This window comes from Pseudomonas sp. NY15354, assembly GCF_048068075.1.
Lineage (GTDB): Bacteria > Pseudomonadota > Gammaproteobacteria > Pseudomonadales > Pseudomonadaceae > Aquipseudomonas > Aquipseudomonas guariconensis_C.
Window position 1 is genome coordinate 1 of record NZ_JBLUPV010000006.1, and the last position, 56,474, is coordinate 56,474.

Annotated in this window: 55 protein-coding genes and 4 tRNA genes (1 of these 59 running past the window's edge); 47 read left to right on the forward strand and 12 right to left on the reverse strand. The window is 62.5% G+C overall.

Annotated features, from left to right (window positions below; genetic code table 11):
* From ACNFCH_RS08095 to astE, 13 genes are all read left to right on the forward strand, one after another.
* Positions 1–96, forward strand: a 96-nt coding sequence (locus ACNFCH_RS08095; RefSeq protein ID WP_416742658.1) for a hypothetical protein, incomplete at its 5' end; no start/stop codon positions are given.
* Between the two features lie 545 nt (positions 97–641).
* The gene (locus tag ACNFCH_RS08100; RefSeq protein ID WP_070092504.1) at positions 642–1,427 is read left to right on the forward strand and encodes an ABC transporter substrate-binding protein; all 786 of its coding nucleotides are present in this window, start codon (positions 642–644) and stop codon (positions 1,425–1,427) included.
* 90 nt (positions 1,428–1,517) lie between these two features.
* On the forward strand, positions 1,518–2,207 hold the full coding sequence (locus ACNFCH_RS08105) for an ABC transporter permease (protein ID WP_070092503.1): 690 nt from the start codon (positions 1,518–1,520) through the stop codon (positions 2,205–2,207).
* On the forward strand, positions 2,204–2,902 hold the full coding sequence (locus ACNFCH_RS08110; protein ID WP_416742606.1) for an ABC transporter permease: 699 nt from the start codon (positions 2,204–2,206) through the stop codon (positions 2,900–2,902). The genes ACNFCH_RS08105 and ACNFCH_RS08110 overlap by 4 nt, the downstream gene beginning before the upstream one ends.
* Positions 2,903–2,924: 22 nt before the next feature.
* Positions 2,925–3,689: an ABC transporter ATP-binding protein gene (locus ACNFCH_RS08115; RefSeq protein ID WP_323114267.1), complete on the forward strand. Its 765-nt coding sequence runs from the start codon at positions 2,925–2,927 to the stop codon at positions 3,687–3,689.
* 99 nt (positions 3,690–3,788) lie between these two features.
* Positions 3,789–4,769 (forward strand): transcriptional regulator ArgR, encoded by a 981-nt coding sequence (argR, locus tag ACNFCH_RS08120; protein WP_196164876.1) that lies wholly within the window; start codon positions 3,789–3,791, stop codon positions 4,767–4,769.
* A gap of 340 nt (positions 4,770–5,109) precedes the next feature.
* Complete coding sequence (locus ACNFCH_RS08125) at positions 5,110–6,330, forward strand: aspartate aminotransferase family protein (protein ID WP_416742607.1); 1,221 nt, start codon at positions 5,110–5,112, stop codon at positions 6,328–6,330.
* A gap of 147 nt (positions 6,331–6,477) precedes the next feature.
* Complete coding sequence (gene aruF, locus ACNFCH_RS08130) at positions 6,478–7,497, forward strand: arginine/ornithine succinyltransferase subunit alpha (protein WP_043209401.1); 1,020 nt, start codon at positions 6,478–6,480, stop codon at positions 7,495–7,497.
* Between the two features lie 81 nt (positions 7,498–7,578).
* Entirely contained in the window at positions 7,579–8,604 is a 1,026-nt protein-coding gene (gene astA / locus ACNFCH_RS08135) for an arginine N-succinyltransferase (protein ID WP_070092497.1), read from the forward strand.
* Positions 8,605–10,068: a succinylglutamate-semialdehyde dehydrogenase gene (gene astD / locus ACNFCH_RS08140; RefSeq protein ID WP_337157169.1), complete on the forward strand. Its 1,464-nt coding sequence runs from the start codon at positions 8,605–8,607 to the stop codon at positions 10,066–10,068.
* Between the two features lie 23 nt (positions 10,069–10,091).
* Positions 10,092–11,441, forward strand: a complete 1,350-nt coding sequence (gene astB, locus ACNFCH_RS08145) for an N-succinylarginine dihydrolase (protein WP_416742608.1) — start codon at positions 10,092–10,094, stop codon at positions 11,439–11,441.
* Between the two features lie 13 nt (positions 11,442–11,454).
* A complete protein-coding gene (locus ACNFCH_RS08150; protein ID WP_070092494.1) occupies positions 11,455–11,742 on the forward strand; it encodes a topoisomerase II in 288 nt (95 codons plus the stop codon).
* Positions 11,743–11,753: 11 nt separating this feature from the next.
* Entirely contained in the window at positions 11,754–12,761 is a 1,008-nt protein-coding gene (astE, locus tag ACNFCH_RS08155) for a succinylglutamate desuccinylase (RefSeq protein ID WP_337157167.1), read from the forward strand.
* Positions 12,762–12,782: 21 nt separating this feature from the next.
* On the opposite strand, the gene ACNFCH_RS08160 is transcribed toward astE, so the two are convergent.
* On the reverse strand, positions 12,783–14,063 hold the full coding sequence (locus ACNFCH_RS08160) for a M91 family zinc metallopeptidase (protein ID WP_416742609.1): 1,281 nt from the start codon (positions 14,061–14,063) through the stop codon (positions 12,783–12,785).
* A 265-nt stretch (positions 14,064–14,328) separates the two neighbouring features.
* Here ACNFCH_RS08160 and alaS point away from each other — a divergent pair, with 265 nt between their 5' ends.
* The 7 genes from alaS to mgtE all read left to right on the forward strand — a co-directional run bounded on the left by alaS (position 14,329) and on the right by mgtE (position 20,971).
* Positions 14,329–16,953 (forward strand): alanine--tRNA ligase, encoded by a 2,625-nt coding sequence (gene alaS, locus ACNFCH_RS08165; protein WP_337157165.1) that lies wholly within the window; start codon positions 14,329–14,331, stop codon positions 16,951–16,953.
* 86 nt (positions 16,954–17,039) lie between these two features.
* Positions 17,040–18,275, forward strand: coding sequence for an aspartate kinase (locus ACNFCH_RS08170; protein ID WP_043209416.1), 1,236 nt, complete (start codon positions 17,040–17,042; stop codon positions 18,273–18,275).
* Between the two features lie 168 nt (positions 18,276–18,443).
* Positions 18,444–18,632, forward strand: coding sequence for a carbon storage regulator CsrA (gene csrA, locus ACNFCH_RS08175; RefSeq protein ID WP_043209419.1), 189 nt, complete (start codon positions 18,444–18,446; stop codon positions 18,630–18,632).
* 72 nt (positions 18,633–18,704) lie between these two features.
* Positions 18,705–18,795 (forward strand) — tRNA-Ser (locus ACNFCH_RS08180).
* 107 nt (positions 18,796–18,902) lie between these two features.
* Positions 18,903–18,979 (forward strand) — tRNA-Arg (locus tag ACNFCH_RS08185).
* Positions 18,980–19,051: 72 nt separating this feature from the next.
* Positions 19,052–19,128: transfer RNA gene (locus ACNFCH_RS08190), tRNA-Arg, on the forward strand.
* Between the two features lie 400 nt (positions 19,129–19,528).
* Positions 19,529–20,971 (forward strand): magnesium transporter, encoded by a 1,443-nt coding sequence (gene mgtE, locus ACNFCH_RS08195; RefSeq protein WP_196164885.1) that lies wholly within the window; start codon positions 19,529–19,531, stop codon positions 20,969–20,971.
* A gap of 70 nt (positions 20,972–21,041) precedes the next feature.
* On the opposite strand, the gene ACNFCH_RS08200 is transcribed toward mgtE, so the two are convergent.
* Complete coding sequence (locus ACNFCH_RS08200; RefSeq protein ID WP_003254499.1) at positions 21,042–21,368, reverse strand: Arc family DNA-binding protein; 327 nt, start codon at positions 21,366–21,368, stop codon at positions 21,042–21,044.
* 345 nt (positions 21,369–21,713) lie between these two features.
* Here ACNFCH_RS08200 and phnN point away from each other — a divergent pair, with 345 nt between their 5' ends.
* From phnN to ACNFCH_RS08250, 10 genes are all read left to right on the forward strand, one after another.
* Complete coding sequence (gene phnN / locus ACNFCH_RS08205) at positions 21,714–22,325, forward strand: phosphonate metabolism protein/1,5-bisphosphokinase (PRPP-forming) PhnN (protein WP_337157164.1); 612 nt, start codon at positions 21,714–21,716, stop codon at positions 22,323–22,325.
* A gap of 194 nt (positions 22,326–22,519) precedes the next feature.
* Positions 22,520–22,594: transfer RNA gene (locus ACNFCH_RS08210), tRNA-Arg, on the forward strand.
* A gap of 173 nt (positions 22,595–22,767) precedes the next feature.
* Positions 22,768–23,781, forward strand: a complete 1,014-nt coding sequence (locus ACNFCH_RS08215) for a LacI family DNA-binding transcriptional regulator (RefSeq protein WP_416742610.1) — start codon at positions 22,768–22,770, stop codon at positions 23,779–23,781.
* Positions 23,782–23,863: 82 nt separating this feature from the next.
* The gene (locus ACNFCH_RS08220) at positions 23,864–24,634 is read left to right on the forward strand and encodes a sugar phosphate isomerase/epimerase family protein (RefSeq protein ID WP_416742611.1); all 771 of its coding nucleotides are present in this window, start codon (positions 23,864–23,866) and stop codon (positions 24,632–24,634) included.
* Positions 24,627–25,580, forward strand: coding sequence for a sugar kinase (locus ACNFCH_RS08225; protein WP_337157161.1), 954 nt, complete (start codon positions 24,627–24,629; stop codon positions 25,578–25,580). Before ACNFCH_RS08220 ends, ACNFCH_RS08225 begins: the two co-directional genes overlap by 8 nt.
* Positions 25,581–25,645: 65 nt before the next feature.
* Entirely contained in the window at positions 25,646–26,923 is a 1,278-nt protein-coding gene (locus ACNFCH_RS08230; protein ID WP_070092486.1) for an MFS transporter, read from the forward strand.
* Positions 26,924–26,932: 9 nt separating this feature from the next.
* Positions 26,933–27,919, forward strand: a complete 987-nt coding sequence (locus ACNFCH_RS08235) for a 2-hydroxyacid dehydrogenase (protein WP_416742612.1) — start codon at positions 26,933–26,935, stop codon at positions 27,917–27,919.
* 142 nt (positions 27,920–28,061) lie between these two features.
* A complete protein-coding gene (locus ACNFCH_RS08240) occupies positions 28,062–28,820 on the forward strand; it encodes a gluconate 2-dehydrogenase subunit 3 family protein (RefSeq protein WP_337157158.1) in 759 nt (252 codons plus the stop codon).
* Between the two features lie 3 nt (positions 28,821–28,823).
* On the forward strand, positions 28,824–30,611 hold the full coding sequence (locus tag ACNFCH_RS08245; RefSeq protein ID WP_337157157.1) for a GMC family oxidoreductase: 1,788 nt from the start codon (positions 28,824–28,826) through the stop codon (positions 30,609–30,611).
* A 10-nt stretch (positions 30,612–30,621) separates the two neighbouring features.
* On the forward strand, positions 30,622–31,935 hold the full coding sequence (locus ACNFCH_RS08250; RefSeq protein ID WP_337157156.1) for a cytochrome c: 1,314 nt from the start codon (positions 30,622–30,624) through the stop codon (positions 31,933–31,935).
* 392 nt (positions 31,936–32,327) lie between these two features.
* On the opposite strand, the gene ACNFCH_RS08255 is transcribed toward ACNFCH_RS08250, so the two are convergent.
* Positions 32,328–32,813 (reverse strand): hypothetical protein, encoded by a 486-nt coding sequence (locus tag ACNFCH_RS08255; protein ID WP_337157155.1) that lies wholly within the window; start codon positions 32,811–32,813, stop codon positions 32,328–32,330.
* 218 nt (positions 32,814–33,031) lie between these two features.
* Between ACNFCH_RS08255 and ACNFCH_RS08260 the strand changes: the two genes are divergently transcribed.
* Positions 33,032–34,030 carry a diguanylate cyclase domain-containing protein gene (locus ACNFCH_RS08260; protein WP_337157154.1) on the forward strand — a complete coding sequence of 333 codons (999 nt, stop codon included), beginning with the start codon at positions 33,032–33,034 and terminating at the stop codon, positions 34,028–34,030.
* A gap of 119 nt (positions 34,031–34,149) precedes the next feature.
* Here the strand turns inward: ACNFCH_RS08260 and lpdA are convergent, their stop codons facing one another.
* Genes lpdA through ACNFCH_RS08280 form a run of 4 tightly spaced genes read right to left on the reverse strand, consistent with a single transcriptional unit; the run spans position 34,150 to position 39,096 of the window.
* Entirely contained in the window at positions 34,150–35,529 is a 1,380-nt protein-coding gene (lpdA, locus tag ACNFCH_RS08265) for a dihydrolipoyl dehydrogenase (protein ID WP_337157153.1), read from the reverse strand.
* Positions 35,530–35,531: 2 nt separating this feature from the next.
* Complete coding sequence (locus ACNFCH_RS08270) at positions 35,532–36,803, reverse strand: dihydrolipoamide acetyltransferase family protein (protein ID WP_337157152.1); 1,272 nt, start codon at positions 36,801–36,803, stop codon at positions 35,532–35,534.
* Positions 36,804–37,862, reverse strand: coding sequence for an alpha-ketoacid dehydrogenase subunit beta (locus tag ACNFCH_RS08275; RefSeq protein WP_196164899.1), 1,059 nt, complete (start codon positions 37,860–37,862; stop codon positions 36,804–36,806).
* Between the two features lies 1 nt (position 37,863).
* Entirely contained in the window at positions 37,864–39,096 is a 1,233-nt protein-coding gene (locus ACNFCH_RS08280; RefSeq protein ID WP_337157151.1) for a 3-methyl-2-oxobutanoate dehydrogenase (2-methylpropanoyl-transferring) subunit alpha, read from the reverse strand.
* Positions 39,097–39,293: 197 nt separating this feature from the next.
* Between ACNFCH_RS08280 and bkdR the strand changes: the two genes are divergently transcribed.
* The 3 genes from bkdR to ACNFCH_RS08295 all read left to right on the forward strand — a co-directional run bounded on the left by bkdR (position 39,294) and on the right by ACNFCH_RS08295 (position 42,908).
* Positions 39,294–39,779: a Bkd operon transcriptional regulator BkdR gene (bkdR, locus tag ACNFCH_RS08285; protein ID WP_043210945.1), complete on the forward strand. Its 486-nt coding sequence runs from the start codon at positions 39,294–39,296 to the stop codon at positions 39,777–39,779.
* 415 nt (positions 39,780–40,194) lie between these two features.
* Positions 40,195–41,436: a glutamine synthetase family protein gene (locus ACNFCH_RS08290; RefSeq protein ID WP_416742659.1), complete on the forward strand. Its 1,242-nt coding sequence runs from the start codon at positions 40,195–40,197 to the stop codon at positions 41,434–41,436.
* Positions 41,437–41,567: 131 nt separating this feature from the next.
* On the forward strand, positions 41,568–42,908 hold the full coding sequence (locus tag ACNFCH_RS08295; protein ID WP_337157150.1) for an MFS transporter: 1,341 nt from the start codon (positions 41,568–41,570) through the stop codon (positions 42,906–42,908).
* Positions 42,909–42,966: 58 nt separating this feature from the next.
* On the opposite strand, the gene ACNFCH_RS08300 is transcribed toward ACNFCH_RS08295, so the two are convergent.
* The 5 genes from ACNFCH_RS08300 to flgA form a co-directional block, all read right to left on the reverse strand.
* Entirely contained in the window at positions 42,967–43,524 is a 558-nt protein-coding gene (locus ACNFCH_RS08300; RefSeq protein ID WP_337157149.1) for a hypothetical protein, read from the reverse strand.
* Between the two features lie 176 nt (positions 43,525–43,700).
* Positions 43,701–44,444, reverse strand: a complete 744-nt coding sequence (locus ACNFCH_RS08305; protein ID WP_196164902.1) for a flagellar brake protein — start codon at positions 44,442–44,444, stop codon at positions 43,701–43,703.
* 80 nt (positions 44,445–44,524) lie between these two features.
* Positions 44,525–44,992, reverse strand: coding sequence for a flagella synthesis protein FlgN (locus tag ACNFCH_RS08310; protein ID WP_416742613.1), 468 nt, complete (start codon positions 44,990–44,992; stop codon positions 44,525–44,527).
* Positions 44,993–45,038: 46 nt separating this feature from the next.
* Positions 45,039–45,347, reverse strand: coding sequence for a flagellar biosynthesis anti-sigma factor FlgM (gene flgM, locus ACNFCH_RS08315; protein WP_337157147.1), 309 nt, complete (start codon positions 45,345–45,347; stop codon positions 45,039–45,041).
* A gap of 186 nt (positions 45,348–45,533) precedes the next feature.
* On the reverse strand, positions 45,534–46,286 hold the full coding sequence (flgA, locus tag ACNFCH_RS08320; RefSeq protein WP_196164904.1) for a flagellar basal body P-ring formation chaperone FlgA: 753 nt from the start codon (positions 46,284–46,286) through the stop codon (positions 45,534–45,536).
* 63 nt (positions 46,287–46,349) lie between these two features.
* Here flgA and ACNFCH_RS08325 point away from each other — a divergent pair, with 63 nt between their 5' ends.
* The 13 genes from ACNFCH_RS08325 to flgK form a co-directional block, all read left to right on the forward strand.
* Complete coding sequence (locus ACNFCH_RS08325) at positions 46,350–47,279, forward strand: chemotaxis protein CheV (RefSeq protein WP_070092469.1); 930 nt, start codon at positions 46,350–46,352, stop codon at positions 47,277–47,279.
* A 50-nt stretch (positions 47,280–47,329) separates the two neighbouring features.
* Positions 47,330–48,157 (forward strand): protein-glutamate O-methyltransferase CheR, encoded by an 828-nt coding sequence (gene cheR, locus ACNFCH_RS08330; protein WP_043210928.1) that lies wholly within the window; start codon positions 47,330–47,332, stop codon positions 48,155–48,157.
* 212 nt (positions 48,158–48,369) lie between these two features.
* The gene (gene flgB, locus ACNFCH_RS08335; RefSeq protein ID WP_043210926.1) at positions 48,370–48,777 is read left to right on the forward strand and encodes a flagellar basal body rod protein FlgB; all 408 of its coding nucleotides are present in this window, start codon (positions 48,370–48,372) and stop codon (positions 48,775–48,777) included.
* Positions 48,778–48,779: 2 nt separating this feature from the next.
* Positions 48,780–49,223, forward strand: a complete 444-nt coding sequence (gene flgC, locus ACNFCH_RS08340; protein ID WP_043210925.1) for a flagellar basal body rod protein FlgC — start codon at positions 48,780–48,782, stop codon at positions 49,221–49,223.
* A gap of 15 nt (positions 49,224–49,238) precedes the next feature.
* Positions 49,239–49,943: a flagellar hook assembly protein FlgD gene (gene flgD, locus ACNFCH_RS08345; RefSeq protein ID WP_337157146.1), complete on the forward strand. Its 705-nt coding sequence runs from the start codon at positions 49,239–49,241 to the stop codon at positions 49,941–49,943.
* 31 nt (positions 49,944–49,974) lie between these two features.
* Positions 49,975–51,336 (forward strand): flagellar hook protein FlgE, encoded by a 1,362-nt coding sequence (gene flgE, locus ACNFCH_RS08350; RefSeq protein WP_196164906.1) that lies wholly within the window; start codon positions 49,975–49,977, stop codon positions 51,334–51,336.
* A 73-nt stretch (positions 51,337–51,409) separates the two neighbouring features.
* Positions 51,410–51,595, forward strand: a complete 186-nt coding sequence (locus tag ACNFCH_RS08355) for a hypothetical protein (protein WP_099593756.1) — start codon at positions 51,410–51,412, stop codon at positions 51,593–51,595.
* A gap of 179 nt (positions 51,596–51,774) precedes the next feature.
* Entirely contained in the window at positions 51,775–52,515 is a 741-nt protein-coding gene (gene flgF / locus ACNFCH_RS08360; protein WP_337157145.1) for a flagellar basal-body rod protein FlgF, read from the forward strand.
* A gap of 48 nt (positions 52,516–52,563) precedes the next feature.
* Positions 52,564–53,349, forward strand: coding sequence for a flagellar basal-body rod protein FlgG (flgG, locus tag ACNFCH_RS08365; RefSeq protein WP_043210912.1), 786 nt, complete (start codon positions 52,564–52,566; stop codon positions 53,347–53,349).
* Between the two features lie 32 nt (positions 53,350–53,381).
* The gene (flgH, locus tag ACNFCH_RS08370) at positions 53,382–54,077 is read left to right on the forward strand and encodes a flagellar basal body L-ring protein FlgH (RefSeq protein ID WP_070092462.1); all 696 of its coding nucleotides are present in this window, start codon (positions 53,382–53,384) and stop codon (positions 54,075–54,077) included.
* Between the two features lie 11 nt (positions 54,078–54,088).
* A complete protein-coding gene (locus ACNFCH_RS08375) occupies positions 54,089–55,198 on the forward strand; it encodes a flagellar basal body P-ring protein FlgI (RefSeq protein WP_416742614.1) in 1,110 nt (369 codons plus the stop codon).
* A 12-nt stretch (positions 55,199–55,210) separates the two neighbouring features.
* Positions 55,211–56,371 (forward strand): flagellar assembly peptidoglycan hydrolase FlgJ, encoded by a 1,161-nt coding sequence (gene flgJ, locus ACNFCH_RS08380; RefSeq protein WP_416742615.1) that lies wholly within the window; start codon positions 55,211–55,213, stop codon positions 56,369–56,371.
* Between the two features lie 12 nt (positions 56,372–56,383).
* On the forward strand, positions 56,384–56,474 hold the start of the coding sequence (gene flgK, locus ACNFCH_RS08385; protein ID WP_416742616.1) for a flagellar hook-associated protein FlgK. 1,955 nt of this gene lie beyond the right edge of the window; the window shows 91 of its 2,046 coding nt (coding positions 1–91); it begins with the start codon at positions 56,384–56,386; the stop codon falls past the right edge of the window.

Below are 56,474 nucleotides of genomic sequence, written 5' to 3' on the forward strand. Positions count from 1 at the left end.
TACGATGCGTTGGGGGATATCTCGACGCTGGCCGATCCTGGGGTGGTGCAGCATCTGATCGATACCCACAAGGCGATGGCGTTGGCGTCGGCTTGAGATCGGGCGGGGCCGCTTGGCGGCCCTTCTCGCCGGTCAAGCCTGCTTCTACAGGGCAGGCAACCCAATGAAACCCCGCTCGGGCAACCGGCGGGGTTTTTGCTTTACTGAAGGGATGTTACCCGACATTCATCGGTAACCTTTCCTGTCACCGATTTCGCACAAAAGCGGGGCGAGTCGAAACAGTTAGATACTAATGTGGTGCGGCGTGGGTGGCTTTTTTTGCAAGCCGGCACGCTGGACTTGCCGGCGTACAAGGCTTTGCCAATAATAGGCCCGCTTATTGCTTGGCTTATAGGTTATTTTTCTTTTGCTCTTGCATATTGCGCGGGAGCTGTCAATATCGCCCGCCGCGGTTCAAGGCGCTTCTGTAAGTAGTTGTCGCTTTGAAGAAATATCGGTCACCGGGCTGTCGTTAAAATGCCACTCACTCGCTCGTGGTCTGCGACCTTGGTCGATACCCCCGCGGCTCGCGTTGTACCCATTCGCATGTCGGGCAGTCGTTATACCTGCCTTGTATTGCCCTGTACCGATGGAGTTACCTGATGAAGAAGCTCGCACTGCTTGGCGCCCTGGCGCTGTCCGTGTTGTCCCTGGCATCGCAGGCCGATGAGAAACCGTTGAAGATCGGTATCGAGGCCGCCTATCCACCCTTCGCCTTCAAGCAACCCGACGGCAGCATCGCCGGTTTCGACTACGACATCGGCAACGCCCTGTGCGAAGAGATGAAAGCCAAGTGCACTTGGGTCGAGCAAGAGTTCGACGGCCTGATCCCCGCACTGAAGGTGCGTAAGATCGACGCCATCCTCTCGTCCATGTCGATCACTGAAGACCGCAAGAAGTCGGTTGACTTCACCAAGCGCTACTACCTGACCCCGGCCCGCCTGGTCATGAAGGACGGCACCCAGGTCAGCGAAGACCTGCATGAGCTCAGCGGCAAGAAGATCGGCGTGCAGCGCGGCTCGATCCATGACCGCTTCGCCAAAGAAGTCCTGGCGCCCAAAGGGGCCACCGTCGTGCCATATGGCACCCAGAACGAAATCTATCTCGACGTCGCCGCCGGCCGCCTGGACGGTACCGTGGCCGACGCCACCCTGCTCGAAGACGGCTTCCTCAAGACCGACGCTGGCAAAGGCTTCGCCTTCGTCGGCCCGTCGTTCACCGACGTGAAGTACTTCGGTGATGGCGTCGGTATCGCCGTGCGCAAGGGCGACAACGCCAATCGTGAGCGTATCAATGCCGCGATCGACGCGATCCGCAAGAACGGCAAGTACAAGGCGATCGAAGCCAAGTACTTCAACTTCGACATCTATGGGCCAGAAGCTCAGTAAGACGTCGGGTTTCACCTGTGCAATGGTGCAAACAGCAGAGGCTCTGAGGTTTGCACCATTTTTCATTCCAAGTCCCGAGGAATCCCAATCATGTTGAAAGGCTACGGGGCAGTCATCCTCGATGGGGCATGGCTGACGCTGCAGCTCGCCCTGTCGTCGATGGCCCTGGCCATCGTGCTTGGCCTGATCGGCGTGGCGCTGCGTTTGTCGCCAGTGCGCTGGTTGGCCTGGCTGGGCGATATGTATTCCACGGTGATCCGTGGCATCCCTGACCTGGTGCTGATCCTGCTGATCTTCTACGGCGGTCAGGATCTGATCAACCGCATCGCGCCGCTGGTCGGCTATGACGACTACATCGACCTCAATCCGTTCGTGGCAGGTGTGGGCACCTTGGGCTTCATTTTCGGTGCGTACCTTTCTGAAACCTTCCGCGGCGCGTTCCTGGGTATTCCCAAGGGGCAGGCCGAGGCGGGCATGGCCTATGGCATGAGCGGTGTGCAGGTCTTCTTCCGCATCATGGTGCCGCAGATGATCCGCCTGGCGATCCCTGGTTTCACCAACAACTGGTTGGTGTTGACCAAGGCCACGGCGCTGATTTCGGTGGTCGGCTTGCAGGACATGATGTTCAAGGCCAAGCAGGCAGCCGATGCCACGCGTGAGCCTTTTACCTTCTTCCTGGCGGTGGCGGCCCTGTACCTGGTGCTCACCAGCATCTCGCTGCTGGCCCTGAAGTACCTCGAGCGACGCTATTCGGTGGGCGTAAAGGTGGCTGAACTATGATCTTCGACTACAACGTCATCTGGGAGGCCATGCCCCTTTACCTGGGCGGCCTGCTGACCACCCTGAAGCTGCTGTCGCTGTCGCTGTTCTTCGGTTTGCTGACGGCCATTCCCCTGGGCCTGATGCGGGTCTCCAAGCAGCCGCTGGTGAGCCTCATCGCCTGGCTGTATACCTATGTGATCCGCGGCACGCCGATGCTCGTGCAGCTGTTCCTGATCTACTACGGCCTGGCGCAGTTCGAAGCCGTGCGCGAGAGTTTCCTCTGGCCATGGCTGTCGAGTGCGACCTTCTGTGCGTGCCTGGCCTTTGCGATCAATACCAGTGCCTACACTGCCGAGATCATCGCCGGTAGCCTGCGGGCCACCCCGCACGGTGAAATCGAAGCGGCCAAGGCCATGGGCATGTCGCGCATGAAGATGTACCGCCGCATCCTGCTGCCCTCGGCACTGCGCCGGGCACTGCCGCAGTACAGCAACGAGGTGATCATGATGCTGCAGACCACCAGCCTTGCCTCGATCGTTACCCTGATCGACATCACTGGCGCGGCACGTACCGTCAATGCCCAGTACTACCTGCCTTTCGAGGCCTACATCACGGCGGGCGTGTTCTACCTGTGCCTGACCTTCATCCTGGTGCGCCTGTTCAAGATGGCCGAACGCCGCTGGCTCAGCTACCTGGCGCCACGCAAGCACTGATCGCTCTGTGAGAACCGACAGCATGTACAAACTTCAAGTCCAAGACCTGCACAAGCGCTACGGCAGCCACGAGGTGCTCAAGGGCATTTCGCTCGAAGCCAAGGCGGGCGACGTGATCAGCATCATCGGCTCCAGTGGTTCGGGCAAGTCGACCTTCCTGCGCTGCATCAACCTGCTCGAGCAGCCGCATGCCGGCAAGATCCTGCTCAACAACGAAGAGCTCAAGCTGGTCCCAGGCAAGGATGGCGCCCTCAAGGCCGCCGATCCCAAGCAGTTGCAGCGCATGCGTTCGCGCCTGTCGATGGTGTTCCAGCATTTCAATCTCTGGTCGCACATGACGGCGCTGGAGAACGTGATCGAAGCGCCGGTACACGTGCTGGGCGTGAATCGTAAGGAAGCGCTGGAAAAGGCCGAGCACTACCTGAACAAGGTGGGCGTGGCCCATCGCAAGGATGCCTTCCCCGGGCACATGTCCGGTGGCGAGCAGCAGCGGGTCGCGATCGCCCGGGCCCTGGCCATGGAGCCTGAGGTGATGCTGTTCGACGAGCCGACCTCGGCCCTGGACCCTGAGCTGGTGGGTGATGTGCTCAAGGTCATGCAGTCGCTGGCCCAGGAGGGGCGCACCATGGTCGTGGTGACCCACGAAATGGGCTTCGCCCGTGAGGTTTCCAACCAGTTGGTGTTCCTGCACAAAGGGTTGGTGGAAGAGCGCGGCAACCCGCGCGAAGTGCTGGTCAATCCGCAGTCGGAGCGACTCAAGCAGTTCCTTTCCGGCAGCCTGAAGTAAAGGCTGCGCCTTGCACCAGAATAGGGCATGCTGCGCAGCGAGGCGCAGCATGACCCGGCGCCACAGACACGAACGACCCCAGGTTTCGGACCACGCCCTATGACCACCCAGCGAATCGGATTTCTCATCTGGCCCAGCACTCGGCCGCTGACCCTGGCGCTGGCCGAAGAAGTGCTGCAGGTGGCCCAGCGGGTGCATCCGGATGTGGCTTATGACCTGGTCTTTCTCCAGGCCGAAGCAGCATCCGAAGAAGCCTGGCGTTTGCCGGGCGAGCCGTGGAATGGGCGCCTGGAAGGCTGTCAGAAGCTGTTTCTCCTGGCCGATGAGCCCCCTGCGGCGGTGGGTTCGGCCTTGTCGTCCGCGCTCAAGCAGTTGGCGCGCAGCGGTTGCATGATTGGTGCGCTGTCGGCCGGGGTGTACCCGCTGGCGGCGCTGGGCCTGCTCGATGGTTATCGCGCCGCGGTGCACTGGCGCTGGCAAGATGATTTCGCCGAGCGCTTTCCCAAGGTTATCGCCACCAGTCATCTGTTCGACTGGGACCGTGATCGCCTGACCACTTGCGGTGGCATGGCGGTGACCGATCTTTTGCTGGCGGTGCTGGCGCGTGACCACGGTGCCGAGCTTGCCGGTGCGGTGTCCGAGGAGCTGGTGGTCGAGCGCATCCGTGAAGGGGGCGAGCGCCAGCGGATTCCGTTGCAGAATCGTCTGGGCTCCAGCCATCCGAAGCTCACCCAGGCGGTGCTGTTGATGGAAGCCAACATCGAAGAGCCGCTCACCACCGACGAAATCGCCCAGCATGTGTGCGTGTCCCGTCGGCAGCTCGAGCGGATCTTCAAGCAATACCTCAATCGCGTGCCCAGCCAGTACTACCTGGAGCTGCGCCTGAACAAAGCGCGGCAGATGCTGATGCAGACCAGTAAGTCGATCATCCAGATCGGGCTGTCGTGCGGGTTCTCTTCCGGGCCGCACTTCTCCAGTGCCTACCGCAACTTCTTTGGCGCCACGCCGCGCGAAGATCGCAACCAGCGGCGCAGTGCCAGCCCGTTCGAGCTCAGTTCGGCGCCTGCTGAAAAGGGCTGAGCCCTGGTCATTTGGGCCGGCTTTTTCGCGGGTGGGCCGGCCCCCACAAGTCCCCCTTGGCGTTGATGTTCGGTGCGGCCCCCGTGGGCCCGGGTTCGCCTGCGAAGAGGCCCTCGCAACTCCCCGCTGTTCTTATGTGAACACCCGTTCACCCATCCCTTTCTCTCCCGTACACTGCGCGATTGCGACAGTGTTTGTCGCATTGCCGAAAACCTGCCTGAAACAGGGTTTTGCGCTGTAACAAGTTGTCGCCTGGCAGCAAGGACAGGCGCCGATCAGTCCTTACAATCCCCCCATCGCTCGCCACTTCCAGGCCAGCGTTCCTCTTCAGGAGACTCAGATGTCCGTTGAGCAAGCCCCGGTGCAACGTGCCGATTTCGACCAGGTCATGGTTCCCAACTATTCTCCGGCGGCCTTCATTCCTGTGCGAGGCGAGGGCTCCCGAGTCTGGGATCAATCGGGTCGCGAACTGATCGATTTCGCCGGCGGCATCGCCGTGAACGCCCTGGGCCACTGCCATCCGGCACTGGTCAAGGCCCTGACCGAGCAGGCCAACACCCTGTGGCATGTGTCCAACGTCTTCACCAACGAGCCAGCCCTGCGCCTGGCCCACAAGCTGGTGGACGCGACCTTCGCCGAGCGTGCCTTCTTCTGCAACTCCGGCGCCGAGGCCAACGAGGCCGCATTCAAGCTGGCCCGTCGAGTGGCCCATGACCGCTTCGGCCCCGAGAAGCACGAGATCATCGCCACCGTGAACAGCTTCCACGGTCGCACCCTGTTCACCGTCAGCGTCGGTGGCCAGCCCAAGTACTCTGATGGCTTCGGTCCGAAGATCACCGGTATCAGCCATGTGCCGTACAACGACCTTGAAGCGCTCAAAGCCCAGATTTCCGACAAGACCTGCGCCGTGGTGATCGAGCCGATCCAGGGCGAAAGTGGTGTGGTCCCGGCCGACAAGGCCTACTTGGAAGGCGCGCGCAAGCTGTGTGACGAACACAACGCGCTGCTGATTTTCGACGAAGTGCAGACTGGCGTGGGCCGTACCGGCTCGCTGTATGCCTACCAGCACTACGGCGTGACCCCGGACATCCTCACCAGCGCCAAGAGCCTGGGTGGCGGTTTCCCGATCGGCGCCATGCTGACCACCACCGACCTTGCCAAGCACCTGGCCGTCGGCACCCACGGCACCACCTATGGTGGCAACCCACTGGCCTGCGCCGTGGCCTGCGCCGTGCTCGACGTGGTCAACACGCCCGAGACACTGGCCGGCATCAAGGCCAAGCATGAGCGTTTCAAGGCTCGCTTGGAGAAGATCGGCCAGCAGTCCGGCCTGTTCACCCAGGTGCGTGGCGTCGGTCTGCTGATCGGTTGCGTGCTCAGCGATGCCTGGAAGGGCAAGGCCAAGGACATCCTCAATGCCGCCGAGAAAGAAGGCGTGATGGTCCTGCAGGCCGGCCCGGACGTGGTGCGCTTCGCACCGAGCCTGGTGGTGGAAGATGCTGACATCGACGAGGGCCTGGCGCGCTTCGAACGTGCCGTGGTCAAGCTGACCCAGGGCTGATCGCCCGCGGTCACCTTCGCCAGCTCTGACTGCGGTCGGGCTGGCGATACCCGAATTTCTTCGCGGGCGCCCGCTTTTAGACCAAGTAGCGCGCCCGTTGTTTTTCCGTGCCGCTGCGTCGGCCTGTTTTCCCAAAGGAGTGACACCATGCTGGTGATGCGCCCCGCGCAAATGGCGGATCTGAACGAAGTGCAGCGTATGGCTGCCGACAGCCCCATTGGTGTCACCTCGCTGCCTGACGACGCCGGTCGCCTGGGCGACAAGATCGCCGCCTCGGAAACATCTTTTGCCGCCGAAGTGAGCTTCAACGGCGAAGAGAGCTACTTCTTTGTCCTCGAAGACAACGAAACCGGCAAGCTTGTCGGCTGCTCGGCCATCGTCGCTTCGGCGGGCTACTCCGAGCCGTTCTACAGCTTTCGTAACGAGACCTTCGTGCACGCCTCGCGTGAGCTGAAGATCCACAACAAGATCCACGTCCTGTCGTTGTGCCACGACCTGACTGGCAACAGCCTGCTGACCAGCTTCTACGTGCTGCCGGAACTGGTGAACAGCGCCTTCGCCGAGCTCAACTCCCGCGGCCGCCTGCTGTTCATGGCCTCGCACCCGGAGCGCTTCGCCGATTCGGTGGTCACTGAGATCGTCGGCTACAGCGATGAGCAGGGCGAATCGCCGTTCTGGGATGCCATCGGTCGCAACTTCTTCGACCTCAACTATGCCGACGCTGAGCGTCTGTGCGGCCTGAAGAGCCGCACCTTCCTCGCCGAGCTGATGCCCCACTACCCGATCTATGTGCCGCTGCTGGCCGATGAGGCCCAGGAAGCCATGGGGCAGGTCCATCCGCGGGCGCAGATCACCTTCGACATCCTCATGCGTGAAGGCTTCGAGACCGAGCACTACATCGACATCTTCGACGGTGGCCCGACGCTGCACGCGCGCACCTCGGGCATTCGCTCGATCGCCCAGAGCCGGGTGGTGCCGGTCAAGCTCGACGACAGCCCGATCAAGGGTGGGCGCGCCTACCTGGTCTGCAACGGCCAGTTGCAGGATTACCGCGCCGTGCTGCTGGAGTTGGACTGGGTGCCGGGCAAGCCGGTCAGCCTGAGCCACGAAGCTGCCGACGCCCTGGGGGTCGGTGAGGGCGGCAGCGTCCGTCTGGTCGCCGTCTAAGCCTGCACCCGGCCCGCCCGTGTCGGGGCGCCGGTTCAGAGAGATTCGCGGCAGGCACGAGCCGCCGCACAAGGAGATAGCATGATCGTTCGTCCCGTACGCAGCAGCGACTTACCCGCGCTGATCGAATTGGCACGCAGCACCGGTACCGGCCTGACCACGTTGCCGGCCAATGAAGGCCGTCTCGGACATCGCGTCGGCTGGGCCGAGAAGAGCTTCCGTGGCGAGGCCGAGCGCGCTGATACCGACTACCTGTTCGTACTGGAGAACGATGAAGGCCTGGTGGTCGGCATCTGCGCCATCGCCGGTGCCGTCGGCCTGCGTGAGCCCTGGTACAACTACCGGGTCGGCCTGACCGTCAGCGCCTCCCAGGAGCTGAAGATCTACCGCGAAATCCCGACGCTGTTCCTGGCCAACGACCTGACCGGCAACTCCGAGCTGTGCTCGCTGTTCTTGCGCGGCGACTACCGAAGTGGCCTCAATGGTCGCCTGCTGTCCAAGGCGCGCATGCTGTTCATCGCCGAGTTCCCTGAGCTGTTCGGTAACAAGATCATCGCCGAGATGCGCGGCATGTCCGACGAGAATGGTCGCTCGCCGTTCTGGGAAAGCCTGGGGCGGCACTTCTTCAAGATGGAGTTCAGCCAGGCCGACTACCTCACTGGCGTGGGCAACAAGTCCTTCATCGCCGAACTGATGCCCAAATTCCCGCTGTACACCTGCTTCCTGTCCGAGGCGGCGCGCAACATCATCGGTCGCGTGCACCCGGATACCGAGCCTGCGCTGGCCATGCTCAAGCGCGAGGGCTTCAGCTACCAGGGCTATGTCGACATCTTCGACGCAGGCCCCGCCATCGAATGCGAAACCTCGAAGATCCGGGCCGTGCGCGAAAGCCAGACCCTGGTGCTGGCGGTCGGTACGCCAGGTGACGACGCGACCCCTTACCTGATTCACAACCGCAAGCGCGAGGATTGCCGCATCACCGCGGCGCCGGCACGCCTGGCGGCCGGCACCCTGGTGGTCGATCCGCAGACCGCCAAGCGCCTGCGCCTGGGAGCCGGCGACAGTGTGCGCGCCGTGACGCTGTCCGCCAGCCGGGAGGCCCAATAAATGACGACCCATTACATCGCCGGCCAATGGCAGGCCGGGCAGGGCCAGGCCCTGCAATCGCTCAACCCGGTTACCCAGGCGGTGGTCTGGGAAGGGCAGGGCGCCGACCAGGCCCAGGTGGAGGCTGCCGTAAAGGCGGCGCGCGAGGCGTTTCCGGCCTGGGCGCAGTTGAGCCTGGATGCGCGCATCAGCGTGCTGGAAGCCTTTGCCGAGAAGCTCAAAGCCCAGGGTGATGCACTGGCCCGTTGCATTGGCGAGGAAACCGGCAAGCCCCTGTGGGAGTCGGCCACCGAAGTCACCAGCATGGTCAACAAAGTCGCCATCTCGGTGCAAAGCTACCGTGAGCGCACTGGCGAGAAGAGCGGGCCGCTGGCCGATGCCACCGCGGTGCTGCGTCACAAGCCCCATGGTGTCGTAGCGGTGTTCGGCCCCTACAACTTCCCTGGCCATCTGCCCAACGGCCATATCGTCCCGGCCTTGCTGGCAGGCAACTGCGTGGTGTTCAAGCCCAGCGAACTGACGCCCAAGGTCGCCGAGCTGACCCTCAAATGCTGGATCGAGGCAGGGCTTCCGGCAGGCGTGCTCAACCTGGTGCAGGGCGCCCGTGAGACGGGTGTCGCGCTGGCCGCCAATCCCGGTATCGATGGTCTGTTCTTCACGGGCTCCAGCCGTACCGGCAATTTGTTGCACCAGCAGTTCGCCGGCCGTCCGGACAAGATCCTCGCCCTGGAGATGGGCGGCAACAATCCGTTGGTGGTGGACGAGGTCCAGGACCTGGACGCTGCGGTCTACACCATCATCCAGTCGGCCTTCATTTCCGCCGGCCAGCGTTGCACCTGCGCGCGCCGCCTGCTGGTGCCGCAAGGCGACTGGGGCGATGCGCTGCTCAAACGCCTGGTCGAGGTCAGCCGTGCCATCAGCGTCGGCGCCTTCGATCAGCAGCCGGCGCCGTTCATGGGCTCTGTGATTTCGCTGCAGGCTGCCCGTGCACTGCTGGCTGCCCAGGCCGAATTGGTGGGCAAGGGCGCCGTGGCGCTGCTGGAAATGACCCAGCCTCAGGCTGACGCTGCCTTGCTGACCCCCGGCATCATCGATGTAACCGCTGTGTCCGAACGCCCGGACGAAGAGTTCTTCGGCCCGCTGCTGCAGGTGATCCGCTACAGCGATTTCGATGCCGCGATCGATGAGGCCAACAACACCCAGTACGGCCTGGCCGCGGGGCTACTGTCCGACTCCCGGGCGCGCTATCAGTACTTCTGGCTGCGCAGCCGCGCCGGCATCGTCAACTGGAACAAACAGCTGACCGGCGCCGCGAGCAGCGCGCCGTTCGGTGGCGTCGGGGCCAGCGGCAACCACCGCGCCAGTGCCTACTATGCAGCCGATTATTGCGCCTACCCAGTGGCTTCGCTGGAGACCGCGAGCCTCACCCTGCCGGCGACCTTGACGCCGGGCGTCACCCTATAACAACAGGTCTCGGAGCCTAGCCGATGAAATCCTACGAAGTGAATTTTGATGGCCTGGTGGGGCCTACCCACAACTACGGCGGCCTGTCCTACGGTAACGTGGCTTCGCAGAGCAACAGCCAGCAGCAGTCCAACCCACGTGAGGCGGCCCGCCAAGGCCTGGCGAAGATGAAGGCGCTGGCCGACATGGGCTTCAAGCAGGGCGTGTTGGCCCCGCAGGAACGTCCGGACGTTGCGGCCCTGCGCCGCCTGGGCTTCACCGGCAGCGATGCCGAGGTGATCCGCCGCGCCGCGCAGGAGGCCATGCCCCTGCTGGTGGCCAGTTGCTCGGCCTCGAGCATGTGGGTGGCCAACGCCGCCACCGTCAGCCCCAGCGCCGACACTGCCGATGGCCGCGTGCACTTCACGGCCGCCAACCTGAACTGCAAGTACCACCGCAGCATCGAGCATCCCACCACCAGCCGCGTGCTGGGCGCCATGTTCGCGGACGCAAAGCACTTCGCCCACCACGAGGCCCTGCCGGCAGTCGCCCAGTTCGGTGACGAAGGTGCGGCCAACCATACGCGCTTCTGCCGCACCTATGGCGAGCCGGGCGTGGAGTTCTTCGTCTATGGGCGCAGTGCCTTCGACAGCCGCTACCCCGCGCCACAGAAGTATCCGGCGCGTCAGACCCTGGAAGCTTCCCAGGCCGTGGCGCGGCTGCACGGGCTCGCCGATGAGGGCGTGGTCTACGCTCAACAGAACCCGGCGGTGATCGACCAGGGGGTGTTCCACAACGACGTGATTTCGGTGGGCAATGGCGAGGTGCTGTTCTATCACGAGGACGCCTTCCTCGAGACCGATACGGTGCTTGGCCAACTGCAGGCTAAACTGGCCAGCAAGGGCGGCAATTTTCAGGCGATCCGCGTGCCGCGGGCTGCAGTGACAGTGGAGGACGCGGTGCGCTCCTACCTGTTCAACAGCCAGCTGCTCAGCCGCGATGATGGTTCCATGCTGCTGGTGGTGCCGGAAGAGTGCCGTAACAACGAGCGGGTATGGTCCTACCTGGGGCAATTGACCAGCCAGGGCGGCCCGGTGAAGGAGGTCAAGGTGTTCGACCTCAAGCAGAGCATGCAGAACGGCGGAGGCCCCGCATGCCTGCGTCTGCGGGTCGCTTTGAAGGACAACGAACTGGCGGCGGTCAATCCAGGCGTTATCATGACCGCGCCGCTGTACGAAACCTTGGTCCAGTGGGTCGACAAACACTACCGCGATCGCTTGGGCGAAGCGGACCTGGCCGACCCGCAACTGCTGGACGAATGCCGTACGGCACTGGATGAACTGACTCAAATCCTGAAACTGGGTTCGGTCTATCCATTCCAACGCCAACCTTGAGAGAGAACTTGCAATGTCCGATGCCCTGCGGCTGATCCTTGAAGACAACGATGGTACCCAGCTGGAAACCTCCTGCACTCGCTTTGCTGTGGTATGGCAAGGCAAGGAAGTCTGGATCCAGCAGGATGGCCGCGGCCAGCTGTTGATCGGCGTCGACGTGGAGGAGGGCGACGCCGAGTACGCCAACCTGCTGCTGCGCCCGATGGCCACCAACCTGGTCAGCTTGCAGCTGGAAATGGAGCCGGCTGAAGTCGGTGACGACGACCACGTGCATGGCCCGGACTGCGGTCACCATCACTAAGGAAATGCCCTATGCTCGCCCTCGGAAAACTGCTTGACCTGACCCTGGCCAATCACGAACCGGCCGAGAAGACGCAAGTGACGGTCGAGGGTGTGCGCTTGCGCTGGCTGGGGGAGGGCGCCCTCGAGGTGCGCCCGCCCGAAGGCAAGGACAACGGTCTGGACTTGCTGCTCTCGGCCGGTATCCATGGCAATGAAACCGCGCCCATCGAGCTGCTCGACGAGCTGCTCCATGGCGTGGCCCGTGGCGACATCAAGCCGCGGGCGCGCGTGCTGTTCCTGTTCGGCAACCCCGAGGCGATCCGCAAGGGGGAGCGTTACGTCGAGCAGGACATCAACCGCCTGTTCAATGGTCGGCATGAGCTGTCCAGTGGCGCCGAGGCCTTGCGTGCGGCGGAGCTGGAGCAATTTGCCCGGGTGTTCTTCAGCCTGCCGGGGCGTACACGCCTTCATTACGACCTCCACACGGCGATCCGTGGCTCGAAGATCGAGCAGTTCGCGCTGTATCCGTACAAGGAAGGGCGTCGCCATTCCCGTCATGAGCTGGCCCGCCTGAACGCTGCGGGCATGGAAGCGGTGTTGCTGCAGAACAAGTCATCGATCACTTTCAGCGCTTTCACCTACGAGCAGCTGGAAGCCGAGGCTTTCACCCTGGAGCTGGGCAAGGCGCGACCGTTCGGCCATAACCAGCAGGTCAACCTCGACCGTCTGCAGGCGCGCTTGCTGCAGATCATTGAGGGCAACGAACCCGAGGGCGACGACAATCTCGACGGCTTGCAACTGTTCAGCGTCGCCCGTGAGATCATCAAGCACAGCGACGGCTTCCACCTGCACCTGCCGGCGGATATCGAGAACTTCTCCGAGCTGAGCAAGGGCTACCTGCTGGCCGAAGACCTGGCCGAGATGCGCTGGATCGTCGAGGAGGAGGGGGCACGTATCATCTTCCCTAACCCCAAGGTCAAGAATGGCCTCAGGGCGGGGATTCTGATCGTTCCTGACTCCGGCCAGCGACTAGGCTGAGCTGGCCCCGATACACTGGGCTCACGGCTGTGTGCGCAGCTCCAGTTGCAACGCCTGGCGCAGTCCGTTTTCAGTGAAGGCGGGTGGGTTGGTGTTCAGGAGGGTGCTGCCGCCGAATGTGAACTTGCAATCGGTGGGTAAGCCGATGCTCTGCAGCAGCAGGTTGTCCATCGGATAAGCGCCGTTTTTGCCTTGAACCTCGGTCTGGCCCGGAAAGACGGTGCCTGACATCGAGTTCCAGCCTTGGCACAGGCAGCGATACAGGTCGAGTAGTGGCAGTTGCGCAGCGCTCGACCAGCCTGGGTTGTATGCCAGGGTGCCGCCGCTGTAGCCCCAGCTACTCTGGTTTTCGTCGATGATGAAGTGGCTTTCGTCCTCATCTTCTTCGTGGTCGCTGGGTGTATAGGTCGTGAATTGGTGTCTGGATGCTTCGATCACGCTGATTGGTGCCCCGGACTGCCCGGCCTTTTTATCCAGGGCCGCCAGCAGCGCCTGGCCGCAGGGTAGTTTGCGCAGGAGCTCCAGCGCATCCTGTGCCGCTTGCCTGAACGGGTCGCTACCCGTCACTCGCACACCGATATTGCCCAGGGCCTGATGTTCGGGCATCACTGGTCGGGCTAGTCGTGCATCGTTTTCGGTATCACGGTAGAGGTCGACCCTGGAGGACTCGCTGCCAAGCAGGCGGTGCCCCGTGATGTTGATAACCGCGTCGCCCTTGTCGATGAGTACCGGGCCGCTACCGACCACAATCTGGTGCGTGCCGGTATGGGCGTCGATGTGGGCGATACCTGCGCCGGTCTCGATCCTGTTGCCGCTCCCTATCATGTCGATCAGCACCGTCTTCTTCACCTGCGGGGCGATGACGAGGTGGTGATTGCCATCGGTGAGGCGAATGGCGATGGCTTGGGCGGTATGCGCGGCGACCATGAATACCGCATCGTTGATGGTCACTTCCAGCAGGCATTCGCGAGGGGCGATACGTATGCGCTTTTGCTGCTCATCCGCGCGCAGCGTACGCGGGGCCACGTTGAACACCAGCAGCTCGCTGTTCTGGGTGCTGCGGCGATAGCGCCGCCCCAATGGATAGGTGCGTTCGAGGGTGATTCGCACATTTTCGTCGGCCTGGATGTACTTGACCTCGGTCTGCTGCTGAGGGTTGTCTTCGTTATTGTCGAAGGCGGTTTGCGAGTGGCCGGGTTCCCGTGCGTCGATGTAGTAGATCGGTCTCGGGTTGGCCTGCATGATGCCGTGGGGTAGCGGATGCGGGTCCGAGTGGAGTTTGGAGAGGTTCAGCTCAGGCATGGAATGCTCCGGTAGCGAGGGTGGGTCGGCAGGATCCCATTCCAATGCGCGGGTCAGGTGTTGCTTATGTACCGCATGGGTGGGCCTGCAGGTCTGCTTTTCCGTCCTGGCCGTGCTCATGAACGGCTTTTCATCCGCCGATTGCCGTTCTGGTGTACAAACACACTGTATCTCCCGTTCAGGCTGGATATAATGGCGCCCTTTGCCGTCGTTTCGTCGATTCGACGTATTAGCCCAAACGGCCGCCGTTTCCGTGGAAGAACCTATGAAAAGCGCAGAAATCCGTGAAGCCTTCCTTCGCTTCTTCGAGGAGCAGGGGCACACTCGAGTCGCCTCCAGCTCCCTGATTCCGGGCAATGACCCGACCCTGCTGTTTACCAATGCTGGCATGAACCAGTTCAAGGACTGCTTCCTCGGCCAGGAAAAGCGCGCCTACACCCGTGCCGTGAGCAGCCAGAAGTGCGTGCGCGCCGGTGGCAAGCACAACGACCTGGAAAACGTCGGCTATACCGCCCGTCACCACACTTTCTTCGAAATGCTGGGCAACTTCAGCTTCGGTGACTACTTCAAGCGTGACGCGATCACTTTCGCCTGGACCTTCCTCACGTCGGACAAGTGGCTGAACCTGCCCAAGGAAAAACTCTGGGTCACCGTCTACGCCAGCGACGACGAAGCCTACGACATCTGGACCAAGGAGGTCGGCGTGCCGGCCGAGCGCATGGTGCGCATCGGTGACAACAAGGGCGCACCGTACGCCTCCGACAACTTCTGGACCATGGGCGATACCGGCCCGTGCGGTCCTTGCACCGAGATCTTCTACGATCACGGCCCGGACATCTGGGGCGGCCCACCCGGCTCGCCTGAGGAAGACGGCGACCGCTACATCGAGATCTGGAACAACGTCTTCATGCAGTTCAACCGCACTGCCGATGGCGTCCTGCACCCGCTGCCGGCTCCGTCGGTGGACACCGGCATGGGCCTGGAGCGCATCAGTGCGGTCATGCAGCACGTGCACTCGAACTACGAGATCGACCTGTTCCGCAGCCTGTTGGCCGCCGCGGCCAAGGCCATCGGTTGCAGCAACGACGATCAGCCGTCGCTGAAAGTCGTCGCCGACCACATCCGTTCCTGCGGCTTCCTGATCGCCGATGGCGTACTGCCGTCCAACGAGGGCCGCGGCTATGTGCTGCGCCGCATCATCCGTCGTGCATGCCGCCACGGTAACAAGCTCGGTGCCAAGGGCAGCTTCTTCTATCAGATCGTCGCTGCCCTGGTGGCCGAGATGGGCGAAGCCTTCCCTGAACTCAAGGCTCAGCAGGCGCACATCGAGCGCGTCCTCAAGACTGAGGAAGAGCAGTTCGCCAAGACCCTGGAGCAAGGCCTGCGCATCCTCGAGCAGGACCTGGCCCAGCTCAAGGGCGACGTGGTGCCCGGCGATGTGGTGTTCAAGCTGTACGACACCTACGGCTTCCCCATGGACCTGACCGCCGACATCGCCCGCGAGCGCGAGCTGACCATCGACGAGGCCGGCTTCGAGCGCGAGATGGAGGCCCAGCGCGAGCGTGCCCGCTCCGCCAGCGCCTTCGGCATGGACTACAACAGCCTGGTGAAGGTCGACGTCGCCACTGACTTCCTCGGCTACAGCGCCACTGAAGGCCAGGGTAAGGTCATTGCCCTCTACAAGGACGGCCAGGCTGTCGAGCAGCTGGGCGAAGGCGAGCAGGGCGTCGTGATTCTGGATCGCACCCCGTTCTATGCCGAGTCCGGTGGCCAGGTGGGTGACACCGGGTACCTGCAGGCCGGCGGCGTGCGCTTCGATGTGCGTGACACCACCAAGACCGGTGGCGCCTTCCTGCACCACGGCGTGGTCGCCAGTGGCGCGCTGAGTGTCGGTGCCGAGGTCGAGGCGCGCGTCGATGCCGACGTGCAGCACGCCACCTCGCTGAACCACTCCGCCACTCACCTGCTGCACGAAGCGCTGCGTCAGGTACTGGGCGAGCATGTCCAGCAGAAGGGGTCGCTGGTCGACAGCCAGCGTCTGCGTTTCGACTTCAGCCACTTCGAAGCGGTGAAGCCCGAGCAGATCAAGGCGCTGGAAGACATCGTCAACCGCGAAGTGCGCAAGAACACGCCGGTGGAAACCGAAGTCACCGATATCGAGACCGCCAAGCGTAAGGGCGCCATGGCCCTGTTCGGCGAGAAGTACGGCGATACCGTGCGCGTATTGACCATGGGCGGGGACTTCTCGGTAGAGCTGTGCGGTGGTATCCATGCCAAGCGCACCGGCGATATCAGCCTGTTCAAGATCATCAGCGAAGGCGGCGTGGCCTCTGGCGTACGCCGTATCGAAGCGATCACCGGCGCCGCTGCGCTGGCCTACCTGAACACTGCCGAAGAGCAGGTCAAAGAAGCCGCGCAGTTGGTCAAGGGCAATCGTGACAACCTGATCGACAAGCTGTCGGCTGTGCTTGAGCGCAACCGTCAGTTGGAAAAGCAGCTCGAGCAGCTGCAGGCCAAGGCCGCCAGCGCCGCCGGGGACGATCTCTCCAACGCGGCCGTTGAGGTCAAGGGCGCCAAGGTGCTTGCCGCACGCCTGGATGGGCAGGACGGCAAGGCCCTGTTGGCCCTCGTCGATCAACTGAAGAACAAGCTCGGCCACGCAGTGATCCTGCTGGGCAGCGAGCATGAGGGCAAGGTCGTGCTGGTGGCCGGCGTGACCAAGGACCTCTCCAGCCAACTCAAGGCTGGTGACCTGATGAAACAGGCCGCTGCGAAAGTCGGTGGCAAGGGCGGTGGCCGTCCGGACATGGCTCAGGGTGGTGGCGTCGACGTCGCCGCGCTGGACGATGCCCTGGCCCTGGCCGTGCCGTTCGCCGAGCAGGGGCTTTGAGATGACCGAGGCCCACTGTCTAGTAGTGGGCCTCGGCGTGATGGATTGTTTATTGGGTGCCCATCGTGGGCTGAGGCAGCTTTGAAATGGCGTTGATCGTACAGAAATTTGGCGGCACCTCTGTCGGTTCCATCGAGCGGATCGAGCAGGTTGCCGACAAGGTCAAGAAATTCCGCGACCAAGGCACCGACCTGGTGGTAGTGCTGTCGGCCATGAGCGGAGAAACCAATCGCCTGATCGACCTGGCCAAGCAGATTACCGATCACCCCGTCCCGCGTGAGCTGGATGTGATCGTATCGACTGGCGAACAGGTGACTATTGCCCTGTTGACCATGGCCCTGATCAAGCGTGGCGTGCCGGCAGTTTCCTACACCGGCAACCAGGTGCGAATCCTCACCGATAGCGCGCACAACAAGGCGCGCATCCTGCAGATCGACGACCAGAAGATTCGTGCCGACCTCAAGGCCGGTCGCGTGGTCGTGGTGGCAGGTTTCCAGGGTGTCGACGAGCACGGCAACATCACCACCCTCGGTCGTGGGGGGTCCGACACCACCGGCGTGGCCCTGGCGGCAGCGCTCAAGGCCGACGAGTGCCAGATCTACACCGATGTCGATGGTGTCTACACCACCGACCCGCGCGTAGTGCCGCAGGCACAGCGTCTGGAGAAGATCACCTTCGAAGAGATGCTGGAAATGGCCAGCCTCGGCTCCAAGGTGCTGCAGATCCGTTCGGTCGAGTTCGCAGGCAAGTACAACGTTCCGCTGCGCGTGCTGCACAGCTTCAAGGAGGGTCCGGGTACCCTCATTACCATTGATGAAGAGGAATCCATGGAACAGCCGATCATTTCCGGTATCGCCTTCAACCGTGATGAAGCCAAGCTGACCATTCGCGGCGTGCCGGATACCCCGGGCGTTGCCTTCAAGATCCTCGGTCCGATCAGCGCGGCGAACATCGAAGTCGACATGATCGTGCAGAACGTCTCGCACGATAACACCACCGACTTCACCTTCACCGTGCACCGTAACGAGTATGAGAAGGCGCATAGCGTACTGGAGAACACCGCCCGTGAAATCGGTGCGCGTGAAGTGATCGGTGACACCAACATCGCCAAGGTTTCCATCGTCGGCGTTGGCATGCGCTCCCACGCGGGCGTCGCCAGCCGCATGTTCGAAGCATTGGCGAAGGAGAGCATCAACATCCAGATGATCTCCACCTCCGAGATCAAGGTCTCGGTCGTCATCGAAGAGAAGTATCTGGAGCTGGCCGTTCGCGCGCTGCATACCGCGTTCGAACTTGACGCTCCTGCCCGACAGGGCGAGTAAGACGCTGCCTGGAGGGGCGCGGCTTGCCGCGCCCTTCGCGTTTCTGGCTGTTGCGCAGGCGCCTGTCCCGCTGTGCGCTGCGGCTCACCCGGGCCCGGAGCTGTTCCCTATCTTGGCCCGACCCATTACAGACTGTTGTCCCTGATTGAATTGCGTGAGGAGAAAGTTATGTTGATTCTGACTCGTCGGTGCGCCGAGAGCCTGATCATTGGAGACGGTGAGATCACCGTGACGGTCCTGGGTGTCAAAGGCAACCAGGTGCGCATTGGCGTGAGCGCCCCTAAAGAAGTGGCTGTTCACCGCGAAGAAATCTACCTGCGGATCAAGAAAGAGAAGGACGAAGAACCAACCCTTTAATTTTTATCGATTTTTTTTCAAAAAAGGGTTTGCAAACGGGGAAGGGTCTGGTTATTATACGCCCCGTGTTGCGGTGAGGTGGCCGAGTGGCCGAAGGCGCTCCCCTGCTAAGGGAGTATACCTCATAAGGGTATCGGGGGTTCGAATCCCCCCTTCACCGCCATTTTTCGTGTAGGGCGCTGTAATTGGCCTAGTCACTTAAGTAGTTGAAATTAAACGAAAAAGTGCTTGGCAAAACGATTCAGCGAACTATAATGCGCGGCAAGACACGGACTCATAGCTCAGCTGGATAGAGTACTCGGCTACGAACCGAGCGGTCGGAGGTTCGAATCCTCCTGAGTCCGCCATTTAATGGGCGGTTTTGTTAAGTCAAAGCAGTTCATCACCAGTGGTAATCTGGTCTAAAAAATACCACCTACGGACTCATAGCTCAGCTGGATAGAGTACTCGGCTACGAACCGAGCGGTCGGAGGTTCGAATCCTCCTGAGTCCGCCATATATCAAGAAGCCCGCTCAATTTGAGCGGGCTTTTTGTTTTTCCGTATCGCTGAATTGTCAAGAATGTCGAACTAAGCTCTTTTCAAGGATGGCACCTCTGAAGAGCAGCGTCGTCAGGTCGGACACATTCTGTCGTATGTGCTTTTTCTTTTCTTACCGCCGTCGCACTGTTGGTTTCGAGCGTTGTCGTAGCTTTATCGCGCAAACGATTGTTCTGGCCAAAATTTTAAGCGATCTGACAGCTGATGCAGTGTATGATTGCGCCCGTCAGCCCCGCCGGGGCTAGTGGAATACCACCATGGACTTACCCAGTAGTTACTCGATAACACGATTTACCAAGCTAGATCTGACCGATTGATTCTCCCGGCGTGCTCCGCTGCTGGGAGTGGAGTTCGCCTATGACCGAAGTAGAAGTAAAGAAAGCCCAAGAGAGCCTGCAGGATCGCCTGGCCCAGGTGATCGAACTGTTGCAGCGCCAGCGGGTGGTCGAGGACCTGACGCACCGTCAGGAAGGTCATCACCACGACCTGGTGGAAAACCTTGTCCACCGCCAGAACCTGGTCGAGCTGCAGCGCAAGCTTGACGATCTGCACCCCGCCGACATCGCCTACATCCTCGAAGCCCTCCCGCTGGAAGACCGCCTGACGGTATGGCAGTTGGTGCGCTCTGAGCGTGACGGCGACATCTTGCTTGAAGTCTCCGATGCTGTGCGCCAGACCTTGATCGCCGACATGGACGATCACGAGCTGCTCGCCGCGGCCAAGGAGATGGACGCGGACGAACTGGCCGACCTGGCGCCGGAGCTGCCGCGAGATGTTGTCCATGAATTGATGGAAAGCCTCGATGCTCAGCAGCGCGAGCGCGTCCGCTCGGCCCTGAGCTACGACGAGGAGCAGGTCGGTGCACTGATGGACTTCGAGATGGTGACCATCCGCGAAGACGTCAGCCTGGAGGTCGTGTTGCGCTACCTGCGTCGGCTCAAGGAGCTGCCGGGTCATACCGACAAACTGTTCGTGGTCGACTACGACGGCATTCTCAAAGGCGTGCTGCCGATCAAGCGCCTGCTGGTCAATGACCCGGAGAAGAAAGTCGCGGAGGTCATGGCCAATGACCCGGTGTCCTTCCATCCCGAGGAAGATGCCTACGATGCTGCCCAGGCCTTCGAGCGTTATGACTTGGTTTCCGCGCCGGTGGTGGACAAGAGCGACCGTCTGATCGGTCGTCTGACCATCGACGAAATGGTCGACCTGATCCGCGAAGAGAGTGAGAGCGAAGTGCTCAACATGGCGGGTCTGCGCGAAGAGGAAGATATCTTCGCCTCGGTCTGGCGTTCGTTGCGCAACCGCTGGGCGTGGCTGGCCATCAACTTGATCACTGCGTTCGTGGCCTCGCGGGTGATTGGCCTGTTCGAAGGCTCCATCGAGAAGCTGGTCGCATTGGCGGCTTTGATGCCGATCGTGGCGGGTATCGGTGGCAACTCGGGCAATCAGACCATCACCATGATCGTACGTGCCATGGCGTTGGACCAGGTCTCGCCGGGTAACACCAGCCGCCTGATGCGCAAGGAATTGGCGGTTTCGCTGCTCAATGGCCTGATCTGGGGCGGGGTGATAGGTATCGTGGCCTTCTGGCTCTATGGCAGTTGGTCGCTAGGCTTGGTGATGACCGGCGCTATGACGCTGAACCTGCTGCTCGCTGCATTGATGGGGGTGCTGATTCCGATGACCCTGACCCGTTTGGGGCGCGACCCTGCGATGGGTTCGAGCGTCATGATCACTGCCGTCACCGACAGTGGTGGCTTCTTCATCTTCCTGGGGCTGGCCACCTTGTTCCTGCTCTGAGCATCCGTGCCAAATCCAGAACAAAAAAAAGCCAGCGTTGAGCTGGCTTTTTCGTGGGTGATGCAACAACTCAGGAAGCGTCTGCAGCCATTTCCACATCGTGAGCGATCAGGGCGACCAGCGCGTTCTGCTGGCGGTGGGAGAGTTGGCGGAAGCGTTGCAGGAGCTCTCGCTCGTGCAGGCTCAGCTCTGGGCTGTCCAGGCGCATGCTCAGCTCGTCGCCCAACGCACCTTCCTGGATGAGGCTTTGTTCCAGGCGGGCGATGATCTCGGAGTTCATGCTGCGGTGGTGGTTGCGCGCTACCTCGGCAATGCGCTCACGCATTCCGTCTGGCAGGCGGACGACGAACTTGTCAGCGGTGCGGCTTGAATAGATAGCCTGTTTCATTGGGCGCATATACATTGACCGGTTTTTCTGGTTCAGGGGAAGCGGTTCTCAAATTGGCCGCACGGTGGTGGCTACGACCGTGACGGCGACAAAATGTTCAACCGGGTTCTCATTCTGGGTGCTCATCTTGCCCTATGGCCGCCGTTTCATTGGCGTCAATTCTGTGACAAATAGTGATCCGAATAAAGGCTTTTTGCCAGTACCAATTATCAGAAATGAGTACTGGTTTGAAAAGTTTTGCTTTTTTCGAGATATACGGCTGTCAGATTAATGCCGCCAAAATCTGTCAAAAGTCAGCAATGGCCATAGAAAATCCTTAAAATACGCAGGTTCCCTCACTTGAGCATAGTGGCTATGCGACATGACGCAAGCGGTGCGTCCCGGCTGGGCGGTCGCCTGATATTTCTGATAGGACCGTCTGGATCGGGAAAAGATTCCCTGATTGATGCTGCGCGTGCGCAATTACTGGAAAACGGCGTCGAAGTCGCCAGGCGCGTCATCACCCGTTCGGCCGAATCCAGAGGGGAGGCAGCCCATGGCGTCAGCCCCGAAGCGTTCGAGCAGATGCGCGAGGGTGGGGCGTTTGCCATGCACTGGCAGGCCAACGGCCTGCAATACGGTATTCCAGTGCAAGTGAATGAATGGCTGTCCAGTGGGCGTCATGTCCTGGTCAATGGATCTCGTGGCTATCTGCCGGAGGCGCGGCGGCGCTATCCGCACCTGCTGGCCATTCGCTTGGAGGTGGCGCCACAGGTGCTGCGTCAGCGCTTGCTGGCCAGAGGACGGGAGACAGCCGAGCAGATCGAGCAGCGCCTGGCGCGCAACGCCTTGCTGCAGATAGGTGATACCCAGGGCGTGCATGTGCTGGACAACTCGACATCCCTGGCTGACACCGTTGAGGCCTTGTTGCATCTGCTGACCGAGGAGGGAGTGATCGAGGTGGGGGGCATGGCCCCGGCTGTCTAGGCGCACCGGTCTGCGAGGGGCGATCGGCAGGTCTTGTCCAGGCTGTCGTTGTCGAAAAGGGCTACGGCCAAAAAGCCGATTCAGGCATGACAAACGGTCGAGTGCTGGTTAAGATGCTCGCCGCTTCACGCGCCGCCGTGGCTGTTGCGAAGCGTCACAAGCGGAACTCCCTCGCGCGGGAGTCCGGCCTATCCGTCCTCGTAGTTTAATGGATAGAACGGGGCCCTCCTAAGGCCTTGATGCAGGTTCGATTCCTGCCGGGGACGCCATCTTCTGGTAATGCTTTCATTACTGTTCTCGCCTTTCAATCTTGAGAGTCAATCATCCACCCAGCCATCGAGCTCGGGATTTCGATTGACGAAAATCCTTATCCCTGATTTATTGAAACCGTTTTCATAACCCTGCCCATAAGTACAGACAAGAAGGTCATAGGGTGAACAAGATGCATGCTCCTGCCCGCGGGCGGGTCACTATCAGCGAGGTGGCCCAGGCTGCCGGCGTTTCCAAGGCCACGGTCTCGCGCTACATCGGCGGCGACCGGCAATTGCTCGCCGATGCCACCGCCCAGCGTATCGAGGCTGTGATCGAGCGGCTTGGTTATCGCCCCAACCGCATGGCCAGCGCGCTCAAGCGGGGTCGCACGGGCTTGATCGGCATGCTCCTGGCCGATATTCGCAACCCTTATTCCGTGGCGGTGATGCATGGCGTCGAACTGGCTTGCCGCCAGCATGGCTACAGCCTGGTGGTGTGCAATACCGATTGTGATGACGAACAGGAGTGTCTGCACCTGCAGGCGCTGCAGTCGTACAACGTCGATGGCCTGATCGTGAACACCCTTGGCCACCATGCGGGCGAATTGGCCAGCCTGGGCCGCGAACTGCCGATGGTGCTGGTGGACCGGCAACTGGCTGAACTGCAGACCGACCTGGTGGGCCTGGACAACGCCGATGCCGTCGAACAAGCATTGGAGCACCTGCAGGGGCAGGGGTATCGCGACATCCTGGCGGTCACCGAACCCCTCGATGGCACCAGTTCGCGTCAGGAGCGGGTGTCTGCGTTCCAGGCGTCCATCGCTCGGCGCCCTGGCTTGCGCGGGCAGGTCCTGGAAGTGAGCCATCGCTTGCCGGAGCAGTTGACAGGGTTTCTGGCGGGTGCTGGCCATGGCCCGCAGGCGCTGTTCAGCTGTAACGGCGTGGCGACCCTCGAAGTCATGGGCCATCTGCATGGTCGGGGTGAGCATCCATTCCACAACCTGGGCCTGGTCGCCCTCGATGATCTGGACTGGTACCCCTTGGTCGGGAGCGGAATCACGGCCTTGGCCCAGCCCACCGAGCGCATTGGTGCCGCTGCATTCCAGTGCTTGCTGGAGCGTATGCAAGGCAGCCAGCTACCCGCCCGCCGCCTGGACCTGCGGGCTGAGCTCATCGTTCGAGGCTCCAGCCGACCGATTGACTGAAAAACAGCGCGGCCTGCGTGTCGCGCTGTTTTTTACCTGGAAATGAAACCGGTTTCATTCGACAAGAACAAGGACAACGACAATGCACGCGAACCCTGTTTCCATCAGCCTGTCGAGCTTTGGCGCCGATACCGTAAGGCGCCAAGGCCAGATCGCTTACCTGCCTCTGCTGGCCGCAGCCGGCGCGCGCCGCGTGGAGTGGCGTGAGGAGTTGTTCGAGGCCTGGCCCGATGCCGCTGAACTTGCCAATGCCAGTACTGCGCTCGGCCTGGAGAGCCTGTTCTCCACCCCGCTGGAACTGTGGCGCGAGGATGGCAGCCTGGAGCCGGAGGTGGCCGCTCGACTGCAGTTGGCCGGTCAGGTTGGCGCTGTGGCGCTGAAGGTCTCCCTTGGCCACTATCACGACCACTGCGACCTCGAGGCTCTGCGTCCATTGCTGGGACAGGGACCCGCGCTGTTCGTGGAGAACGACCAGACCGTTCAAGGCGGGCGCTTGCAACCGTTGCTGAACTTCTTCCAGCGTGCCGCCAACCAAGGCCTGGCGCCGGGCATGACCTTCGACATCGGCAACTGGTACTGGCAGGACGAGTCCCCCCTGCAGGCGGCGCGTGCCTTGGGGCCCTGGGTCCGTTACGTGCATTGCAAGGCCGTCGAGCGCCGTAAGGATGGTCGATTGGCGGCGGTTCCTCCGCAAGCGAGCGATCTGGCCCATTGGCGCGAGCTGATGCGCTGTTTTGCCCCGAACGTGCCGCGCGCCATCGAGTACCCCTTGGTCAGTGACGATTTGCTGGCGTTCACCCGCGAGCAGGTGGCACAGCTGGCCGCGCTCGAGGTGGAGGTGTGCCATGGCTGATCTGGACGTGCTTTGCTTCGGTGAAACCATGGCCATGTTCGTGGCCGAGCAGTGCGGCGAGCTGGCCCTGGTCGAGGGATTCGGCAAACGCATCGCCGGGGCCGACAGCAATGTGGCCATCGGCCTGGCACGCCTGGGTTTGCAGGTGAACTGGCTGAGCCGGGTGGGCGCCGACTCGCTCGGTGCCTTCGTGCTCGCCAGCCTGCGCCGCGAGGGGCTGAGCTGCGATGACGTCGAAATCGATCCCGAACACCCCACAGGTTTTCAACTCAAAGCCCGCTGCGACGATGGACAGGATCCTCAGGTCGAGTACTTCCGTCGCGGTTCTGCGGCGAGTCACCTATCACCCGCTGTGCTACGGCCAAGCCTGCTGAAAGCGCGGCACCTGCATGCCACGGGGATTCCGCCAGCGCTGTCGGCGTCTTGCCGCGAACTTTCCCATAGCTTGCTGGATGCCATGCGTGCCTGTGGGCGGAGTATTTCCTTCGACCCGAACCTACGCCCGTCGCTGTGGCCGAACGCGCAGACCATGGTGCAGGAAATCAACGCCCTGGCGTTCAAGGCCGACTGGGTGCTGCCCGGGTTGGAGGAGGGGCGTGTGCTCACCGGCCGGCAGTCACCCGAGGCCATTGCCGGCTTCTACCTGGAGCATGGCGTGCAGCGAGTGGCAATCAAGCTTGGGGCGCAAGGTGCGTATTACCGCGATGCCGAAGGCGCCGAGGGCATCGTGGCGCCGCAGCCGGTGGCCCAGGTGGTGGACACGGTGGGGGCGGGTGATGCCTTTGCCGTCGGCGTGATCAGCGCCTTGCTCGAAGGCCTCGACCTGCGCCGCGCCGTGGCGCGAGGCAACTGGTGCGGTAGCCGCGCGGTGCAATCGCGCGGTGACATGGAAGGGCTGCCGCAACGCTTTGAGCTGGACACCTTCGAGATGCGCGCGAGCGCATGACGACCGAACCTGCCGGCCTGGCCGGCACCTGTTGCAACAAGAACAAAAAGCTCAGGAGATACACCATGCAGATCGACCGAATTGCTCCACGGCGTTGGTGGTACATCATGCCGATCGTCTTCATCACCTACAGCCTCGCCTACCTGGACCGCGCCAACTACGGTTTCGCCGCGGCCTCAGGCATGGCCGATGACCTGCACATCACCCCGGCGCTGTCGTCGCTACTGGGGGCGCTGTTCTTTCTCGGTTATTTCTTCTTCCAGGTTCCCGGCGCCATCTATGCCGAAAAGCGCAGTGTGAAGAAGCTGATTTTCGTCAGCCTGATCCTCTGGGGTGGGCTGGCGACGCTCACTGGGATGGTCCAGGACGTCTACCTGCTGATCGGCATCCGCTTCTTGTTGGGCGTAGTCGAAGCAGCGGTGATGCCGGCGATGCTGATCTACCTCTGCCACTGGTTCACCCGGGCCGAGCGCTCGCGGGCCAATACGTTTCTGATCCTCGGCAACCCGGTGACCATTCTCTGGATGTCGGTGGTCTCCGGTTACCTGGTCAAGCATTTCGACTGGCGATGGATGTTCATTATCGAAGGATTGCCCGCCGTGCTCTGGGCGTTCATCTGGTGGCGCCTGGTGGACGACCGCCCGGAACAGGCCAAGTGGCTGGCCGAGCAAGACAAGGCCGCGTTGCGCGAGGCCCTGGCCGCTGAACAGCAAGGCATCAAACCGGTGAAGAACTACCGTGAAGCCTTCCGCTCGCCCAAGGTGATCATCCTGTCGTTGCAGTACTTCTGTTGGAGCATCGGGGTCTACGGCTTCGTACTGTGGCTGCCCTCGATCCTCAAGCAGGCCGCTGCATTGGACATCGTCACTGCCGGCTGGCTGTCGGCGGTGCCGTACCTGGGCGCGGTGCTGGCCATGGTGGGGGTCTCCTGGGCCTCGGACCGCATACAAAAGCGCAAACGCTTCGTCTGGCCGCCGCTGTTGATCGCCGCGCTGGCCTTCTATGGCTCCTACAGCCTGGGTACCGAGCACTTCTGGTGGTCCTACGCGCTGCTGGTGATTGCCGGCGCCTGCATGTACGCCCCCTATGGCCCGTTCTTCGCCATCGTCCCGGAGCTGCTGCCGAGCAATGTCGCCGGCGGTGCCATGGCGCTGATCAACAGCATGGGGGCCTTGGGCTCGTTCTCAGGCTCCTGGTTGGTGGGCTATCTCAACGGCGCTACCGGCGGCCCCGGTGCTTCCTATCTGTTCATGTGCGGCGCGCTGCTGGTGGCCGTGGCCCTGACCGCCGTTCTCAACCCTTCGCAGCAGGTGCAGCGCTCGCGCCTGGCCCCGAGTCAATAGGATCCAACCATGAAGAAACGCATCGTCCTCTACAAACGCCTGTCCGATGAGCTCATGCAGCGCCTGCAGGCCCACACCGAGGTGACCCTGATCGAAGCACCGGCCGCCGACGGCCTGGCCCGTCTGCGGGCGGCGCTGCCAGGCACCCACGGCCTGCTTGGCGCGAGCCTGCGCCTGGGTGGCGAACTGCTCGACCTGGCACCAGAACTGGAGGTGGTCTCCAGCGTATCGGTGGGTGTGGACAACTATGACATCGGCGAGCTGGACCGGCGCGGCGTCTTGCTGACCAACACCCCCGACGTGCTCACCGAGACCACCGCCGACACCGGTTTCGCCCTGCTGCTGGCCTGCGCCCGGCGGGTGGTCGAGCTGGATGGCTGGATTCGCGACGGCCACTGGCGCGCAGGGATAGGCCCTGCGCAGTTTGGCTGCGACGTGCAGGGCAAGACCCTTGGCATCGTCGGCATGGGGCGCATCGGCGAAGCCCTGGCGCGCCGGGCCCATGCGGGTTTTGGCATGCAGGTGCTGTATCACGCCCGTCAGCCGCGCCCCGAGGTGGAGGCGCGCTACGGTGCACGTCACCGCAGCCTTCAGGCCTTGCTGGCCGAGTCGGATTTCGTCTGCCTGTGCGTGCCCTTGAGCGCGCAGACCGAGAACCTCATCGGTGCACCTGAGCTGGCGCTGATGAAGCCTTCGGCGATCCTGGTGAACATCTCCCGTGGCCGTGTGCTGGACGAGTCTGCTGTGCTGCAGGCCTTGCGTGAGCGGCGCATTCGCGGTGCGGGACTGGATGTCTTCGTCCAGGAGCCGTTGCCGGCGAATTCGCCGCTGTTGCAACTGGACAACCTGGTGGTGACCCCGCACATCGGCTCGGCCACCGAGGAGACCCGCGAGGCCATGGCGCGCTGTGCGGTGGACAACTTGCTGGCGGCATTGGCGGGCGAGCGGCCGGCGAACCTGGTCAACCCCCAGACCTGGGCGCGCCGGGCAGGTTAACCAGGTGGTGCCCCTCGCGGCTTGCCCACGAGGGGCGGTACAGCCACCGATGTCTATGCTTTCTCCCAAAACAACAACAGCCCCGACTCAACGGAGCGTATGCCTTGCATGACCTGATTGACCTATTGAAGAGGCCTGAACCATGTCCAACGACGAACCTGCCTTCGCGCATCCGGCGCGGCGCGAGTTCCTGCGAAAATCCCTGACGCTCATCCCGGTGGCGACTCTCGCCAGCACCGGTATGGGCAGCGTGGTGCTCGCCGAGACCGCCAAACCAACATCCGATCCCTCACCTGCCGCTGCTCCTGAAAAGGGCGGGGCGCGTGCCTACCAGCCGACCTTCTTCACCGCCGAGGAGTGGGCCTTCGTCAACGCCGCGGTGGCTGTGCTGATTCCCTCCGATGCGCTCGGCCCGGGCGCTGCCGAAGCGGGCGTGCCGGAGTTCATCGACCGTCAGCTCAATACCCGCTATGGCAGCGGCGGCCTGTGGTACATGCAGGGGCCGTTCCGCCCGGATGCCCCGGCGGAGCTGGGCTACCAGCTCAAGCTCAGCCCCCAGGAGATCTATCGCCTGGGTATCCAGGAGGCCGACGCCTGGTGCAACGCACAATGGGGCAATCCGTTCGCGAAGCTGAACCCCGGCCAACAGCAACAGGCACTGGAAGCGCTGGACAGCGGCAAGGCAACGCTTGCGTCGGTGCCGGCGGTGACCTTCTTCGCCATGCTCTGGCTCAATACCCGTGAAGGCTTCTTCAGCGACCCCCTGCACGGTGGCAACCAAGGGCTGGCCGGCTGGAAGCTGATCGGCTTCCCAGGCGCGCGCGCCGATTTCATGGATTGGGTGGAGCGCGATGAGCGCTATCCATTCCCGCCGGTATCCATCAGTGGCGAGCGAGGTTGAGCGATGGCCCAGGTGATGAAGAAAGTCGATGCGGTCATTGTCGGGTTCGGCTGGACCGGCGCGATCATGGCCAAGGAACTGACCGAGGCAGGCTTGCACGTGGTGGCGCTGGAACGTGGCCCGGCCCGTGACACCTACCCGGATGGGGTCTATCCGCAAACCATGGACGAGCTGACCTACAACTCGCGCAAGAAGCTGTTCATGGACATTTCCCGCGAGACCGTGACCTTGCGCCACAGCGTGAACGATCTTGCCGTGCCATACCGCCAGTTCGGGGCCTTCTTGCCGGGCACGGGCACCGGTGGGGCAGGGCTGCACTGGTCTGGCGTGCATTTTCGCGTGGACCCGATGGAGCTGCGCATGCGCAGCCACTACGAGGAACGCTACGGCAAGGCCTTCATCCCTGAAGGCATGACCATCCAGGATTTCGGCGTCAGCTATGAAGAGCTCGAGCCGTACTTCGATTTTGCCGAAAAGGTCTTCGGCACCTCCGGCACCGCCTGGTCGATCAAGGGCCAGGTGGTGGGCCGTGACAAAGGCGGCAACCCGTTCTCTCCAGACCGCTCCGATGACTTCCCGCTGCCGGCGCAAAAGAACACCGTCTCGGCGCAACTGTTCGAGAAAGCCGCGCGTGAGGTGGGCTACCACCCCTACAACCTGCCCTCGGCCAACACCTCAGGGCCCTACACCAACCCCTATGGGGCACAGATGGGGCCGTGCAACTTCTGCGGGTTCTGCAGCGGCTACGCCTGCTACATGTACTCCAAGGCCTCGCCCAACGTGAACATCCTGCCGGCCTTGCGCCAGGTGCCGAACTTCGAGCTGCGCAACAACGCCCACGTGCTGCGGGTGAACCTCAACGCCGAGAAGAACCTCGCCACTGGCGTGACCTACGTCGATCCTCAGGGCCGCGAAGTGGAGCAGCCCGCGGACCTGGTGATCCTAGGCGCGTTCCAGTTCAACAACGTACGCCTGATGCTGCTCTCGGGCATCGGCAAGCCTTACGATCCGATCAGCAATGAAGGGGTGGTGGGGCGCAACTTCGCCTTCCAGAACCTTTCCACCGTGACGGCGTTCTTCGACAAGAACAGCCACCACACCAACCCGTTCATCGGTGCCGGCGGCAATGGCGTGGCGGTGGATGACTTCAACGCCGACAACTTCGACCACGGCCCCGAAGGGTTCGTGGGCGGCTCGCCGTTCTGGGTCAACCAGGCCGGGACCAAGCCCATCTCCGGTACCAAGGTGCCGCCGGGCACGCCCAAGTGGGGCAGCGCCTGGAAAGCCGCGGTGGCCGAGAGCTACAGCCACATGCTGTCGATGGATGCCCATGGTGCGCATCAGTCCTACCGCGACAACTACCTGGACCTGGACCCGGTGTACAAGGACGCCTATGGTCAGCCGCTGTTGCGCATGACCTTCGACTGGAAGGACAACGACGTGAAGATGAACCGCTTCATGGTCGAACGCATGCGCAAGATCGCCGAGGCCATGGGGCCCAAGGCGGTCACTGCATCGATGAAGGCGTTCGGTCAGCATTTCGATGCCACGGTGTATCAGACCACCCACCTCAATGGCGGGGCGATCATGGGCACTGATCCGAAGACCAGCGCGATCAATCGCTACCTGCAAAGTTGGGATGTCCACAACGTGTTCGTGCCGGGTGCCTCGGCCTTCCCCCAAGGGCTGGGCTACAACCCCACCGGGCTGGTGGCGGCGCTGACGTACTGGTCGGCGCGGGCCATCCGCGAGCAGTACCTGAAAAACCCAGGCCCGCTGGTGCAGGCATAGGAGGCCGACCATGAAACGCATTCTGATCGCCGCCCTGAGCCTGGGCGCCAGTACCTTGCTACACGCCGCCGACCCCGTCGACCCGGCCTTGGTCAAGCAGGGCGAATACCTTGCCCGGGCCGGGGACTGTGTGGCTTGTCACACCGCCAAGGGCGGTAAGCCCTTCGCCGGTGGGCTGCCCATGCAGACGCCCATTGGCACGATCTACTCGACCAACATCACCCCGGACCCGAGCGGCATCGGCGACTACAGCTTCGAGGATTTCGAGCGTGCGGTGCGCCAGGGCATTGGCTTGAACGGCAGTACGCTGTATCCGGCGATGCCCTATCCGTCCTACGCTCGGGTCAGCGATGACGACATGAAGGCGCTGTATGCCTACTTCATGCACGGCGTGCAGCCGGTGGAGCAGGCGAACAAAGAGAGCGACATCCCATGGCCGTTGAGCATGCGCTGGCCACTGGCGTTCTGGCGCACGCTGTTCGCGCCCGAGGTCAAGCCGTTCGAGGCTGCTGGGCAAGATCCAGCATTGGCCCGGGGGGCTTATCTGGTCGAAGGCCTGGGCCATTGCGGTGCCTGTCACACGCCGCGGGCGCTGACCATGCAGGAGAAGGCCCTGGATGCCGCCGGCGGGGATGCCTACTTGTCCGGCAGTGCACCGCTGGAAGGCTGGATCGCCAAGAACCTGCGCGGGGATCACAAGGACGGTCTGGGCAGTTGGAGCGAGGCGCAGATCGTCGCCTTCCTCAAAACCGGGCGAAACGAGCGTACCGCGGTGTTCGGCGGTATGAGCGATGTGGTCGAGCACAGCATGCAGTACATGACGGACGCTGACCTCGCCGCCATTGCCCGTTACCTTAAATCCCTGCCGCCGGTGAACCCGGACGACAAGCCGTTCCAAGAGGACCGTCAGGTCGCCGAGGCGCTATGGAAGGGGGACGATGCCAAGGCCGGCGCGGCGCTCTATGTGGACAACTGCGCCGCGTGCCACCGCACCGACGGCAAGGGCTATGCGCGGGTGTTCCCGGCGTTGGCCGGCAACCCGGTGCTGCAGAGCGCAGATGCCACCTCGCTGATCCACATCGTGCTCGAAGGCGCGACCCTGCCGGCCACGGCAACGGCGCCATCGACCTTCACCATGCCGGGTTTTGCCTGGCGGATGAAGGACCAGGAAGTGGCCGATGTGGTCAATTTCATTCGCAGCAGTTGGGGTAACCAGGCGGCGTCGGTGACGGCGAACCAGGTGGCTGATTTGCGTGCCCGGCCACAGCCTGCGCTGAAGGCCGAGTCGCTGGTCGGCGATACGACGGGGGTGAAAGAGCCGTGAAGTGAAAAGGGGCCGCGTTGCGGCCCATCGCAGGCTTCGCCAGCTTCCACCGGGATTGCGCCGCTCTCAAGGCTTGCGCTATCCCTGTGGGGTTCACCCGCGAACACCGGCAGTGCCGGTGCCATGCAGCGGTGCCTGTTTCGCGAGCAAACCCGTTTCTAATTGCGCAATTCCTGTGGGAGCGGGTTCACCCGCGAACACCGGCAGCGCCGGTGCCATACAGCGCGGTGCCTGTCTCGCGGGTAAACCCGTTCCTAATTGCGCAATTTCTGTGGGAGCGGGTTCACCCGCGAACACCGGCAGCGCCGGTGCCATACAGCGCGGTGCCTGTCTCGCGGGTAAACCCGCTCCTGCAGGATGCGCCGCCAGACGTGTGGGAGACGGCTAAACGCTTACAGCTCCACGTCCTGACGTCCCGCCATCTTCGCCTGGGTCTTGAGGGTCACGTCTTCCTGCATCCGCTGGGCGATCTGTTGGTCGATCTTCTCCTTCTGCTCAGGCGGCAAAGCGTTGTATTCCTCCTCGCTCAGGCCCAACTCGGCGAGGTACTTTTCCTTGATCTTTTCTTCCGGTGACTTGGCCATGTAGTCGCGGAACGCCTCCAGGGCACCGCTGGTGTCCTGCTCGTTGACGCTGGCCTGCTGGCGCGCGGCAACGTCGGGGTTCTGCAGCATCACCATGAGTTTGGCGAAGGCTTCCTTGCGTGCGTCCTCGGTGTTCTGCCCGGACGTGCCGCCCTGGCTGTTCTGCTGTGGCGTGGCGGCGGCAGGGGCGACTGGCAGGCGCATTGGCAACACGCCAGCCAACGGCTGATCGGCGCCTGCGCGGTTGTACTGCTGCACGGCAGTCTGCCAGCCCAGGCCATTGAGGGTGATCATCAGGTCTGCTCCTTGAGAATCAATGACGTCATCGAAGGGGCAAGACCTGTGCCAGCGGCTTGGAAAGGCATGAAAGCGGCCGCCTGAGCTATCTGGATCCAATCGGGTTTGGCGCTAAGCTTGCCATTCAGAGGCACAAGTTTGCCGCCTGGCGGCAACCACCATGACCATCAGCAGCCCAGAAAGGCGCAGTTGCTGGACACCAGGAGAGAGCGTCCATGAGTCAGCAGTGCGGGCCGGTGCCTGCCGGTTTCAGTGAGCAGCAACTGCACACTTTGTTCGATCTGATCAGCGACGGCATCTGGGATTGGGATGCCAATTCCGGCTACGTCTACCGCAACCCAGGCTGGTACGCCATGCTCGGTTACCAGACCCACTCGATGGCCAACACCGTGCTGACCTGGGAGAGCGTGATCCATCCAGAGGACTACCCGCGGGTGATGGCCCATTTCGAGGCGTACATCAACCAACGCAACGAGCGTTACCGGATCGAATACCGTTGCCGCTGCCAGGATGGCAGCTACCTGTGGATCGAGGACAGCGGTCATATCATCGCCCGCAACGAGGATGGCTCGGTGGCGCGAATGCTCGGTGCCCATCGCAACATCGACGCGGGCAAGCGGCTGGTGATCGAGCTGCAGCAGAAGAACCAGTCCCTGGAGGCCTTGGTGGCCGAGCGCACCCGTGAGCTGTCCTGGGTCAATCAGCAACTGCAACGCCAGCTGGACGAAAATCTTGAACTGGCCGAGCGTGATGCCCTGACCCGTACCGCCAACCGCTATCGACTGGAAAAGACCCTGCATCAGGAATGCGAGCGTGCCCGGCGATTCCGCCAGCCCTTGGCGCTGATCGTCATGGATATCGACGACTTCAAGCCGATCAACGACCGCTACGGCCACGCCCGAGGCGATGCGGCCCTGGTCGAGGCGGTGGAGCGCATCCGCCCGTGCCTGCGTCCACAGGACCTGCTGGCGCGGTGGGGCGGTGATGAGTTCGTCGCCGTCCTGCCCCAGACCTCGGTGGAGCAAGCGTTGGCGCTTGCGGCGCAGATCCGTCAGGCCATGGAGGATGTCGAGCCGATCGGCGATTGTCGTCTGACCATGAGCTATGGGGTGGTGCGCTGGGAGGACGATGAAGACCAGCATGACCTGCTGGCGCGGGCCGACCAGGCGCTGTACCGGGCCAAGGCGGCGGGCAAAAACACCATCTTCGAGTGAGGTCCCCTGTTCTTGAGCGTCGCGCCCACAGGCATCGGCGAAGCTCGCGGATTGAGGGCAAAAAAATGCCCGCGGCGCCTGGGGCGCAGCGGGCCAAATCGGCTGTCGCCGCTTCAGTGTCAGATATGCAGTGCGTGGCCCAGGGCCCGCAAGGCCGCTTCCTGGACCGTCTCGCCCAAGGTCGGGTGGGCGTGGATGGTGCCGGCGATGTCTTCCAGGCGTGCGCCCATTTCCAAGGATTGAGCAAAGGCGGTGGACAGTTCCGAGACGGCCACGCCCACGGCCTGCCAGCCAAGGATCAGGTGGTTGTCACGGCGGGCGACCACGCGCACGAAGCCGCTTTTCGACTCCAGGGTCATGGCCCGGCCATTGGCGGCGAAGGGGAACTGCGCGACGATGCAGTCCAGGCCTTGCTGGCTGGCTTGCTCGGGCGTCTTGCCGACCACCACCACTTCCGGGTCGGTGAAGCACACCGCGGCGATCGCGCTTGGCTCGAAGCGCCGCGCCTTGCCTGCGATGATTTCCGCAACCATCTCGCCCTGGGCCATGGCCCGGTGGGCCAGCATTGGCTCGCCCGCCACATCGCCAATGGCCCAGACGTTGCGCATGCTGGTCTGGCAGCGCTCGTCGATGGCAATGGCCGCGCCGTTCATCTTCAGGTCCAGGCTTTCCAGGCCGAAGCCCTGGGTGCGCGGACGACGGCCGACGGCGACCAGTACCTGATCGGCCTCCAGGCGCAATTGCCCGCCCTGGCCGTCATTGGCCAGCAGGCAGCCGTTTTCATAGCCTTCGACGCTGTGGCCCAGATACAGGGCGATACCCAGTTTCTTGACCGAGTCGGCCACCGGCTGGGTCAGTTCGGCGTCATAGGTCGGCAGGATGCGCTCGCGCGCCTCCACCACGCTGACCTGCACCCCCAGCTTGCGGTAGGCAATGCCGAGCTCCAGGCCAATGTAGCCACCGCCGACCACCACCAGGTGACGGGGCAGGGCCTTCGGTGCCAGGGCCTCGGTGGAGGAAATCACCGCGCCGCCCAGTGGCAGCATCGGCAGTTCGACGCTGGTTGAGCCGGTGGCCAACAGCAGGTGCTCGCACTGGATCTTCTGGCCATCGACCTCGACGCTCTTGCCGTCGAGGATCTTCGCCCAGCCATGGATCACCTTGACCCCGTTCTTCTTGAGCAAGGCGGCAACGCCGGAGGTCAGGCGATCGACGATGCCGTCCTTCCAGGCGATGCTGCGGGTGATGTCCAGGCGCGGCGAGGACACGCTGATACCCAGCGCCGACTGTTCATCGTGGTGGCAGGCCTGGTGGAACTGCTCGGCCACGTGGATCAGCGCCTTGGATGGGATGCAGCCGATGTTCAGGCAGGTGCCGCCCAAGGCCTGGCCTTCGACCAGTACGGTGGGAATGCCCAGTTGGCCGGCGCGGATGGCGGCGATGTAGCCGCCAGGGCCGCCACCGATGATCAGCAGGGTCGTGTTGAGGATCGGTTGCATGCTTACTCCACGAACAGGCAGGCGGGTTGTTCCAGCAGGCCGCGCACGGCCTGGATGAACAGGGCGGCATCCATGCCATCGACCACCCGGTGGTCGAAGGAGCTGGACAGGTTCATCATCTTGCGCACGACGATCTGGCCGTCGATCACCACGGGCCGTTCGACCATGCGGTTGACGCCGACGATGGCCACTTCCGGCGTGTTGACCACCGGCGTGCTGGCGATGCCGCCGAGCGCGCCGAGGCTGGTCAGGGTGATGGTCGAGCCGGAGAGCTCGTCGCGGCTGGCCTTGTTGGTGCGTGCGGCATTGGCCAGGCGGGCGATCTCGCTGGCGTTGCTCCACAGGCTGCCGCCTTCGGCGTGGCGCAGCACCGGCACCATCAGGCCGTTGTCGCCCTGGGTGGCGATCCCCACATGCACCGCGCCGTGGCGGGTGATGACCTGGGCTTCGTCGTCATAGGTGGCGTTGATCTGCGGGAAGTCCCGCAGGGCCACGACCATGGCACGCACGATGAACGGCAGCAGTGTCAGCTTGCCGCGGTCCTGGCCGTGCTTGAGGTTCAGTTGCTGGCGCAGGGCTTCGAGGGCGGTGACGTCGATTTCCTCGACGTAGCTGAAGTGCGCGACGCGACGCTTGGCGTCCTGCATGCGCTGGGCGATCTTGCGACGCAGGCCGATCACCGGGATCTGTTCGTTGTCGGTGCGCTTGCCGTAGCCGCTCGGGGCCTGGCCGGCTGTGCTGTGGGGCTTGCTGATGAAGGCGTCGAGGTCTTCGTGGAGGATGCGCCCGGCGGGGCCGCTGCCATGCACATAGCGCAGTTCGATACCGGCGTCCAGGGCCCGTTTGCGCACAGCCGGGGAGGCCAGTGGCTTGTCGCTGGCCTGACGCGGCACGATCGGCGCGACGACGCTGGCGCTGGTTGCGGCGCTGGCGACCGGCTGCGGTTCGACGCGGGGCTCAGCAGCGACCGGCGCTGGCGCGGCAATGGCTTCGACCGGCTTGGCGTGGGGCTCGTCCGCATGGTTGCCGCTGCCTTCGACCTCGATGCGGATCAGCTCGCTGCCGACCGCCATCACTTCACCGGGCTGGCCGCCCAGGGCCAATACCTTGCCGCTGACCGGCGAGGGGATTTCCACGGTGGCCTTGTCGGTCATGACATCGGCCACCACCTGGTCCTCGGCGATCACATCGCCGACCTTGACGAACCACTCCACCAACTCGACCTGTGCGATGCCTTCGCCGATGTCCGGCATCTTGATGACGTGCGTGCCCATTCAGACCTCCATGACCCGTTTCAATGCCGCACCTACCCGCGAAGGACCTGGGAAGTAGGCCCATTCCTGCGCGTGGGGGTAGGGGGTGTCCCAGCCGGTGACGCGCTCGATCGGCGCCTCGAGGTGGTGGAAGCAGTGTTCCTGCACCAGCGATACCAGCTCGGCGCCGAAGCCGCAGGTACGGGTCGCCTCGTGGACCACCACGCAACGTCCGGTCTTCTTCACCGACTCGACGATGGTTTCCAGGTCCAGTGGCCATAGGCTGCGCAGGTCGATGACTTCGGCATCGACGCCGGTCTCCTCGGCGGCCACTTGGGAGACATACACCGTGGTGCCGTAGGTCAGCACGGTGACGTCGTTGCCTGGGCGGGCAATGGCGGCCTTGTCCAGCGGCACTTGGTAATAGCCATCAGGCACCGCGCTCTGCGGGTGCTTGGACCACGGCGTTACCGGGCGGTCATGGTGGCCGTCGAACGGGCCGTTATACAGGCGCTTGGGCTCCAGGAAGATCACCGGGTCGTCGCATTCGATCGAGGCGATCAGCAGGCCCTTGGCATCATAGGGGTTGGACGGCATCACGGTGCGCAGGCCGCACACCTGGGTGAACATCGCCTCCGGGCTCTGGCTGTGGGTCTGGCCACCGTAGATGCCACCGCCGCACGGCATGCGTAGGGTCAGCGGGGAGGTGAACTGTCCGGCCGAGCGATAGCGCAGGCGGGCCATCTCCGAGACGATCTGGTCGGAGGCGGGGTAGAAGTAGTCGGCGAACTGGATCTCCACCACCGGCCGCAGGCCGTAGGCGCCCATGCCCACGGCAGTACCGACGATACCGCTTTCGGAGATCGGGGCGTCGAACACACGCGACTTGCCGTACTTGTTCTGCAGGCCTTCGGTGCAACGGAACACGCCGCCGAAGTAACCGACGTCCTGACCGTAGATCACCACGTTATCGTCGCGCTCGAGCATGATGTCCATGGCCGAGCGCAGGGCCTGGATCATGGTCATGGTGGTGGTGGACATGGCGGATTCCAGATGGATGCTGTTGTTGTGATCGTTCATCTCAGACCCCCAGTTCCTGGCGCTGGCGGCGCAGGTGGTCGGGCATTTCCTTGTACACGTCCTCGAACATCGAGGCGGCGCTTGGAATGTGGCCATTGCCCAGGGTGCCGAACTGCTCGGCGTCTTTCTGGGCCTTGATGATCTCGGCCTCGAGCTCGGCGGTGACCGCCTGATGCTCTTCTTCGGACCAGTGGCCGGTGGCGATCAGGTGCTGCTTCAGACGGGCGATCGGGTCGCCCAGCGGGAAGTGGCTCCAGTCATCGGCCGGGCGGTACTTGGACGGATCGTCCGAGGTCGAGTGCGGGCCTGCGCGGTAGGTGACCCATTCGATCAAGGTCGGGCCCATGCCGCGGCGGGCACGTTCGGCGGCCCAGCGCGAGGCGGCGTAGACCGCGATGAAGTCGTTGCCGTCGACCCGCAGGGAGGCGATGCCGCAACCCACGCCACGGCCTGCGAAGGTGGTGGATTCACCGCCGGCGATGGCCTGGAAGGTCGAGATCGCCCACTGGTTGTTGACCACGTTGAGGATCACGGGGGCGCGGTAGACGTGGGCGAAGGTCAGGGCGGTGTGGAAGTCGGACTCGGCGGTGGCGCCGTCGCCGATCCAGGCCGAGGCGATCTTGGTATCGCCCTTGATGGCCGAGGCCATGGCCCAGCCGACGGCCTGGACGAACTGAGTGGCCAGGTTGCCGCTGATGGTGAAGAAACCGGCCTCGCGCACCGAGTACATGATCGGCAACTGGCGGCCTTTGAGCGGATCGCGCTCGTTGGACAGCAACTGGCAGATCATCTCGACCAGCGACACGTCGCGGGCCATCAGGATGCTCTGCTGGCGGTAGGTCGGGAAGCACATGTCGGTGTATTGCAGGGCCAGCGCTTGGGCGCTGCCGATGGCTTCCTCGCCCAGGCTCTGCATGTAGAAGGACATCTTCTTCTGGCGCTGGGCAACCACCATGCGGTTGTCGAAGATCCGGGTCTTGAGCATGGTGCGCATGCCTTGGCGCAGGATCTGCGGGTCGATGTCTTCGGCCCATGGGCCGACGGCATTGCCCTGTTCGTCCAGCACTCGGATGAGGCTGTAGGACAGGTCCGCGGTATCGGCGGGCTCTACATCGATCGGGGGTTTACGGACAAGACCGGCATCGTTCAGACGCAGGTAGGAGAAATCGGTCTGGCAGCCTGGCCGGCCGGTAGGCTCGGGCACATGCAGACGCAGGGGGGCGTACTCGTTCATGCTTTTTACGCTCGCTCGAATGTTGTTTTTGTGAGCTTTGAAGCGGTCGCCGCTGAGTACCGGCTTGTGACTGGTAGGTCAGCGCTAACTACATCATAGGGGGACGGCTGAAGAATTTTTCTCTCAAGTTGATTGCCTTTGCCTGACGGGCCAGATAAACATTCCGCATAAACACAAAAAACCGGTGAATTTGTCTCATGCGCAAACTCGATCGCACCGATATCGGCATTCTCAACAGCCTCCAGGAAAATGCCCGCATCACCAACGCAGAGCTGGCCCGTTCGGTGAACCTGTCGCCCACGCCCTGTTTCAACCGGGTCAAGGCCATGGAGGAGCTGGGGGTGATCCGTCAGCAGGTGACTTTGCTCGCGCCCGAGGTGCTGGGGCTGGACGTCAATGTGTTCATCCACGTGAGCCTGGAGAAGCAGGTGGAGCAGGCGTTGCACCGCTTCGAAGAGGAAATCGCCGAGCGGCCGGAGGTGATGGAGTGCTACCTGATGACGGGAGACCCGGACTACCTGCTGCGGGTGCTGTTGCCCAGCATCCAGGCGCTGGAGCGCTTTCTCGACTACCTGACGCGCTTGCCGGGGGTGGCCAATATCCGTTCGAGCTTTGCCCTCAAGCAAGTGCGCTACAAGACCGCGCTGCCGTTGCCGGCCAATGGCATGACCTTGCGCGAATAGCTTCAGCGTGGGTCTTGCCGGAGCGGTTTCCCCTCGGAGTGCGGTGGCGAATCCATTGACGCATTCGCGGGTAAACCCGCTCCCACAAGGACCCCTAAGTCTTAGAAACGACGCAATGGGCTGCAGGTGAAGGTCACGCCATTTCTGTGGGAGCGGGTTCACCCGCGACTGCGATGGCGAATACAGCGACGCGTTAGGGGTGTTAATAAATTTCCACACTGCTGCCAATCCCGCTTGAAATTTTCAACAGCGGGCGCCTATGTTGTGTCTTTCGCCACTTTCGGCACGCAAAAACAACAAGAAGGACAGCGTCATGACGACCGAAGCCCCGCGTTCCCTCTGCGAACGTCTGACCGGTATCGACGAGATCGAATGCGTCACCCCCGACCTCAATGGTGTACCCCGCGGCAAGGTGATGACCGCCGAGGGCTTCCTGGAGGGGCGCCGCTTGCAGATGGCTCGAGGGGTATTGCTGCAATGCATCATGGGCGGCTATCCGCCGGCCCGTTTCTATGGCAGCGATGACGGCGACCTGGCCCTGGTGGCCGAACCTGCCCAGATCCATCGCCTGCCCTGGAGCGATGAGCCGCGGGCGCTGGCCATTTGTGATGCGGTCGAACTCACCGGCGTGCCGTCCGGGCTGTCCACCCGGGGCCAGCTCAAGGCCGTGATCGCGCGTTATGCCGCGCTCGGTCTTGCGCCAGTGGTGGCGACGGAGCTGGAGTTCTTCGTCTTCGCGCCGAACACCGATCCGCATCAATCGTTCCTGCCGCCGGTAGGCAAGGATGGCCGTCGCGAACTCGGCCATTCGGCATTCAGCGTCAGCTCCAACAATGGCCTGCGGCCGTTCTTCAATGAGGTGTATCAGTACATGGCTGCCCTCGGGTTGCCCCGTGACACCTTCATGCATGAGATGGGCGTCAGCCAGTTCGAGATCAACCTGCTGCACGGCGACCCGCTGCTGTTGGCCGATCAGACATTCCTGTTCAAGCACCTGCTCAAGGAAGTGGCGCTCAAACATGGCCTGACCGTGGTGTGCATGGCCAAGCCGCTGGCCAGAACGCCGGGCAGTTCGATGCACATCCACCAAAGCCTGGTGCACATCGACAGTGGCCGCAATGTGTTCAGCGACGAGGCCGGGCAGCCGACCGAGACCTTCCACCACTTCATCGGTGGTTTGCAGACCTGCATGGCCGACTTCACCGCGCTGTTCGCGCCCAACGTCAACTCCTACCAGCGCCTGTGCCATCCGTACGCCTCGCCCAACAATGCCTGCTGGTCCCATGACAACCGCGCAGCCGGCCTGCGCATCCCCGCCAGTTCGCCAGTGGCGCGGCGGGTCGAGAACCGCTTGCCGGGCGCCGACGCCAATCCCTACCTGGCCATTGCCGCCAGCCTGGCTGCTGGCCTGCATGGCATCGAGCAGCGACTGCAGCCTACCGCTGCGATCCAGGGTGAATTCGAGGTTCCGGATCACCTGAGCCTGCCTTGCACCCTGCATGGCGCGTTGGCGCGCCTCACGCGCAGCGCCTTGGCGCGGGAGATGTTCGGGAACGAATTCATCGATGGCTATGTCGCAACCAAGACCCTGGAGCTGACTGACTTTCTTGATGAAATCACGCCCTGGGAGCGACGGGTGCTGGCCGCACAGGCCTGATCGCGACACGACCGACACTGGACGCGCCCCCTGTTCGTCTATTTCGCCGAGAGGGGCCTGCGCTGCGGCAAATTTGCTTTTATGCTTGCCTGCAAGCCAACGCCACCTGACCAGGGAGCCCGACGGGACGTATGCGAAACATCTGGAAGCCGTTTCAGTCGCTGTATTTCGCTGCCTTGATGATGCTGATCGGCTCGGGCCTGCTCAGTACCTACCTGGCCTTGCGCCTGGCCGCCGACCATGTGGACAGCCTCTGGGTCGGCGCCTTGATGGCCGCCAACTATTTTGGCCTGGCCGTGGGCGGCAAGGTCGGTCACCGGCTGATCGGCAGGGTCGGACACATCCGGGCCTACGCCACGTGCGCGGGTATCGTCTGCGCGGCGGTGCTCGGCCACGGCATGACCAACTGGCTCCCGGTGTGGGTGGGGCTGCGGATGATCGTGGGCCTGGGGATGATGTGCCAGTACATGGTCATCGAGAGCTGGCTCAACGAGCAGGCCGATGTGAAACACCGCGGGGCAGTGTTCAGCGGCTACATGATCGCGTCCTACCTGGGGCTGGTGCTCGGCCAACTGATCCTGGTGGTGCATCCGGAGCTCGGCCCTGAACTGCTGATGCTGGTCGCCATGTGCTTTGCCCTGTGCCTGGTACCGGTGGCGATGACGCGGCGTATCCACCCGGCGCCGCTGCGCCCGGCCCCGATGGAGCCCAAGTTCTTCCTCAAACGGGTACCGCAGTCGTTGTCCACTGTCTTGGGTTCGGGCCTGATCGTCGGTTCGTTCTATGGTCTTGCGCCGCTGTATGCGGCCAACCAGGGGCTCACCACCGAGCAGATCGGTCTGTTCATGGGTAGCTGCATCTTCGCAGGGTTGGTGGTGCAATGGCCGCTGGGCTGGCTGTCGGACCGCTACGACCGTGCAGTGCTGATCCGCAGCGTCTCGATCGGGCTGGCGCTGGCTGCCTTGCCGCTGGCGTTGCTGCCCAGTGTGCCGCTGGAGCTGCTGTTTGCCATTGGCTTTGTGATTTCGTTGCTGCAGTTCTGCCTGTACCCCTTGGCCGTGGCCTTCTCCAACGACCATGTCGAAAGCGAGCGACGTGTCTCGCTGACGGCCATGTTGCTGGTGACCTACGGCGTGGGGGCCTGTATCGGTCCGCTGGCGGCGGGTGTGCTGATGAAGGTCCTGGGGCCACAGATGCTCTATGCCTTCTTCCTGTTCTTCGCCTTGGTGCTGGTGTGGCGGATCCGGCCGAAGGCGGTCACCGGCTTGCACCAGGTGCAGGACGCGCCGCTGGGGCACGTGGCCATGCCGGCGGCAGGCTCGCCATTGTCGGCAGCGCTGGATCCGCGGGTCGATGAACAGACCGTGCAGGAGGTGATGCAGGCGCCAGTGGCGGCCGAGGACACCGAAGAGGAGGCTGCGGAGGTGGAGCAGGGCGCGGAATCTGCGTCGCAGACAGACAAGGCAACGTGATGCACCACGGTCGCGGACGATCCTGCTCGCGGCGTCAGCGACCGCGAGCATGGGCGTTTCAAAGTTCAAGCAGTTCGATCTTCTTCAGCCAGCACACCAGTACATCCCCCTCTCTCGTACTTGCATTGAGGAAACGGCCTCCGTGCAGCACGAGTTCACGTTTGGGTTGGAGAGAGGAGAGTGCCACTCTGTACCCATCGCTGTTGCGCAGATGGAACTCAATGTACTCGGCGTCTTGAGGGGCGCCCTCCCATGGACCAGGCGTATCGATTTTCCAGGTCGTAGAGGGCAGCAGATTGATCGGGTTGAGCGCATGGAGTACGCGCCCCACCACATGGGTTCCATACAGTCCGAGCCAGCCGCTGCTGTTCTGCCGAAGCTCTGCGCCTTGGTATTGCCAGGAGTTCGCGCAGGTGATTCGGTAGTAGGCGCGGTTGCGGGTTTGCCGCTTGAAATTGAAGACGAACCTGATCGGCTTGAAATACTTGTTTTGCTCGGTACATAACCAGCCGTCAAGGTCTGCACTGGTGACTGGATGGTCTTCGAGACGCGTATGAGCCACGCCGATTCGACCATATTGGCAATGCAGTTCGGCAGTGAAATTGGATTGAATCATGGAGCCTCCGGATTCTTGTCGCCGCCCCCCCAGTGTGGGCGTCTACCGGTCGTATTAGGTTCCTTGTGGTGTTTTATCGGGAGCTGGAAACGCTTCTGCTCTGTACCCAGGCATTGCTATTGTCGGAAAAATGAAAACGCCACCCGGTGGGTGGCGTTTCGTGTTTGAAGAGACGATCAGTAGTCGTCCTTGTCGAACCGACGCGCCTCGCGTTGCAACTGGTAGACGAAACTCTCGATCTTGCGCTGCATCTGGCCATTGAGGTTGTGGAAGCGCACACCCGCGAACGTAGTGTTCAGGCGCTCCTCGAAGTGCAGGTGACGTAGCTCCACCATGGCTTGGGACATGCCCAGCGGATTGCTGGCGGCAAAGCGCTCGTACACCTCACCCAATTGCAGACGCTCTTCGATGTTGCCCTCAAAGCGCAGCTTGCAGCCGGTGGCGGAGATGTCCAGCAACTTGCCACGCAGGGCGCCCTTGCCCTTGAGCCGTTCACCGTCAAGGACGATATCGACCAGCTGCGACAGCTTGAGCGCGGCGCGGAAGGCATTGCGGCGCTGGTGATAGGTCATCTCGGTCGGCAGGGGAGCACGGTAGCAGCGATGGCCATCGATTTCGGTGATGGTGGTCGCGGTGTTGCATTCCCAGGCGATGCGCACGCCGTCATGGAAGCCTTCGATGCGGAAGGGTTCGCCGTTCTCGATGAACTTTTCGCCATCGCGCGGAATCATCTCGTCCAGCGCCACGGTGTTGGCGTCACGGTCCACATGCACGACGTAGCTTTGGAAACGCTGGCTGCGCTCAGGGAAGGTGATGATCAGCGGATCGTGGCTATCCAGCAATTGGCGCAGGTTGGCTGCGATCTCCAAGGGCGTGGTGAGCACCTTGGGCGGCTGGGGAGCATCGGATGCATTGAACACGGGTAATCAATCTCCAGGCAAAAACGACACACGCAAGTAACGGCATTTTGCCAGTATGTTCCGTGCCTTGATAGAAATAATCACACTTGGCTGATGGCGCGGGCCTTGGCCATGGGCGAGGTGGCGCCGCGGCTGTCATAGAGCGACGGAGAGTCGCCACCCATGAGGATTCTGATCTGGTTGGCCGTGGCGTGTTGCTGCAACTGGATGATCCGGCCGTTGGTCTCGTTGACCTTCTGGCAGGCATCCATCAATTGGGTGAGGGCATCGAGCTGTTGCAGCATGATCTCGTCCAGGGAGGATTGCGCCGCCAGCGCTTGCACGCCGGCACGGTCGGCGGAAAAACCGAGGCCGACAAGCAGTTGGTTGCGCCGCATGCCTTGCTGCTCGAGCAGGACGATCAGGGACTGCTTGCGTGCCAGGATGTTCTCCAGCACCAGCATGTCCCGGCCGTGCAGGGCGACAGCTTCTTTCTGAAGCAGTTCGAGCAGTTCCTGCGTTGGCGCGATGTCGTCTTCGATCAGTTGCAGCAAAGTGGTGTCGTGCATGGCTGGCTCTTGGTTTTTGCGTCCTTGAAGTCAGCGCCCCGGAGGGTTAGCGCTGGGCTTCGAAATCAAGCAGTTTGCTGGCGACCCGGCCGGCATCGACCTGATAGCTGCCATCGGCGATCGCCTGTTTCAACTGGGCCACACGGGCGCTGTTGACTTCTGGCTGGTCGCGCAGCTTGTCGCTGATCTTCTGCAACTGCTGGGCCTCTTGGCTGAGGTGTACCGCTTCTCCGCTGGCAGGTTGTGGCGCTTCGCTGGTTTCGCCGGCTTTCGGGGCGTTACCGGTCGCGGTGTTGCTGCGAACGCCGCCCGTGACGGACGGAGAATTATTCAAACGACTGAAGTCGATGACCATGATCAGAAACCTCTGGGAATTTGGACGCTTGCCCTGTTTTCGGCCAACCCGAAAAAAACTTTAGGCACGAATGTATCGCCGCCTGTCGGCAAGCGCGCATGACCCGTTTTCTGACACAGTTTAGGAAAACCCGTTCCCTGTCGCTAGTTTTTATCCTGTCCCGCCTGGCCGAAGTCCTCGCATACCTTACATGGCCACTTCGACCTGCCCAGGCCCGGTCACCCGTGCCTTGACCACCCGCTTGGAATTCAGGTTACGCACGCGAATCTGCTCGGACAGCCCACCTTTGCTCAAAGCCTCGCCCGGCATGCGCACGCTCAGGCTGCCGCTGCGGGCCGTGATCACCACGTGATCGCCCTTGCGCACCACCTCGGCCTGTTCCAGATGCTGGGGCGTCAGGACCTGGTCGAGCACGGTCGGACGCAGCAGCTTCATGCCCACGGCCTGTTCCAGGTCGGTGAGAAAGCCCTGGTTGAGCGTGCCCACGTCCCGTTCGCGCAGACTCACGTCGCCTTCGCCGATCACGCTCTCGCGCCTGAGCGGGCGGGTCATGACCACCACTTCGCGAAACAGCTTTACCTGGGCCGGGACGAACACGGTCCAAGGCGCACTGCCGGCGCAGCGTACCCGTACCGTGACCCTTCCCAATGGCTGCGCCGGGCTTTCCAGCGAGGCGTCCAGCTGCTGGCTGCACAGAGGCATGCGCAGGCGCGGGTCGAGCGGGTTGACCTGGATCTCGTAGCGACCGGTGGTCTGGCTGGTGGCCAGATAATCCTCCACGGTGAATTCAAGAAACCCCTGGGTGACGCCGATAAGTTGTTCAGGCAAGGTAACCGCATCGGCCAGCACGCGTATGCCGGGTGCCAGCAGGCATAGCGCCATCATCAAGCCGGTCATCAGGCGCTTCAGGCGTCGGGAAAATGTCGTTTTCGTGTACATGGCGCTCAAAAAAGCAAAGCCCGTGCCGACTCGGTACATGGGCGAAAACTAGAGGAGTCTGGCATGGCTGGAGTCATGGATTCGGTCAACCAGCGCACGCAACTGGTGGGGCAGAATCGCCTGGAGCTGTTGCTGTTCCGCCTCAATGGCGAGCAGCTCTATGGCATCAACGTGTTCAAGGTTCGGGAAGTCCTGCAGTGCCCGGAGCTGACTTTGTTGCCCAAGTCCCACCCGGTGGTGCGTGGAGTGGCCAACATTCGCGGTGCGACCATCCCTATCCTGGACTTGTCGATGGCCACCGGCTTGCCGGGGCTGCGGGAAGAAACACGTAACAGCTTCGTGATCATCACCGAGTACAACACCAAGACCCAGGGCTTTTTGGTGCATTCGGTCGAGCGCATCGTCAACATGAACTGGGAAGAGATCCATCCGCCACCCAAGGGAACCGGTCGTGACCACTACCTGACCGCCGTCACGCGTGTGGATGGTCGGATGGTGGAGGTCATCGACGTGGAGAAAGTCCTCGCCGAAGTGTCGCCATCTTCCGAGGAAGTGTCACAGGGCGTGGTCGATGCCGAGGTTCAGGACAAGGCAATGATGCTGCGCGTGTTGACCGTCGATGATTCGTCGGTGGCGCGCAAACAGGTCAGCCGTTGCCTGCAGTCGGTGGGTGTGGAGGTGGTGGCGCTCAACGATGGCCGTCAGGCGCTGGACTACCTGAACAAGCTGGTGGATGAGGGCAAGCGTCCGGAAGAGGAATTCCTGATGATGATCTCCGACATCGAGATGCCGGAGATGGATGGCTATACCCTGACCGCGGAGATACGCAGCGATCCACGCATGCAAAACCTGCACATCCTCCTGCATACTTCGTTGTCCGGGGTCTTCAACCAGGCCATGGTCAAGAAAGTCGGCGCCGACGACTTCCTGGCCAAGTTCAAGCCGGACGACCTGGCCCAGCGGGTGGTCGACCGGATCAAGGCGACGCATTGAAACGGCCAGGGGCAACTCCTGGCACCAGGGATTTGAAAGAGGCGGCAGCATTGTCTACGGGTAATTTGGATTTTGAACAGTTCCGGGTCTTCCTGGAGAAAGCCTGTGGCATCCTGCTGGGCGAGAATAAGCAATACCTGGTCTCCAGCCGTCTCAACAAGCTGATGGAGCAGCAGGGCATCAAGTCGCTCGGTGAGTTGGTGCAGCGTATCCAGAGCCAGCCGCGCAGCGGGTTGCGCGAGCAGGTGGTTGACGCGATGACGACCAACGAAACCCTGTGGTTCCGCGACACCTATCCGTTCGAAGTGCTCAAGAACAAGGTGATTCCGGAGTTCATCAAGAACAACCCGGGCCAACGCCTGCGTATCTGGTCGGCTGCGTGCTCCTCGGGGCAGGAGCCGTACTCGATCTCCATGGCCATCGACGAGTTCGAGCGCAGCAACCTGGGGCAGTTGAAGATGGGGGCGCAAATCGTTGCCACCGACCTGTCCGGGTCGATGCTGACCAACTGCAAGACCGGTGAATACGACAGCCTGGCCATTGGTCGTGGCTTGTCCCAGGAGCGCCTGCAGCGCTATTTCGATACCAAAGGGCCGGGCCGCTGGGCAGTGAAGGCGCCGATCCGCAGCCGGGTCGAGTTCCGCTCCTTCAACCTGCTCGACAGCTATGCCGCACTGGGCAAGTTCGACATCGTGTTCTGCCGCAACGTGCTGATCTACTTCTCGGCCCAGGTCAAGAAGGACATCCTCATGCGCATCCACAGCACGCTCAAGCCGGGCGGGTATCTGTTCCTTGGCGCGTCCGAGGCGCTCAACGGGTTGCCGGATCACTACCAGATGGTCCAGTGCAGTCCGGGGATCATCTACCAGGCTAAATAAACCCAGACAGGGGTCGCTTCGCGGCCCCTTTTTTTGCCGCTACCCATTGCCGCTTTGCTGACGCCAAGCGGTAAACCATTGCCGCTTTTCTGGCATTGCCGCCGACAAGCAATGCCTTAATGCCCGGTTTTACTGGGGCTTTCTCGCTTGGCACAAACCTTGCTCAAGCTTGCTCACGATTCTTCCGGTCAACCTTCGAAGGTTTCCCAGACATGAGCATCAGCTTCGACAAGGCGCTCGGCATCCATGAGCAGGCATTGAGCTTCCGCGCCCAGCGCGCCGAGGTGCTGGCCAACAACATCGCCAACGCCGACACGCCCAACTACAAGGCGCGTGACATGGATTTCTCGGCGGTGCTTGCCGCTGAAGCCGACAAGCAGCAGAAGGGGCGCATTGCCCTGGATCGCACCAATAACCGCCACATCGAGGCCGAAGGCCTGGCCATGGGCGACGATACCCTCAAGTACCGTACGCCGATGCAGCCGTCGATCGACCAGAACACCGTGGACGCCCAGATCGAGCAGTCCAACTACGCAGAGAACGCCATCGGCTTCCAGGCCAGCTTCACCCTGCTCAACAGCAAATTCAAAGGGCTGGTTTCGGCCCTGCGTGGAGAGTGACCATGTCCCTTGCCAGTGTCTTCAATATTGCCGGTAGCGGCATGAGCGCGCAGAACACTCGCCTCAATACCGTCGCCTCCAACATCGCCAACGCCGAGACCGTTTCCTCGAGCATCGACCAGACCTATCGCGCGCGCCATCCGGTATTCGCCACCACGTTCCAGCAGGCCCAGAACGGCGCCGGACAGTCGCTGTTCCAGGACCAGGGCGAGGCGGGGCAGGGTGTGCAGGTGATGGGTATCGTCGAGGATCAGAGCAACCTTGAGGCGCGCTACGAGCCTAACCATCCGGCGGCGAACAAGGACGGTTACGTCTACTACCCCAATGTCAATGTGGTGGAGGAGATGGCCGACATGATCTCCGCCAGCCGTGCGTTCCAGACCAACGCCGAGCTGATGAACACCGCCAAGACCATGATGCAGAAGGTGCTGACCCTCGGTCAGTGATAAGGAGTCAGGATCATGGCAGTCAACAGCACCAGCGGTGTGAACCTCAACGACGTCCTATCGGCGTCGGGTGTCAGTACCGGCACCACCAAGAAGCCTACGACCGAGAACACCGACAAGAACGCCCTGGGCAAGGATGCGTTCCTGCAGTTGCTGGTCACCCAGATGCAGCACCAGAACCCGCTCGACCCGCAGGACAACAGCGAGTTCGTCGCTCAGTTGGCGCAGTTCAGCAGCCTGGAAGGCATCACCACCCTCAACAGCACGGTCAATTCGATTGCCGGTGCCATGGGCTCGTCCCAGGCCCTGCAGGCCTCGTCGCTGGTGGGGCGCTCGGTGATCGTGCAGAACGACAAGGCGGTGGTTGATACCACCCAGAGCTTCAATGGCCAGTTCATCGTCCCGCAGGGTATCAGCGAGGCGAAGATCACCATCAAGGATAAAGACGGCAACACCATCAAGACCATCGAGTTGGGCCAGCAGAAAGCCGGTTACGCCGACTTCATCTGGGATGGCACCAACGACAAGGGTGAAAAGGTCGACCCGGGCACCTACAGCTTCTCGGCGACCACCATGGTCGATGGCAAGTCGACGCAGATGTACACCCTGCTGCCGGCCAAGGTCACCAGCGTCAGCATCAACCCCAATGGCGAGATGATGCTCAACCTTGCAGGGCTCGGGAAAGTTTCTCTGTCCAGCGTGCAAACCATTGGTATCTAAGGCCGGCTAGAGCGGCACAAGGAGCGAATTCATGTCTTTCAACATCGGTCTTAGTGGTCTGTACGCTGCCAACAAGCAGCTGGATGTCACCGGTAACAACATTGCCAACGTCAACACCGTTGGCTTCAAGTCGTCGCGCGCCGAGTTCGCGGACGTCTACGCAGGCGCCAACCGTCTGGGTGTCGGCAAGAACCAGGTGGGTAATGGTGTGCGTCTGGCGGCGGTTTCCCAGCAGTTCAGCCAGGGTGACATCAACAACACCGGTAACGTGTTGGACATGGGTATCCAGGGGCAGGGCTTCTTCGTGCTGTCCGACAACGGCTCGATGGTCTACACCCGTGCCGGTGCCTTCCAGACCAACAAGGACAACTACGTGGTCACCTCGGACGGCCTGCGCCTGCAAGGCTACGCCGCCGACTCGACCGGCAAGATCCAGAAGGGCGTGCTGACCGACCTGCAGATCGACACCTCCGCGCTGGCGCCGAAGGCCACGTCCCTGATCGACCAGGGTATCAACCTCAACTCCTCGGCTGCCGATATTCCTTTGCAGGTTCCGGACAACAGCGTCCCGCCTGTAATGGTACCGAACAAGCCGTTCGACCCTGCTGACGAAACCACCTACACCAAGTCGTTCCCGACCAAGGTGTACGACAGTCAGGGCAACGAACACACCATGGAGCAGTTCTATCGCAAGACCGGCACCAACCAGTGGACCATGTACACCCTGGTCGATGGTCGCAACCCGTTCGATCCGGCCAGCACCACCCCGCTGAGCGGTACCATCAGCTTCAATAGCGACGGTTCGGTCAATGCGATGACGGCCAACAACACCGGCCTGCCGGCTGGCTCGTCGTTCACCGTCAGCAACAACACCTTCACCATGACTGGCTGGATTCCGGCGGCGAAGAATGCGGCCGGTAACTGGGCGGCCAATGGCGCGGCGGGCAACGCCGGTGGCATGCGTCTGTCGATGAACAGCACCACTTCCTACAACACCGAAACCGCGCGCATGTCGCAGTCCCAGGACGGTTACGCCACTGGCATCCTGTCGAGCCTGAGCATCGACTCCACCGGTGTGATGTTCGCCAGCTTCAGCAACCAACAGTCCCGCGCCATCGGCCAGGTGGCTGTTGCCAGCTTCGCCAATGAGCAGGGCCTGCAGCAGATCGGTGGTACCCGCTGGACTGAAACCTTCTCGTCCGGCATTCCAGGCATCGATGCGCCCAAGACCGGTACCTTGGGTAGCGTTGAGTCCAACTCGCTGGAAGCTTCCAACGTCAACCTGACCCAGGAGCTGGTCGAGCTGATCAAGGCGCAGAGCAACTACCAGGCCAACGCCAAGACCATCTCTACCGAAAGCACCATCATGCAGACCATCATCCAGATGACCTGATGGTCGCTGGTCGGTCGGGTGTGCGCGAACCCCTTTCCTGGTAAAGGGGTTCGTCGTTTTCGAGGAAAGGCTCATGAAGAAGTGGATCGTGACGCTCGCCGCAGCGCTGTGCCTGCTCCAGGCCCAGGCGGCTGCGGCGCCGTGGTGGCGCTGGGAGAGTCAGGCCGATGGCCGCCTGGTGTGCTCGCAGTGGTCGCCGGGTGAGGGGTGGAAGCGCTTCGCCGGTCCCTACAACAACGCTGGTTGCCGCGAGCTGTAGTCGATTGCCGTCAGCGGCAAGATGGCGCCGGATATCCGGCGTCGCCCATTCCAAAGGCTTCCCTCAAAGCCCGTATTCACGGGCTTTTTCATGCTTTTCAAAAGTTGGTTCGGAACTTGCTTTAGTGCCTGCACAGCAACGTCGGCGGCAATCGCTCGTCAGTGCAGTGGAGAATGACTGTGGACAAAATGCTTTACGTGGCCATGACCGGTGCCAGCCAGAACGCGCTGGCCCAGCGGGCCCACGCCAACAACCTTGCGAACGTTTCCACCAACGGTTTTCAGCGCGACCTGGAGCAGGCGCGTTCAATGCCGGTATTCGGTGACAGCTTTCCGGCGCGCGCCTTCGCCATGAGCGAACGCCCGGCCACGGATTTCACTGCTGGCGCAATGGTCGAGACCGGTCGCGAACTGGACGTGGCAGTCACCGGCGATGGCTTCATTGCCGTGCAGGCGCCGGACGGCAGTGAAGCCTATGTGCGCACCGGCAGCCTGAACATCGATGCCCTGGGCGTGCTGCGTGCCGGCAATGGCATGCCGGTGATGGGCAACGGTGGCCCGATCGCGATTCCGCCGGAGCAGAAGGTGGAGATCGGCGAAGACGGCACCATCAGCATTCGCGCCATGGGCGAGGATCCGCGGGTCATGGCCGAGGTCGACCGCATCAAGCTGGTCAATCCGGACACCAAGAACCTGACCAAGGGCCTGGACGGCATGATCCACACCAAGAGCGGCCAGCCCGCCGACGCCGACGTCAATGTGCGGGTGGTGTCGGGCTTTTTGGAATCGAGCAACGTCAATGCCGTCGAGGAAATGACCTCGGTGCTGGCGCTGTCCCGTCAGTTCGAACTGCACGTCAAGATGATGAACGCGGCCAAGGAAGGCGATGAAGCCATGGCGCGTGTTTTGCAAATCGGCTAATCACTTTTGAACGGGTGCCGTAAAACAGGCGCACGAGGAGAACACTAAATGCTTCCGGCTCTTTGGGTCGCTAAGACCGGCCTGTCCGCCCAGGACACCAACCTGACCGTCATCTCCAACAACCTGGCGAACGTTTCGACCACCGGTTTCAAACGTGATCGCGCCGAGTTCCAGGACCTTCTGTACCAGATCAAGCGTCAACCGGGTGCCCAGTCGACCCAGGACAGCGAACTGCCTTCGGGCCTGCAGGTCGGTACCGGTGTGCGTATCGTCGGCACCCAGAAGAACTTCCAGACCGGCAGCCTGCAGACCACCGAGAACCCGCTGGACATGGCCGTCAATGGTCGCGGTTTCTTCCAGGTCCTGCAGCCTGACGGCACTGTTTCGTACACCCGTGACGGCACCTTCCACCTGAACTCCGACGGCCAGATCGTCACCGCCAACGGTTTCGCCCTGGAGCCGGCGATCGTCGTGCCGCCGGATGCCCAGACCTTCACCGTCGGCCAGGACGGCACCGTGTCGATCACCACCGCCGGCAACCCAGCCGCGCAGATCATCGGCAATATCCAGACCGCCGACTTCATCAACCCGGCAGGCCTGCAGGCCATCGGCAACAACCTGTTCCTCGAGACCGCCGCCAGCGGCGCGCCACAGGTCGGCACCCCGGGCCTGAACGGCTTCGGCACCACCCTGCAGCAGACCTTGGAGAACTCCAACGTCAGCACCGTGGAAGAGCTGGTGAACATGATCACCACCCAGCGCGCCTACGAGATGAACTCCAAGGTCATCTCCACCGCCGACCAGATGCTGTCGTTCGTCACCCAGCAGCTGTAAGACCCAAGCCCGTTACACGTGAGGTAAGCGTCATGAATCGTCTGTTGTCCGTCTTCGCCCTGGGGGGCGCGGTGTTGTTGGCCGGTTGCGTCGCACCGACGCCCAAGCCGAACGACCCGTACTATGCGCCGGTTCTGCCGCGTACCCCGTTGCCGGCGTCGGCGGCCAACGGCTCGATCTACCAGGCCGGTTTCGAGCAGAACCTGTACACCGACCGCAAGGCGTTCCGGGTGGGTGACATCATCACCATCACCCTCAACGAGCGCACCTCGGCGAGCAAGAACGCAGGTTCCCAGATCCAGAAGAACAGCAACGCCAACATCGGTCTGACCTCGCTGTTTGGCACTACGCCGAACACCGACAACCCGTTCGGTGGCGGTGACCTGTCCCTGGAGGCTGGTTACAAAGGCGAGCGGGCGACCAAGGGTGACAGCAAGGCCACCCAGGGCAATACCCTGACCGGTTCGATCACCGTCACCGTGGCTGAAGTGCTGCCCAATGGCATCGTCGCCGTACGTGGCGAGAAGTGGCTGACCCTGAACACTGGCGAGGAGCTGGTGCGCATCGCCGGCCTGATCCGTGCCGATGACATCGCCACCGACAACACCGTGCCGTCCACGCGTGTGGCCGATGCGCGCATCACCTACTCGGGTACAGGATCGTTCGCAGATGCCAGTCAGCCCGGTTGGCTGGACCGCTTCTTCATGAGCCCGCTTTGGCCCTTCTGAGTCCAATGACCATGTTCAACGTAAGGCAGCTGATTGCCGCGACCCTGCTCCTGTCCTGTGCGTTCGGTGCTCACGCCGAGCGCTTGAAGGATATCGCCAGCATTTCTGGCGTGCGCACCAACCAATTGATCGGCTATGGCCTGGTGGTGGGGCTCAACGGTACGGGTGACCAGACCACCCAGACCCCGTTCACCCTGCAGACATTCAACAACATGCTGTCGCAGTTCGGCATCAAGGTCCCGCCAGGGTCGGGCAACGTGCAGCTCAAGAACGTCGCGGCCGTGTCGGTGCATGCCGACCTGCCGGCGTTCGCCAAGCCTGGCCAGGTGGTGGATATCACCGTCTCCTCGATCGGTAACTCCAAGAGCCTGCGCGGCGGCAGCCTGTTGATGACGCCGCTCAAGGGTATCGACGGCAATGTCTACGCCGTTGCCCAGGGCAACCTGGTGGTCGGTGGCTTCGATGCCGAAGGTCGCGACGGCTCCAAGATCACCGTCAACGTTCCGTCGGCTGGCCGCATTCCTGGCGGTGCCACCGTCGAGCGCGCCGTGCCGAGCGGTTTCAACCAAGGCAACAGCCTCACGCTGAACCTCAACCGCCCGGACTTCACCACTGCCAAGCACATCGTCGACAAGATCAACGACATGCTCGGCCCAGGCGTGGCCCAGGCCATCGATGGCGGCTCGGTGCGCGTCACCGCCCCCATGGACCCGAGCCAGCGCGTGGACTACCTGTCGATCCTCGAGAACCTGGAGATCGACCCGGGCCAGGCCGTGGCCAAGGTCATCATCAACTCGCGTACCGGCACCATCGTCATCGGCCAGAACGTCAAGGTGTCGCCGGCAGCGGTCACCCACGGCAGCCTGACCGTCACCATCACCGAAGATCCGATCGTCAGCCAGCCGGGGCCGTTCTCCAATGGTCAGACGGCCGTGGTGCCGCGCTCGCGGGTCAATGCCCAGCAGGAAGCCAAGCCGATGTTCAAGTTTGGCCCTGGCACCACCCTGGACGAGATCGTGCGGGCGGTGAACCAGGTGGGCGCGGCGCCCAGCGACCTGATGGCAATCCTCGAAGCCCTGAAGCAGGCCGGCGCCTTGCAAGCCGACCTGATCGTGATCTGAGGACGCCAGCCCATGAATTCCAAGAGCCTGGTTTCCGGACACGCCGACAGCGGCGCCTACACCGACCTCAATCGCCTGAGTTCGCTCAAGCATGGCGATCGCGACAGCGACGCCAACGTGCGCAAGGTAGCCCAGGAGTTCGAGTCGTTGTTCATCAGCGAGATGCTCAAGGCCTCGCGCAAAGCCAGTGACGTACTGGCCGACGACAATCCGATGAACAGCGAGACGGTCAAGCAGTACCGTGACATGTACGACCAGCAGTTGGCCGTGAGCATGTCCCGCGAAGGCGGCGGCATCGGCCTGCAGGACGTGCTGGTGCGCCAGCTGTCCAAGAACAAGAGCGCACCGGTCAATACCAGCCCCTTCCCGCGTATCGAAGGGCATGCCCCGGCGCTGTGGGGTAGCAAGGTGGCAGAGCCGATGCACATCAGTGAGACGGCCGGCACCCGCAATGACGTGGCCGCGCTCAACTCGCGGCGCCTGGCACTGCCAGGCAAGCTGACCGACCGTTTGCTGGCCGGCATCGTGCCGTCGGCGACCACTATCAATACCGCTGCCGTGCCGGCCCGTGAAGGTCAGCAGGTGGCCAGTGCTGCCCGTGCCTTCGCCGCACCGGATGGCACGCGCATTCTCGGCCGCGCTGTGGCCCAGCCACCGCTGGCGCCGAAAAAGGCCTTCACCGACAGCGACCAATTTGTCGCCACCATGCTGCCGATGGCCGAACAGGCCGCCAAGCGCATCGGTATCGATCCACGTTACCTGGTGGCCCAGGCCGCCCTGGAAACCGGTTGGGGCAAGTCGGTCATGCGCAATGCCGATGGCAGCAGCAGCCATAACCTGTTCGGCATCAAGGCCACCGGCAGCTGGCAGGGTGGGCAGGCGAGGGCGATCACCAGCGAGTTTCGTGGCGGGCAGTTCGTCAAGGAGACGGCGGCGTTCCGTTCCTACGACTCCTATCAGGACAGCTTCCATGACCTGGTCAGCCTGTTGCAGAACAACGCGCGCTATCAAGATGCGGTGAAGTCGGCCGATAACCCGGAACAGTTCGTGCGAGAGCTGCAGAAGGCCGGGTATGCCACTGACCCGAATTACGCCAGCAAGATCTCGCAGATCGCAAGACAGATGAAGTCGTACGAGAGCTACGCAATGCTCGGTACCACAACGAAACTTTAAGGGTTTGGAACCATGGCGAGTTTGATCAATATTGGCATGTCGGGCCTGGGCGCCGCGCAATCGGGGATGTACACCCTGGGTAACAACATCGCCAACGCCGATG

Bases quoted from the DNA above. Each gene is read 5' to 3' on its own strand.
- ACNFCH_RS08100 (WP_070092504.1), top strand. From the start codon at position 642: ATGAAGAAGCTCGCACTGCTTGGCGCCCTGGCGCTGTCCGTGTTGTCC.
- ACNFCH_RS08105 (WP_070092503.1), top strand. From the start codon at position 1,518: ATGTTGAAAGGCTACGGGGCAGTCATCCTCGATGGGGCATGGCTGACG.
- ACNFCH_RS08110 (WP_416742606.1), top strand. From the start codon at position 2,204: ATGATCTTCGACTACAACGTCATCTGGGAGGCCATGCCCCTTTACCTG.
- ACNFCH_RS08115 (WP_323114267.1), top strand. From the start codon at position 2,925: ATGTACAAACTTCAAGTCCAAGACCTGCACAAGCGCTACGGCAGCCAC.
- argR (WP_196164876.1), top strand. From the start codon at position 3,789: ATGACCACCCAGCGAATCGGATTTCTCATCTGGCCCAGCACTCGGCCG.
- ACNFCH_RS08125 (WP_416742607.1), top strand. From the start codon at position 5,110: ATGTCCGTTGAGCAAGCCCCGGTGCAACGTGCCGATTTCGACCAGGTC.
- aruF (WP_043209401.1), top strand. From the start codon at position 6,478: ATGCTGGTGATGCGCCCCGCGCAAATGGCGGATCTGAACGAAGTGCAG.
- astA (WP_070092497.1), top strand. From the start codon at position 7,579: ATGATCGTTCGTCCCGTACGCAGCAGCGACTTACCCGCGCTGATCGAA.
- astD (WP_337157169.1), top strand. From the start codon at position 8,605: ATGACGACCCATTACATCGCCGGCCAATGGCAGGCCGGGCAGGGCCAG.
- astB (WP_416742608.1), top strand. From the start codon at position 10,092: ATGAAATCCTACGAAGTGAATTTTGATGGCCTGGTGGGGCCTACCCAC.
- ACNFCH_RS08150 (WP_070092494.1), top strand. From the start codon at position 11,455: ATGTCCGATGCCCTGCGGCTGATCCTTGAAGACAACGATGGTACCCAG.
- astE (WP_337157167.1), top strand. From the start codon at position 11,754: ATGCTCGCCCTCGGAAAACTGCTTGACCTGACCCTGGCCAATCACGAA.
- ACNFCH_RS08160 (WP_416742609.1), bottom strand. From the start codon at position 14,063: ATGCCTGAGCTGAACCTCTCCAAACTCCACTCGGACCCGCATCCGCTA.
- alaS (WP_337157165.1), top strand. From the start codon at position 14,329: ATGAAAAGCGCAGAAATCCGTGAAGCCTTCCTTCGCTTCTTCGAGGAG.
- ACNFCH_RS08170 (WP_043209416.1), top strand. From the start codon at position 17,040: ATGGCGTTGATCGTACAGAAATTTGGCGGCACCTCTGTCGGTTCCATC.
- csrA (WP_043209419.1), top strand. From the start codon at position 18,444: ATGTTGATTCTGACTCGTCGGTGCGCCGAGAGCCTGATCATTGGAGAC.
- mgtE (WP_196164885.1), top strand. From the start codon at position 19,529: ATGACCGAAGTAGAAGTAAAGAAAGCCCAAGAGAGCCTGCAGGATCGC.
- ACNFCH_RS08200 (WP_003254499.1), bottom strand. From the start codon at position 21,368: ATGCGCCCAATGAAACAGGCTATCTATTCAAGCCGCACCGCTGACAAG.
- phnN (WP_337157164.1), top strand. From the start codon at position 21,714: ATGCGACATGACGCAAGCGGTGCGTCCCGGCTGGGCGGTCGCCTGATA.
- ACNFCH_RS08215 (WP_416742610.1), top strand. From the start codon at position 22,768: ATGCATGCTCCTGCCCGCGGGCGGGTCACTATCAGCGAGGTGGCCCAG.
- ACNFCH_RS08220 (WP_416742611.1), top strand. From the start codon at position 23,864: ATGCACGCGAACCCTGTTTCCATCAGCCTGTCGAGCTTTGGCGCCGAT.
- ACNFCH_RS08225 (WP_337157161.1), top strand. From the start codon at position 24,627: ATGGCTGATCTGGACGTGCTTTGCTTCGGTGAAACCATGGCCATGTTC.
- ACNFCH_RS08230 (WP_070092486.1), top strand. From the start codon at position 25,646: ATGCAGATCGACCGAATTGCTCCACGGCGTTGGTGGTACATCATGCCG.
- ACNFCH_RS08235 (WP_416742612.1), top strand. From the start codon at position 26,933: ATGAAGAAACGCATCGTCCTCTACAAACGCCTGTCCGATGAGCTCATG.
- ACNFCH_RS08240 (WP_337157158.1), top strand. From the start codon at position 28,062: ATGTCCAACGACGAACCTGCCTTCGCGCATCCGGCGCGGCGCGAGTTC.
- ACNFCH_RS08245 (WP_337157157.1), top strand. From the start codon at position 28,824: ATGGCCCAGGTGATGAAGAAAGTCGATGCGGTCATTGTCGGGTTCGGC.
- ACNFCH_RS08250 (WP_337157156.1), top strand. From the start codon at position 30,622: ATGAAACGCATTCTGATCGCCGCCCTGAGCCTGGGCGCCAGTACCTTG.
- ACNFCH_RS08255 (WP_337157155.1), bottom strand. From the start codon at position 32,813: ATGATCACCCTCAATGGCCTGGGCTGGCAGACTGCCGTGCAGCAGTAC.
- ACNFCH_RS08260 (WP_337157154.1), top strand. From the start codon at position 33,032: ATGAGTCAGCAGTGCGGGCCGGTGCCTGCCGGTTTCAGTGAGCAGCAA.
- lpdA (WP_337157153.1), bottom strand. From the start codon at position 35,529: ATGCAACCGATCCTCAACACGACCCTGCTGATCATCGGTGGCGGCCCT.
- ACNFCH_RS08270 (WP_337157152.1), bottom strand. From the start codon at position 36,803: ATGGGCACGCACGTCATCAAGATGCCGGACATCGGCGAAGGCATCGCA.
- ACNFCH_RS08275 (WP_196164899.1), bottom strand. From the start codon at position 37,862: ATGAACGATCACAACAACAGCATCCATCTGGAATCCGCCATGTCCACC.
- ACNFCH_RS08280 (WP_337157151.1), bottom strand. From the start codon at position 39,096: ATGAACGAGTACGCCCCCCTGCGTCTGCATGTGCCCGAGCCTACCGGC.
- bkdR (WP_043210945.1), top strand. From the start codon at position 39,294: ATGCGCAAACTCGATCGCACCGATATCGGCATTCTCAACAGCCTCCAG.
- ACNFCH_RS08290 (WP_416742659.1), top strand. From the start codon at position 40,195: ATGACCGCCGAGGGCTTCCTGGAGGGGCGCCGCTTGCAGATGGCTCGA.
- ACNFCH_RS08295 (WP_337157150.1), top strand. From the start codon at position 41,568: ATGCGAAACATCTGGAAGCCGTTTCAGTCGCTGTATTTCGCTGCCTTG.
- ACNFCH_RS08300 (WP_337157149.1), bottom strand. From the start codon at position 43,524: ATGATTCAATCCAATTTCACTGCCGAACTGCATTGCCAATATGGTCGA.
- ACNFCH_RS08310 (WP_416742613.1), bottom strand. From the start codon at position 44,992: ATGCACGACACCACTTTGCTGCAACTGATCGAAGACGACATCGCGCCA.
- flgM (WP_337157147.1), bottom strand. From the start codon at position 45,347: ATGGTCATCGACTTCAGTCGTTTGAATAATTCTCCGTCCGTCACGGGC.
- flgA (WP_196164904.1), bottom strand. From the start codon at position 46,286: ATGTACACGAAAACGACATTTTCCCGACGCCTGAAGCGCCTGATGACC.
- ACNFCH_RS08325 (WP_070092469.1), top strand. From the start codon at position 46,350: ATGGCTGGAGTCATGGATTCGGTCAACCAGCGCACGCAACTGGTGGGG.
- flgB (WP_043210926.1), top strand. From the start codon at position 48,370: ATGAGCATCAGCTTCGACAAGGCGCTCGGCATCCATGAGCAGGCATTG.
- flgC (WP_043210925.1), top strand. From the start codon at position 48,780: ATGTCCCTTGCCAGTGTCTTCAATATTGCCGGTAGCGGCATGAGCGCG.
- flgD (WP_337157146.1), top strand. From the start codon at position 49,239: ATGGCAGTCAACAGCACCAGCGGTGTGAACCTCAACGACGTCCTATCG.
- flgE (WP_196164906.1), top strand. From the start codon at position 49,975: ATGTCTTTCAACATCGGTCTTAGTGGTCTGTACGCTGCCAACAAGCAG.
- ACNFCH_RS08355 (WP_099593756.1), top strand. From the start codon at position 51,410: ATGAAGAAGTGGATCGTGACGCTCGCCGCAGCGCTGTGCCTGCTCCAG.
- flgG (WP_043210912.1), top strand. From the start codon at position 52,564: ATGCTTCCGGCTCTTTGGGTCGCTAAGACCGGCCTGTCCGCCCAGGAC.
- flgH (WP_070092462.1), top strand. From the start codon at position 53,382: ATGAATCGTCTGTTGTCCGTCTTCGCCCTGGGGGGCGCGGTGTTGTTG.
- ACNFCH_RS08375 (WP_416742614.1), top strand. From the start codon at position 54,089: ATGTTCAACGTAAGGCAGCTGATTGCCGCGACCCTGCTCCTGTCCTGT.
- flgJ (WP_416742615.1), top strand. From the start codon at position 55,211: ATGAATTCCAAGAGCCTGGTTTCCGGACACGCCGACAGCGGCGCCTAC.